This window comes from Roseateles sp. (assembly GCF_047654785.1).
Classification (GTDB): domain Bacteria; phylum Pseudomonadota; class Gammaproteobacteria; order Burkholderiales; family Burkholderiaceae_C; genus Pelomonas.
This window is the reverse complement of record NZ_JASGKQ010000003.1, coordinates 221664-279334: the sequence shown is the minus strand read 5'-3', so window position 1 is coordinate 279334 and position 57671 is coordinate 221664. Positions and strand designations below refer to the sequence as shown.

Below are 57671 nucleotides of genomic sequence, written 5' to 3'. Positions count from 1 at the left end.
GGCCTGTGGCCCACGCTGCTGGACGACCCGGGCTCCTACGACGAAGCCGCCGCCTCGGCCGGCTTCGCCTACGGCATCCTGAAGGCCGTGCGCAAGGGCTACCTGCCGCGCCGCTACGAGGCGCTGGGCCTGAAGGCCGCGCTGGCGGTGCGCGGCAAGATCAACGACGCGGGCGAGCTGACGCAGGTGAGCTTCGGCACGCCGGTGTTCGACACGCTGCAGCAGTACAAGGACATCCCGCTGACGTCGATGCCGTTCGGCCAGGCGATGGCGCTGCTGGCGATGGGCGAGTTGCTCGTCCGCTTCATCTGAGGCCGCCATGCAGCCGCAGAACCTGCACCCGGCGGCGCGCCAGCCGAGCTGGATCAATTACTGGGGCTGGGGCTCGGGCGACATGCTCGGCGCCGGCGCCCAGGCCGTCATCACCGGCTGGCTGTTCTATTTCTTCACGACCTTCTGCGGCCTGTCCGCCGTGGACGCCGGCCTGATCCTCGGCCTGCCGCGGCTGCTGGAGGCCATCACCTGCCCGCTGATCGGCTACGTCTCCGACAACCTGCGCCACACCTGGGTGGGCCGCAAGATCGGCCGGCGCAAGCTCTTCCTGCTGATCACCATCCCGCTGCTGCCCAGCTTCGCGCTGATCTTCCGCACCGGCCACACCTTCACCTACTACCTGCTCGCGTTCATCTTCTTCGAGCTGCTGTACACGATGTTTCTCATCCCCTGGGAGACGCTGGCCGCCGAGATGACCAAGGACTACAAGGAGAAGGCCCGCTTCGCCGGCGCGCGCATGATCGTCGCGCAGAGCTCGGCCATCCTGGCCTCCTACCTGCCCACGCTGCTGATCAGCCAGTTCGGCGGCAAGGACTCGCCCGACACCTTCTTCTGGATGGCCGCGATCTTCGGCGGCATCTTCTCGCTGGTCGTGCTCATCGTCGTGCTGACGACCTGGGAGCGCCCCTATGGCCCGCGCGAGCAGGCCGTGCTGTCGCAGACCTACGGTGGCTTCAGGCTGCGGGCGGCGCTGCTCATCCCGGTCAGGATGTTCCGCGACCTGTTCTCGACGCTGAAGATCCGCGCCTTCCGCCAGCACCTGTCCATCTACCTCGGCGGCTACCTGTCGCAGGACATCTTCAACAGCGCCTTCCCGTTCTTCGTCGCCACCGTGCTGATGGGCGCCACGCTCGCCATCTCGCAGCTGATGACGGTGATGTACGTGGCGCAGCTGGTCTCGGTGATGGTGGCCATCCAGATCGTCATCCGCACCGGCCCGGTGCTGGCCTACCGGCTCGCGGGCGCGCTGTTCGGCGCCGCGCTGCTGCTCTACCTGGCCTTCTACCTGGCGCGGCCCGAGGGCTTCGCGGAGCGCTTCGCCGCGCTGGGCGCCCACCTGTTCGGCGCGCTGAACCCGGCCGGCCCCGGCTTCTCCCCGGGCCTGGCGTTCTGGCTGTTCGTGCCCATCGTGCTGGCGGGCCTGGGCCGCGGCACGCTGAACTTCGTGCCCTGGTCGGTCTACAACTACCTGCCGGACGTCGACGAGGCCGTCACCGGCCAGCGCCGCGAGGGCATCTTCGCCGGCGTGATGACGCTGGTGCGCAAGCTCGCGCAGAGCGCCGCCATCATGGCCAGCGGCTGGATCATCGACCTGGGCGGCTACGTCAAGACCCAGCCCGGCGAGGTGGTCGTGCAGACGCCCGCAGCCATCCAGACCGTCACGCTGCTGATGGTCGGCGGCCCCCTGCTGATGCTGCTGCTGGGCGCGCTGGCCTCGTGGAAGTTCCGCCTGAACGCCAGCACGCACGCGGTGCTGGTGCACGAGGTGGAGCGCCTGCGCAACGGCGCCACCGAGGCCGAGACCCCCGAGAACCGCCGGATCGTCGAGGACCTGACCGGCTGGCCCTACGACCGCCTGTGGGGCCGCGGCAGCGGCCACGCGGCGGACTCGACGCTGCACACGCCCTCCCCCGCCACCCCCCGCACGCCGTCATGACCGACTTCAGCCGCCGCCGCTTCTTCAAGACCGCCACGCTGCCCGTCGGCGGCCTGGCCGGCCTCGCCGCCCTCGGCCCCGCCGCCGCCGCCGCGCCCGCGCCCGAACCGGCCTCGCCGCCCGCCGACCCGGCGGCGCTGCGCTGGCTGGACGGCACGCCCCCGGCGCTGATGCTGGGCGCCACGCTCGGCCTGCCCTGGCCGCGCGGCCAGCACCGCCCGGGCCAGGCCTTCCACGCGCTGGACACGCAAGGCCGGCCGCTGCCGCTGCAGACCTGGCCGCTGGCAACCTGGCCCGACGGCTCGCTGAAGTGGACGGCGCACGCCTTCCCGGCCGGCGCGGACCTGGGCGCCGCCCCGGCCGTGCGCGCCGGCCCGGGCGCGGCGGCGGCCGGCGCCCGGGTCAGCGTGCAGGAACTGGCGGACGCCGTCGTCATCGACACCGGCGTCATCCGCGTCCGGCTGCCGCGCCAGGGCGCGCAGCTCATCCGCGGCATCGAGCGCGACGGCCGCGAGCTGCTGGGCGGCTGCACGCTGGTCGCGCAGGCCGACGACCGGCCCGACGCGCTGCAGGGCCCGGTCACGCAGACGGCCTTCGAGAGCCGCATCACCCGGCTCACCGTCGAGCAGGCCGGCCCGGTGCGCGCCGTCGTCAAGGTGGACGGCACTCACCGCAGCGCCGCCGGCCGCGAGTGGTTGCCGTTCACGGTGCGCTTCTATGGCTACGCGGGCGCCGAGTCGCTGCGCGTGATGCACAGCTTCGTGTTCGACGGCGACGAGCAGCGCGACTTCCTGCGCGGCATCGGCCTGCGCTTCGATGTGCCGCTGCGCGACGCGCTCTACGACCGCCATGTCCGCTTCGCCGGCGAAGCGGGCGGCCTGTGGGCCGAGGGCGTGCGCAACCTCACCGGCCTGCGCCGCGACGCCGGCGCGGCCGTGCGCGAGGCCCAGCTCGCCGGCCGCGCGACGCCGCCGCTGGAGCAGTGGGGCGCGCAGGTGCGCAAGCTGCAGCACCGCATCCCGGCCTGGGGCGACTACACGCTCAGCCAGCTCAGCGCCGACGGCTTCCAGATCAGGAAGCGCACGAAGCCCGGCCACGGCTGGATCCCGGCCGCCTTCGGCCGGCGCGCGCCGGGCTCGGGCTATATCGGCGGCGCCAGCGGCGGCGTGGCCTTCGGCCTGCGCGACTTCTGGCAGCGCCACCCGACGCAGCTGGACATCCGCAACGCCCACACCGACGCCGCCCAGGTGACGCTGTGGATGCACGCCCCCGACGCGCCGGCCATGGACCTGCGCTTCTATCACGACGGCCTCGGCATGCAGACCCACGAGCAGGAGCTCGAAGGCCTGGAGATCACCTACGAGGACTACGAGCAGGGCTTCGGCACGCCGATGGGCATCGCGCGCAGCAGCGAGATCACGCTGTGGGCGCTGGCCGCCACGCCGACGCGCGAGCGCCTGGTGCAGATGGCCGCCGCAGTGCAGGCGCCGCCGCAGCTGGCCGCCCATCCGCAGCGCTACCTCGCGGCCGGCGTGTTCGGCCGGCTGTGGAGCCTGCCCGACCGCAGCACGCCCGCCCGCCGCCAGATCGAGGACCGGCTGGACTTCCTGTTCGATTTCTACAAAAACGAGGTCGAGCAGCGCCACTGGTACGGCTTCTGGGACTACGGCGACCTGCGCCACACCTACGACGCCGACCGCCACGAATGGCGCTACGACGTGGGCGGCTACGCCTGGGACAACTCGGAGCTGTCGCCCGACCTGTGGCTCTGGTACGCCTACCTGCGCAGCGGCCGGGCCGACATCTTCCGCTTCGCCGAGGCCATGGTGCGCCACACCAGCGAGGTGGACATCTACCACGCCGGCCGCTTCCAGGGCCTGGGCACGCGGCACAACGTGCAGCACTGGGGCTGCAGCGCCAAGCAGGCGCGCATCTCCACGGCGGCCTACCGGCGCTTCTACTACTACCTGACGGCCGACGAGCGCGTCGGCGACATCATGCGCGAGGTGCTCAGCGCCGACGGCAAGATGGACGCGGTGGACCCGGTGCGCAAGATCGCCGGCCGCGTGGACAAGGGCCCCTGGCCGGCGCGCATCGGCTTCGGCACCGACTGGGGCTCCATCGTCGCCAACGTGCTGACCGAGTGGGAGCGCACCGGCGACCCGCGCTGGCGCGACAAGCTGCTGCGCGGCATGCGCGGCATCGCGGCGATGCCGCACGGCTTCTTCACCGGCAGCGGCGGCTACGAACCCACCGGGCCCAACGAGGGCGCCTTCCACAACGTCAGCGGCGAGCGCATCAGCGCCAGCCACCTGAGCGCCGTCTTCGGCGCCGTGGAAATGATGGCCGAGCTGGTCGCGCTGATCGACGAGCCCGCCTTCACGGCCGCGTGGCTGCAGTACTGCGAGCTGTACAACGCGCCCCGGGAGCAGCAGGTCCGGGCGCTGGGCGCGCCGCACGGCGGCGGCAACGTGCTGAGCGTGGGCCACTCGCGGCTGACCGCCTACGCGGCCGCGTACAAGCGCGACCCGGCGCTGGCCCGGCGCGCCTGGCGCGAGTTCCTGGCCGACCGCAGCGCCGCCCAGCCGCTGCGGACCACACGCATCGCCGGCCCGCTGGCGCTGAACCCGGTGGACGAGGCGCCCTGGATCTCGACCAACGACACCGCGCAATGGGGCCTGGCCGCGATCCAGAACCTGGCGCTGGTCGGCGAGCACCTGGAGGGCTGACGATGAAGCCGCTGCTGCTCGCCGCCGCGCTGCTGGCCGCCCCCGCCTGGGCGCAGCCGGCGCTGCGCTTCGCCTTCGACGGCCCGCCGGCGGCCGGCGAGCTGGCGGTGCAGCCGGACACCGCCTACAGCCGCGAGCGCGGCCACGGCTTCGAGCCCGGCGCGCCGCGCAACGCGGCCGGTCAGCCCGCCTTCTTCTCGGTGGACCTGCCCGAGGGCAACTACCGCGTGACCGCGACGCTGGGCGACCGGGACGCCAGCGACACCACGCTCAAGGCCGAGCTGCGCCGCCTGATGCTGGACGGCGTGCGGCTGCCGGCCGGCCGCAGCGAGACGCGCAGCTTCATCGTCAACCTGCGCACGGCCGACATCGCCGCCGCGCCGGGCGTGGCGGCCGGCCGCGTGACGCTGAAGGAGCGCGAGATCGCCAGCGAGGCCTGGGCCTGGGACCGGCGGCTGACGCTGGAGATCAACGGCAGCCGGCCGGCGCTGACGCATCTGCTGATCGAGCCGGTCGCGCTGCCCACCGTCTACCTGCTGGGCGATTCCACGGTGGCCGACCAGCCCGGCGAGCCCTATGCGAGCTGGGGCCAGATGCTGCCGCTGCTGTTCAAGCCGACGGTGGCCGTGTCCAACCAGGCCGAGTCGGGCGAGACCCTGCGCGACTCGCTGGCCCGGCGGCGGCTCGACAAGATCCTGTCCACGCTGCGGCCCGGCGACACGGTGCTGCTGCAGTTCGGCCACAACGACCAGAAGCAGCAGCGCGACGGCAGCGGCGACGCCGCGACCTACCGGGCCGAGCTGCGCACGCACGCCGAGCGCATCCTGGCGCGCGGCGGCGTGCCGGTGGTGGTGTCGTCGATGGAGCGCCGCCGCTTCGACGCGCAGGGCCGGCTGCAGCCCAGCCTCGGCGAGTACGCCGACGCGGCGCGCGCGGTGGCGCAGCAGATGCGGCTGGCCTTCATCGACCTGCACGCGATGAGCCTGCGCTTCTACGCGGCGCTGGGCCCCGAGCGCTCGCAGCAGGCGCACCCGGTGAACGGCGGCCGGCTGGACAACACGCACCACAACGGCTACGGCGCGCTGCAGCTGGCCCGCCTGGTGGCGCTGGGCCTGCGCGACGCCCGCGTGCCGGTGGCCGGCGCGCTGCGCGATGATCTGGGCGCCATCTCGCCGGACCAGCCGCAGCCGCCCGAGCAGTTCCACGTCGCGGCCAGCCCCGGCTTCACCCAACAACGCCCGCTGGGCGACTGAGACCCCGCATGACCAAGACCCTCCTGGCCCTCGCGCTGGCCGGCGCCGCGCTGGCCCACGCACCGGGCGCCGCCGCCCGGCCGCCGCAGGCCGCCGCCGCCATCGACGCGCAGGGCTTCTCGCCCGAGCGGCTGAAGCGGCTGGACGCGGCCATCGACGAGCAGATCGCGCAGCGTCAGCTGGCCGGCGGCGTGATGGTGGTGCTGCGCGACGGCCGGCCCGTGGTGTTCAAGGCCTATGGCCAGCAGGACATCGAGAACGCCCGGCCGATGCGCACGGACACGATCTTCCGGATTGCCTCGATGACCAAGGCGCTGACGACCGTGGCGGCGCTGATGCTGTACGAGGAGGGGCGCTTCCTGCTGAAGGACCCGGTGGCCCGCTACCTGCCGGCCTTCGCCAATGTGCAGGTGGCCCGGCCCGGCGGCGGCACCGAGAAGCCGCACCGCCCGCTGACCATCCACGACCTGCTGACCCACACCGCCGGCATCAGCTACGGCCCCGGCCCGGCGCAGGCGGCCTATGCGGCGGCGGGCATGACGGACTGGTACCTGGTCGGCCGCGACGAGACGCTGGCCCAGTGGACCGACCGCCTCGCCGCGCTGCCGCTGCAGGGCCAGCCGGGCGAGCGCTTCACCTACGGCTATGCGACGGACGTGCTGGGGCGGCTGGTGGAGGTGGTGTCCGGCCAGCCGCTGGACCGCTTCATCCAGCAGCGCATCACCGGCCCGCTGCGCATGGTGGACACCAGCTTCCACCTGCCGCCCGAGAAGGCCGGCCGGCTGGCCAACGTCTACGGCCTGGAGGGCGGCCGGCTGACGCTGATGGAGACGGCCGCGCGCAGCGACTTCATCGACGGCCCGCGCAAGCTGATCTCCGGCGGCGCCGGCCTGCTGAGCACGGCGGGCGACTACGCGCGCTTCCTGCAGATGCTGCTGAACCGGGGCGAGCTGGACGGCCAGCGGCTGCTCTCGCCCAAGACGGTGGCGCTGATGACGGCCGACCACCTCGGCGCCAAGTCCGGCGGCGACGCCGACGGCTTCGGCCTGGGCTTCTGGGTCAACGTGCGCCCGGGCGGCTTCAAGGAGCTGGGCAGCCCGGGCGCCTTCGGCTGGGGCAGCGCCTACTTCCCGCAGTACACGGTGGACCCGCAGGAGCGGCTGGTCATCCTGTTCATGACGCAGCTCCGGCCCGCCGGCAACTCCACGCTGCACCTGCGCGTGCGCACGCTGACCTACCAGGCGCTGGTCAAGTAAGGATCGCGCTCACCACCACATCACGGCGGTCTCGCCCGCGAAGCTCGCGTAGTACATGCGCACGCGCAGCACATAGCGGCGGCCGCGCTGCATCCTGAGCTTGAGGTGGGCGTTGCGGTCCTCGCCGCTGTCGTCGTCGCCGCCCCGGTACTTGAGCTCGCCCGCGACGTCCTCGTAGAGCACGATCAGCGTGTCGGCCTCGCCGAAGGTGGCCATCTGGTAGCTGCGCGTGCGCGAGGGCTGGAGCACCAGGTCGATCTGCTGCCCGGCGGCGATCTGCAGGCGCCGGGACTCGGCCAGCACCAGCTCGGGCAGCTGGCTCACCGGCGGCTGGACCGGGTAGATCTTCTTCACCTGCGCGATGTCGCGCGCCGACAGGCCGCCCGCGGGCTGCAGCGGCTGGGTCTTGTAGCGGGCGGGCTGCAGGATGAGGCCGGCCGGGAACGGGTAGTGCATCACCGAGTCCGGGTCCCAGGACGTGCCCTCGACGCTCGCCTCGTCGAGCTTGCGGATGATGTTGAAGTGCGTCTTCTGGCGCGACCAGCCGTTGGGCGGCTCGGCCAGCGAGGCGTAGACCTTCTCCTCGTCCCAGACGATGCCGGAGAAGGGGTTCTGGTGCTCGTGCTCGAAGCCCAGCGTATGGCCGATCTCGTGGATCGCGGTGTCCGGGTCGTTGCCGATGTTCCAGCCGAAGTTCATCGTGCGCTGGTCCGCGGCGATGTCCCGCACCACCCGCCCGACGTAGGACCAGCTGCCATCGCCCGCCATGAAGCCGATGCGCACCATGGCCTGCTCGCGGCTGCTGACCTCGCGGAAGCTGATGCCCAGCCCCAGGTCGGCCCACACCTTGAACGCCTTCCGGACGGCCTGCCGCTGCGACTCGGGGCCGCTCCACGGCACGAACTGGCTCGAACCGTCGGCCAGCATGACCGTCTGGCCGTCGCTCGGCTGGTCGTAGAAGTAGTAGGTCAGCTCGGTGCCGTTGAGCCATTTGTCGCGCAGGACGTTGATCGCCTGCGCGCGGTCGGCGACCAGGCCCGGCCCGGCGGCCGGCGCCAGCCCGGGGCGGACGCTGCAGTAGTGGAAGGCGTAGCGCGGCGCCTGCGCCTCGGCATTCTTGGACGGGGCCGGGCGGCGCGCGGGGGTCGAACGGGGGGTGGCCATGACGGGCTCCTGGATCAAGCGGATGAGCGCCGCACGATAGGCATTCCCGGCGCGGGCGCATCCTCAACCCTGGGGTGACCCCAGACCCGGCAGTCGGCCGCTCGCGACTCATCGGAAGTTCCGGTACATCGAGACCTTGGCGATAGGGCGGCGTTCACCACTTCGGTGGGCAGCGCTGCACGCCCGCTGGTCTGGCGCTTCGGCCCGCTGGCGGCGTTGCTTCTCCTCGTGGGCAACAGCCCACTTCGTCGGCGCGCCTTGCCAGCGGGCCGCCTCGCCAGCCCCTCGGGCGCGCCCAACTGCCGGATCTGGGGTGACGAGCCAAGCCATGAGCGTTCATGCCGGATCGCGGCGGCTGCGATGCCGGTTTCGTGATGGCGCCGGCCGGCGCGCGCAAACACTCAGCCGGTTGAGTGCCTGCGGCGGGGCGGGCTGCCTAGAGTCCGCACCCGGTCGCTGGCGAACGCCACGGACCGCACAACACCCACCAGGAGACTCCATGCACACGACAAGCTCGCGCCCGCCCTGGGCGCGCCGGCTGGCCGCCGCCCTGCTCGCCGCCAGCGCCGCCCCGGCGATGGCCGCCTTCAGCATCACCACCGTGCACGACGGCAACAACGCCGCGCGGCCGCAGTACGTCATCGACACCGACGCCGGCCTGGTGTTCAAGGTGCGCGCCTGGGACAACGGCGCCAGCACCACCTCGGCGGGCGACCTGTCCAGCATCGTCTACAAGGGCGTGGAGTACGCCGACCCGGGGCGCGGCACGCAGCTGAACTCGGGCGCCGACTGGCTCTACAAGGGCGTGGGCGCGGTGGCCGTGAAGGCCGAGCTGGTGAACGCCAATGGCAGCGTGGTGCCGGCCGCGGCGGCCAACGGCGGCGTGGTGGTGGGCGACGCCTACATCCGCGTGACGCTGACCGTGAACAGCCTCAAGGGCGGCGTGCTGACGCACTACTACCTGGTGCGCAAGGGCGAGTCCAACATCCACATGGGCACGCACTTCACCGAGCAGCCGGACGTGCACGGCCTGGTGCGCTTCATCGCCCGCATCCCGGTGGCCAAGCTGCCCAACGGCGGCCCGGCCAACGCGGCCGGCGGCCTGGTCAGCCACGGCGGCCAGAGCTACTGGGCCGAGGACCTGCGCGGCACCGGCGCCGCCATCGAGGCCAGCGACGTGTTCGGCTTCCCCGCCAGCGACGCCCGCCACGGCCAGACCCGCTCCAAGCACTACGCCAACCGGCGGCTGAAGGACTGGGAATTCGTCGGCGGCACCGGCCCGGGCGTGGGCATCTGGTTCTGGCGCGACAACAACGAGGGCGGCTCCAGCGGCCCCTTCTACCGCAGCCTGCTGCAGCAGATCACCAGCACCCACAACGAGCTGACCTACATCGTCAACTACGGCGAGGCGCAGACGGAGCCCTTCCGCCTGAACGTGCTGAACACCTACACGATGATCTTCAACGACGGCAGCACGCCGGCCGCCCGGCCGGACACCAGCTGGTACGGCCAGCTGGGCCTGCTGGGCTACGTGCCGCCGCAGGGCCGCGGCGCGGTGAGCGTGGCCGGCCTGACCGGCCGCGTCGCGGGCCTGCCCTACACGGCGGGCTTCGCCAACGCACAGGCGCAGTACTGGGCGGACGCCGACCCGGTGGACGGCCACTTCACCGCCACCGGCATGCTGCCGGGCCAGTACACGATGACGGTCTACAAGGGCGAGCTGGCCGTGCAGACCCTGCCCGTGACGGTGACCGCCAACGCCAGCTACGCGCTGAACCCGGTGGCCATCACGGCCGACCCCGAGGCCACGCCGGCGATCTGGCGCATCGGCCGCTGGGACGGCACGCCGCAGGAGTTCATCAACGGCGACAAGCTGACCTTCATGCACCCCAGCGACGTGCGCATGGCGCCGTGGACCGTGGCGCCGTTCATCGTCGGCCAGTCCAACGCGGCGACGCACTGGCCGGCCTACCAGTGGAAGGCCGTGAACAACGGCCTGCAGGTGCGCTTCACGCTCAAGCGCGGCCAGAACGCGCGGCCGCTGCGGCTGCGCCTGGGCATCACGGCGGACTTCAACAGCGCCCGCCCGCAGGTCACGGTCAACAGCTGGAGCTCCGCCATCCCCGCCGCGCCGCCCAAGGTGTCGCGCAACCTGACGGTGGGCACCTACCGCGGCTTCAACCGCACCTACAGCTTCGACATCCCGGCCGCGCAGCTGGTCGTCGGCACCAACGTGCTGACCATCAACACCGTCAGCGGCACCGCGGGCGCCGGCTTCCTGAGCCCGGCGCTGTCCTTCGACGCCATCGACCTGGTGAACGCGGATTGAACCTAGGCCCCTCGGCCAGGCCCGCGGGCCGGCTTGGGGCGGCCCGGCGCTCGGCCCGCAGCGCCAAAAGAACACCACACCACACACCATCACCATGAAATCCAAACTCCTTTCCCTGACCGCCGCGCTGCTCGCGGCGCCGGCCCTGGCGGGCGTCGTGCAGACCACCGGCGCCGGCAGCGCCACGCCCGGCGGCAACCACCTGGCCCATGCGGCCGACTTCGAGGCCAACACCTCGCTGGCCAGCCCGTGGACCGAGGGCGGCCTCAGGTTCACGCACACCGGCCTGGCCGACGACAACGGCGGCTGCGGCTATGCCGGCGAGTTCTGCGTGGACCTGGGCGCGGGCGAGCGCTACAGCCAGGCCTTCAGCGGCAACTACTTCGCCACCGCGGGCATGAACGCCTACCTGTCCATCTTCAGCCCCGGCGCCACGCTGCACGGCATCGAGTTCGCGGTGGACTCGGGCTACGCCAGCATCCACCTGATGTGGCAGACCTGGCTGGACGGCGCGCTGACCGGCAGCGGCGCCGTGTCGCTGGGCCCGGCCGGCATCGGCGACGTGCTCGGCCTGAGCGACGCCGCCGGCTTCGACGAAGTGCGCGTCTACGCCTTCGACAGCGCCAGCGACCGCGCCGGCTACAGCGCGCCGGCCATCGACAGCGTGCGCGCCTTCACGGTGCCCGAGCCGGGCTCGCTGGCACTGGCCTCGCTGGCCGGCCTGGGCCTGATGGCGATGCGCCGCCGCAGGCGCTGACACCCCTTGGGGCGGGTCTCACCCCCTCGCGCCCTGACGCCAGGGCGGTCACGATGGAGGGCAAGGCCATGCCCCGCCTCCAGCCCTCGGCCTGCTGGCGGCGAGGGGCGAGCCCCAGCAGCACCGGCGTATTGCGACAAAGCCCGGTGAAATGCCTTGTTGCAAGAGAAATGCCGTCGCCCCTAGCCATAGGGGTGTATTTCCGTTGTTCGGAAAATTTCACGCTCCTATGCTCTTTCTTCCCTGAGAGAAGAGGTGATCGTGAAAATTTTGTTCTGCAAGAAATTTCATGCACTTCCCGTGGCAATCGGCTTGGTTGCATGTGGTGGCGGAGGCGATGACGCACCAGGCCCGGCATCCTCAGCGTCGGCCTACACCGCTGAAGAATTGACGGATGTCTATGCTTTGACCGGGCAGGAAGCGGACCAGCGTTTCGCAGCCGTGATTGACAGGAAGATCGCTGCCGAACCAGGCTCGTCGGGTTTCTTCAGGGCGGTTAAAGAGGCGGGCGGGATGGAGGCATTTCTTCAGCTTGTGGCCGACGATTCGTCGGATGCAGCGAAAGAATTGTTGGCCCGGCACGGGGTCGGCTTCACCAGAGATATGCCGACCGGGGACGCCATGGCGCAGCGCATGTCGGCTGAGCCTGGTGTCCGTGCGCAGAATGTTTCCGACTGCATACAGGTTTACCCACCCGCCGATCGGGACAAGACCTTTGCATTTGGCTCCCATACCGTGCATATAGATTCATATGGCCGCCCAGGCGTTGCCACATGGACAGGAGGTCCAGGAATTCCCGTGGGACCGGGCACTCGGACTGGCTGTCAAACGACCGTCGGAAAATGGGGAGTAGCTGGAGATGTTGGTGGCCATTTGATCCCTGCAGCACTGGGCGGCTGGGGTGGTCGGGCAAATTTGGTTCCGCAAAATGGCGAGATGAACAACGGCCCCTGGCGCACTGTTGAAAACGTTCCATCCAAATGCAGACTATCTCGCCAAACCACCTATATCGTCACGCCAAAATATCTAACCCCACTCGATATCAGACCAGCACGCCTTGATGTCAAGCTGATCGTCCATCTGACAGGGATACCATGGCCTTTGACTGCAGGAGCGGTTGGGATGCCAAATATCGCTCCGACCCCTCAGATATTGATAGGACTTACGCAAAACGCATCAAAACCGAAGGACTTCGCAGCTCCTGGCGCATCCGTTCGGACAGCCAACTGGTCTTGATCTGATACATCGAAGAGAGTTTTTCCTTGGCCACCGCCCGCAGCCGCAGCCAAACCAAGATCGCGCAGGCGATGTGGTTTCTCTGCATTCGCGCCTTGCGGCACTGACACTTCTCAACGCCCGTCAGCTGCTTGAGTTCTCGATGAAACTGCTCGATCTTCCAGCGCAGCGCACACGCCTCTTGCGTGCCCTGCGTCGAATCTTGAGCCAGATCGTTCGTCACGATCCAATCCGTGCGGTGGGAAGACACCGTCACCCGGAAGAGCTTCACCTTGTAGTCCCTGGGGAATCCCTTGATCTTGATCAGCTTGCCGCGCTCAGCCTCTTGTGCCGTCCAGCACAAGCCGCTCACTGCCCGGTACGGCGTTTGGCCGGCGCTGTCATCGACCAGCCGGTTGGCCTTGATCGGGCAGTAAAAGCGTCTGCCCAGGCTGTCCACCAGCAGCATCAGCTCCATCGTGGCGTACCAGGTGTCGAACAGCACCCGGGTGAAGGGCAGTGCTTTGTTGCCCGCAGCGCTGACCAACATGTCGCGCACGTGCTCCAGCTTGGTCTTGCCGTCCTGCTCGGGCGCAAACAATCGATAGTCGATGGGCCAATACTCGCCGGTGTCGGGGTTGACGTAGAGGCAGTTCACCAGGCCGATCCCTTTGATGATGCCGTGGGCATTGCCGCTGTACTGCCGGCGAACCAACTCGATCTGGTGCGAATGGCCCTTGTCGAGGATGGTGTCGTCAAACACGATGCATCCCCGGGGGGATGGAACGATTTCACGCTGCGCATGCTCCCAAACCAAGCTGGCCGACAGCTTGTCGCCTTGCAGGTACCGCTTCACCGCATCGTGGCTGAATCCCTGGCCGTGATCCGCAAAGTTCGTCATGGTGAAATTGGTCTGGCTGGTCAGGATGAACTGGCAGTAGTCGATTCTTTTGATGGACAATTTGCATGCTGAGGTCGATGCGGCAAATTATCCAACAAATACCATGCAGGGTCTATTTATTTAAACGTTTGCGTAAGTCCTAATTGAGTGTTGCGCAAGGATTCAGCATTAGTGCCGGACAGCTTTGCTGAGGATTATCATGAATTCTGCGGCATCAACCTTCAATCGTCTGTTAAAAATTTTGACAGATGCCTCATCAGAATTCATTCCCCCCGAGGGCGCAAGCACGAAAAAAATCAGCGAAATAGAGGATTTCTTTGGACATGAGTTACCTGCCGGACTGCGGGAAATTTACAGAATTCATGATGGAGAATTCAGCTATGGATCGAGCGACACATTGGGGCTGTTCTTTGGGTACGAATTCCTAAGTCTGGATCACTCCAGAGAACTGCTTCGTGGCTTCAGGCGTGGCGCCGCCTTGCTTGCGGAGGCAGGGGGTGTTGATGACTACAGCTACGCCTCAATCCCGGAAAACTCAGTCGCCAACGTTTTCTGCGACAAGAAATGGTTTCCCATTGCGGGGTTCTTTAGCGGAAATCACCTGGCAATAGACTTTTCGCCCGGACCCAGTGGTTCAGCCGGGCAGATCATCAATTTCGGACCGGACGACTTCATTCACTTTCAGATCGCAACCGGGTTTGACGACTTTCTGAATCTGCTGGAAAGCAAATACCGGAACAGAATTTGGCATCCAATATTTTCTGGGGAAAACTGGAATCTTTATGATGAACTGAAAGGGGTTGACGGCCGTTTACCACGATGACTGGCGCTCCACCACGGCCAGCGCGTCGCCGGAAGGATGACGAGGAGGCGTGGCCTCCAATTCGATGCCTGACTTGAATCTCCATCTACTGACCCCCGCTGATGCACCCATTGAAGCGCTTCGCCAGCCCATCAACTTGCGGATGCATCGTCAACGCGCCGGCCAGAACGTGACCGTCTGACCCCACCGAAAAGACATGCAACGTGCGAGCCCTCCCCACAGGACCGTCAATGATCAACGCCTACGTCAAGAAGATCCAGTTCCCTACCGCAGCGCTGCTTGCCCTGACGGGTTGTGGCGGCGCTGGCGATTCTGGTGCGCATGAAAGTCTGGCGGCGCCCCGCGAACCGGCAGCAATCAAGGAACTGGCCCCAGGCTGGATCGCCATCAGCCCGACCGACGATCCCGTCGCGCTTGGCCGGATGGAAGCACAGTCCCGGCAAATTCTGGAAAACATGACTCCGGCGGCCAGCGCTTCAGCGGCCTCTCAGCCTCCGTAATTAGTAGCTAGCTCTCGCTGGCGGCACCCGCCTGCACCCGCCACGCGTCCCGGTAGGCCCGCCATCCCGGCGGGTTCCAGGCGGCCACGGGGGGCGTCGCGCCTTCGGCCTCCCGGCCCCAGGCGTCCAGCAGCCAGGCGCCGCAGGTCGTGCCGCTGCTGTCGTCCGACACGGTGACCTCGCGCCCGTCCGCCAGGCCCGCCAGCAGCGGCCCGAAGCAGGGGTTAGCCGTGAACGCGCCTTCGACGACCACGCGCCCTGCGGCGCCGAGCGCGGCCAGGCAGTGGTCGGTCATCAGCACCACGTACAGCGTGGCCAGCGCCGCGCGCTCGGCCGCGCTGGCGGCCAGCGGGCCGGCGATGCGGCCGGCCTGGCCGGCGAACGGGCCGCCCGCCTCGGCGAAGCAGGGCAAGGCCATGCTGCCCCGGGCGATCAGGCGCGCCACGTCGTCGCGCCCGAACGCGGCCGGCGGCGTGCCGGCGAGCGCGCCGAACTCCCGCCCGCCCATGAAGCGCATGCAGGGCACGGCGTGGCCGAAGACGTCGCAGTTGGCCAGCATGTCCTGCGCCTCCACCAGCGGCCGGGTCGCCGAGCCCAGCGCCGCGGCGATGACCCAGGTGCCGGTGGACAGCACCGTGCACGGGCCGCGGCGCGGCAGCGTCAGCAGGTGGCGCAGCAGCGAGGCGTTGCTGTCGTGGAGGCCGCAGACGATCTCGCAGTCCGCCGGCAGCCCGGTCTGCGCCGCCAGCCCGGGCCGCAGGCGGCCCAGCCGCGCCCAGGCGTCGCGCCGCGGCGGGAACAGGCGCTGCCAGCCCTGCCCCGCCACCAGCGGGGAGAACCCGCCCGCGCGCGGCAGCCACAGGTCGGTGTGGCAGCCCAGCGACGTGACCTCGCTGGCCGCCACGCCGCACAGGCGCCAGGCCCAGTACTGCGGGTACATCAGCAGGTGGCGGGCGCGCGCGAACTCGGCCGGGAAACGGGCCTGCAGCCAGTGCAGCTGCCGCCCGAGGTTGAGGCCGGCCGGCAGCCGCGGCGAGCCGCTGTCCGCGAACGCCGGGCGCAGCGCGGCGTAGCGCGCCGCGTCGGCGGCGTCGCCCGGCTCGTGCTCGTAGTCCGGCACGGGCAGCACCAGGCCGGCGTCGTCGATCAGCGCGGCCGTGGCGCCGTGCGTGACCGGCACGATCGCGCGGACCCGCGCCCGCGCCGCCAGCCCGCACAGTTCCGCCAGCATCCACGCCCACAGGCGCTCCGTGTCGTGGTGCGGGTAGGGGCCGTCGCGCCGCACCGTGTTGGGCGTGCGCACCTCGGCCAGCGCCTGGCCGACCGCGTCGATCAGCGTGAGCTTGGCGTTGGTCTTGCCGATGTCGAGGACGACGGTGCCGTCGGCCGGCCCGCTCAAGAGTGCAGCGCCGCGTGGCGTCCGTAGGCGCCGGACTCGAGCACGGCCGCGTAGTCGTGCGAGCTCATCGCCGAGGCCGCCAGCACCCGGGGGTCCACGGCCTCGGGCTCCACGGTGATGACGCGCACGCCGTAGTGCTCCAGCAGTTGAACCGCGCCGTCGGAGGCGCCGGTGTCGGTGATCACGGTGGACACCCGGTTCAGCCCGCACAGCACCAGGCCGGCCTTGCGCTGGAACTTGGAACTGTCCACCAGCACCACCAGTTCCTCGGCCTGGCCGATCAGGCGCTTCTCGGCCTGGATCAGCAGCGGGTCGGCCTCCATCAGCCCCAGGATGCTCAGGCCGTAGACGCCCATGAACATCTTGGCCGCGTAGTGGTGCTGGGCCACGTCGTTCTCGAACGGGCTGAGGATGACGTTCTGCTCGCGGTAGACCTTGCCGCCGGGCAGGATGATCTCGTTGTCGCTGCTGACGAGCAGGCGCTCGGCCATCAGGAAGGAGTTCGTGAGAATCTTCAGCTGCTTCTCGACGAGAAACTCCGCCATCATGAACGTGGTGGTGCCGCCATTGATGATGATGGTTTCGCCGTTGTTGCACATCGACGTCGCATACCGGGCGATGGCACGCTTGGCGGCAGTATGTTGCTGGGCGTTGTTTTGAAAAGTCTCGCTGGTCAGCGTGTACGACTTTTTCTTCTGCTCCAGCCGCTGGGCGCCACCGCGGGTGCGCGTCAGCTGGTTTCTTGCGGCCAGCCAGGAAATATCCCGGCGCACCGTCGCGGCCGACGCCGACAGCCATTCCATCAATTGCTGCACGCTGGCGTGCTCGCGCTCGTCCAGCAGTTTCAGCAGACGCTTGTGACGCTTGTGATTGATCATGGAAGCCACCTTGCTCTCGGGCGCCCCGCAGCCGGCGGCGACCGTTGTCTCTCGGGAGTCGCCCGACCTCTTGGGGTGGGCATCGCTTTGCCGTGCCGCAGCGCGATCCGGATCGCTCAGGATCGCAGGTGAAACACGGTTCCGAAAGCAGGTTACGCCACTCTCCCGGCAGGGTCAATCAGCAAACGCGCAGGGCCGTGAGCGTTTCGTGAGCGGTCGCGCACCCGCCCGGGCATTCGCTCATCCTTTTGATTTTGCGGGGCGGCGCCGCGCAGGGGCGCGGGTTTGCGTCCACACTGCGGCCCGATCGCCCGTGCCGAGCGGGTACCGGGCCGCATGCCGCGGCCGCCCTGACGAACCGTTGCACCCACCCCATGACTGCAAATTCCCAACCCCCCGCGCAAACCCCCATCGTTTCCCTGTGGGACGACGCCGCCGCGGCCCAGATGAGCGAACCCGAACTGCTGCTGTACCGCTCGAATCTGCTGGGCTCCGATTTGCGCGTGACGAATTTCGGCGGCGGCAATACCTCGGCCAAGGTCAGGATGCGCGACCACCTGACCGGCGAGGATGTCGACGTGCTGTGGGTCAAGGGTTCCGGCGGCGACCTGGGCAGTATCAAGCTCGACGGTTTCTCCACGCTCTACATGGACAAGCTGAATGCGCTGAAAAAGCGTTATCGCGGCCTGGCGCATGAAGACGAGATGGTGGACTACCTGCCGCACTGCACCTTCAACCTGAATCCGCGCGCCGCCAGCATCGACACCCCGCTGCACGCCTACATCCCGAAGGCGCACGTGGACCACATGCACCCGGACGCGATCATCGCCATCGCCGCCTGCGCCGACAGCCGCCGCCTGACCGAGCTGATCTTCGGCGGCCAGCTCGGCTGGCTGCCCTGGCAGCGCCCCGGCTACGACCTGGGCCTCAAGCTGGAAGCGCTGGCCACGGCGCAGCCGCAGCTCCAGGGCATCATCCTGGAAGGCCACGGCCTGTTCACCTGGGGCGACACGGCCAAGGGCTGCTACGAGATCACGCTGGAGATGATCCGGCTGGCCGAGCAGTGGCTGGGCGAGAACGTCAGGCAGCCGGTGTTCGGCGGCGTGAAGACCGCGACGCTGCCCGCCGGGCAGCGCGCCGCGATCGCCGCGAAGCTGATGCCCGCGCTGCGCGGCCGCATCAGCGCCGGGGAGCGCAAGCTGGGCGACTTCAACGACAGCGCCGAGGTGCTGGAGTTCGTCGCCAGCAACGACCTGGCCAAGCTGGCCGCGCTGGGCACCTCCTGCCCCGACCACTTCCTGCGCACCAAGATCCGCCCGCTGGTGCTTGACTTCGACCCGGCCAACCCGGACGTGGACGCCGTGCTGGCCGGCCTGGACGCCGCGCTGGCGGCCTACCGCGCCGACTACACCGCCTACTACGAACGCTGCAAGCGCCCGACCAGCCCGGCCATCCGCGACGCCAACCCGGTGATCTACCTGATCCCCGGCGTCGGCATGCTGTCCTTCGCCAAGGACAAGGCCACGGCCCGCATCGCCGGCGAGTTCTACATCAACGCCATCAACGTGATGCGCGGCGCCAACGGCGTGGACCGCTACGTCGGCCTGCCCGAGCAGGAGGCCTTCGACATCGAATACTGGCTGCTCGAAGAGGCCAAGCTGCAGCGCATGCCCAAGCCCAAGAGCCTGGCCGGCCGCGTGGCGCTGGTCACCGGCGGCGCCGGCGGCATCGGCCAGGCCGTCGCCCGCCAGCTGCTGCAGGAAGGCGCCTGCGTGATGCTGACCGACATCGACGCCGCCGCGCTGGAAGACGCCAAGGCCAGCCTGCTGAAGGTGGCCGGCAAGGACGCCATCGCCACCGTGCAGGGCAACATCACGTCCGAGGCCGAGGTGGAAGCCGTGCTGTCCGCCACCGCGCTGCGCTTCGGCGGCCTGGACATCCTGGTCTCCAACGCCGGCATCGCCTCCGCCGCGCCGCTGGAGGACACGACGCTGGAGATCTGGCAGCGCAACCAGGACATCCTCGTCACCGGCTACTTCCTGGTCGGCCGCGGCGCGTTCCGGCTGATGAAGCAGCAGAAGACCGGCGGCGCGATGGTGTTCGTCGCCAGCAAGAACGGCCTCGTCGCGTCGGCCGGCGCGTCGGCCTACTGCACGGCCAAGGCGGCCGAGATCCACCTGGCCCGCTGCATCGCGCTGGAAGGCGCGTCGGTGGGCGTGCGCGTCAACGTCGTCAACCCGGACGCCGTCATCCGCGGCTCGCGCATCTGGGACGGCAAGTGGAAGGAGGAGCGCGCCGCGTCCAACAAGATCGACAGCGACGACATCGAAGAGTTCTACCGCCAGCGCAGCATGCTCAAGCTCAGCGTGCTGCCCGAGGACATCGCCGAGGCGGTGTACTTCCTGGCCAGCGACAAGTCCGGCAAGAGCACGGGCAACGTGCTGAACGTGGACGCCGGCAATGCCGCAGCGTTTACTCGTTGAGGCCTCAGGAGACTTCCATGACCAAGCAAATGATTGACACCAGCCAGGTCGAACAACACAACGCCCAGCAGCGCGCCGAGCTGCAGGCCGACTACGACGCCCTCGGCGGCATGCTCGCCCGCCGCGGCGTGGACATCGAGGCGCTGACCGCCCGGGCCCAGGCCTTCGCCGTGGCCGTGCCCAGCTGGGGCGTGGGCACCGGCGGCACCCGCTTCGCGCGCTTCCCCGGCCCGGGCGAGCCGCGCGACGTGGCCGAGAAGCTGGAGGACTGCGCCGTCATCCACCAGCTGACGCGCGCCACGCCCACCGTGTCGCTGCACTTCCCGTGGGACAAGCCCGCCGACCCCCAGGCGCTGCGCCAGCAGGCCGACGCGCTGGGCCTGGGCTTCGACGCGGTGAACTCCAACACCTTCCAGGACCAGGCCGGCCAGGCCCACAGCTACAAGTTCGGCAGCCTGACCGCGCAGAGCCAGGCCGCCCGCGAGCAGGCCGTGGCGCACAACGTCGAGTGCATCGAACTCGGCCGGGCGCTCGGCTCCAAGGGCCTGACCGTGTGGGTCGGCGACGGCGCCAACTTCCCCGGCCAGCACAACCTGCGCGGCGCGCTGGAGCGCTACCTCGACAGCGCCCGGCAGATCTACGCCGCGCTGCCGGACGACTGGCTGATGTACATCGAACACAAGCTGTTCGAGCCGGCGTTCTACTGCACCGTCATCGCCGACTGGGGCACCAGCTTCGCCGTCGCGCAGCAGCTGGGCGACCGGGCCAAGTGCCTGGTGGACCTGGGCCACCACGCGCCCAACACCAACATCGAGATGATCGTGGCGCGGCTGGCGCAGTTCGGCAAGCTGGGCGGCTTCCACTTCAACGACAGCAAGTACGGCGACGACGACCTGGACTCCGGCTCCATCGACCCCTTCCAGCTCTTCCTCGTCTTCAACGAACTGGCCGATGCGCAGGCCCGCGACGGCGCGGCCTTCAGCCCCGCCTACATGCTGGACCAGTCGCACAACGTCACCGACCCCATCGAGAGCCTGATGAGCAGCGCCGTCGAGGTGCAGCGCGCCTGCGTGCAGGCCGCGCTGGTGGACCGCGGCGCGCTGGCCGGCTTCCAGCAGGCCAACGACGTGCTGCAGTCCGCGCAGACGCTCAAGCGCGCCTTCCGCACCGACGTGAGCCCCATCCTGGCGATGGCCCGGCTGCGCTCGGGCGGCGCGATCGACCCGGTCGCGGCCTACCGCGCCAGCGGCTACCGCCAGCAGGTGGCCGTCAAGCGCCCGCCGAAGGCCGGCGCATCCGGCAGCGGCATCGTCTGAGGTGGACGCCCGGGCCTTCGGCGCCCGCGGTGACGGCATCACGCTCGACACGCGGGCGCTCCAGGCCGCCATCGACGCGGCCGCGCTGCAGCGCACGGAACTGCGGCTGGGCCCCGGCACCTACCTGACCGGCGCGCTGTTCCTGAAGAGCGGCATGACGCTGCGGCTGGCGCGCGGCGCCACGCTGCTGGGCTCGCGCGACCTGGCCGACTACCCGCTGCTGCCGACCCGCGTCGCCGGCATCGAGATGCGCTGGCCGGCGGCGCTGGTCAACGTCTACGGCGAGCAGGACGTGGGCCTCGCCGGCGAGGGCTGCATCGACGGCGACGGCCAGCCGTTCTGGGACCGCTACTGGGCGCTGCGCGCCGGCTACGAGCCGCGCGGCCTGCGCTGGGCGGCGGACTACGACTGCCAGCGCCCTCGGCTGGTGCAGGTGTTCGAGTCGGCCCGCGTGGCGATCGGCGGCGGCCTGCTGCTGCGCCGCTCCGGCTTCTGGACGCTGCACCTGTGCTACGCGCAGGACGTGAGCGTGGACGGCCTCACCATCCGCAACAACGACGAGGGGCGCGGCCCGTCCACGGACGGCATCGACATCGACTCCTGCCGCCGCATCGCCATCCGCCACGCCGACATCGCCGTCAACGACGACGCGCTGTGCCTGAAGGCCGGCCGCGACGCCGACGGCCTGCGCGTCGCCCGCCCCTGCGAGGACATCACGATCAGCGACTGCACCGTGCGCGAGGGCGCGGCCGGCCTGACCTTCGGCAGCGAGACCTCGGGCGGCATCCGCCGCGTCGAGGCCCGGCGCATCACCGTGCATGCGCCGGTGCCGGTGGGCCTGCTGTTCAAGAGCGCGCCGACGCGCGGCGGCGTCGTCGAGGACCTGTCCGTCAGCGACCTGCAGCTGCTGGACGTGCCGGTCGCGCTGCGCGCGACGATGCACTGGAACCCCGCCTACAGCCAGGCCGCCATCCCCGAGGCCGAACGGCCGCACGCCCCGCCGCACTGGCTGACGCTGGCTCAGCCCGTCTCGCGCGAGCAGGGTCGCACGCGGGTCGAAGGCGTGCGCATCCAGCGCCTGGTCGCACGCGGGGCTCAAGTGGCCTTCGAGGTGGACGCCACGGCCGAGGTGCCGCTGCGCCGCTTCGACTTCCGCGCGCTGGACATCGAGGCGCAAAGCGGCGGCCATGTGCAGGACGCGCTGGCCTGGCATTTCGACGCCGCCTGCCGCCTGCGGCTGGGCACGCCCATCCGCGCCGGCAACGGCTGCCGGCTCGACGGGCTGGCCCCCACCCATTGGCAGGTGGACGCGGCGCTGCAGCGGCGCGACCTGTCCGGCCGGCCCATGGCCGAACAAGACATCCTGTAGGAGACCCACGAATGAGCGACGAGATCCGCGCCTTCAAGATGCAGCTCAAGCCCGGCGCCGTGGCCGAGTACAAGAAGCGCCACGACGCGCTGTGGCCCGAGCTGGCCGACGCGCTGCGCGCCGCCGGCATCCACGACTACTCCATCTTCCTGGACGAGGACACGCTGAGCCTGTTCGCGGTGCTCAAGCTGCGGCCCGGCATGCCCATCGACGCGCTGCCGCAGCAGCCCGTCATGCGCCGCTGGTGGGACCACATGGCCCCGCTGATGGAGGTGGAACCCGACAACAAGCCGCGCCAATGGGACCTGCCGTCCGTCTTCCACTTTGCGGGCTGATCCTCGCGGCGCCGCTGGCGGCGCTCGCGTGGTGCGAGCCGCCGCGCCAGCTCGAAACGGTCGCCGCTGACGACTTCCGCGCCGGCCTCGCGCGCTGGCGGCTGGAGGCCGAGGACGAACGCGCCGTCGTCACCGCGAAGGACGGCGTGCTGGACATCGCCACGCCCGCCGGCCTGTCGCTGTGGTGGCGCCAGCCGCTGGGCGGCGACTACGCGATCCGCTTCACCGCCGTGGCCCTGCCCGCGCCCGCCAGCGCCGGTGAACACGCCGGCCGCCTCTCGGACCTCAACATGTTCTGGAATGCGCTGGAGGCCGACGGCAGCGGCCCCCATCCACGCAGCGGCAAGTTCACCGGCTACGACACGCTGCCGACCTACTACGCCGGCTTCGGCGCCAACGCCAACACGACGACGCGGCTGCGCCTGTACGACGGCCGCGAGCGCCGGATGCTGGCCGGGTTCGCCGACGGCGCCATCGCCGAGCCCGGCGAGCTGCCGATGAACCCGCAGACCCGGCTGCACGCCGGCCAGCCGCTCGCCATCGAGATCGTCTCGCGCCGGCCCAGCGCGGCCGACCCGGTCCACCTGCGCTGGCTCGCCAACGGCCATGCGCTCTTCACCCGCGCCGACCCCCAACCCCGGCTGCACGGCCACTTCGCGCTGCGCACCACGGCCAGCCGGCTGCAGATCCGCGACTTCCAGATCCTCCAATGCCGATGAAACCGCTGCTGCTCGCCGTCAGCCTCGCCACCACGCTCGCGCAGGCGGCCGGGCCGGTGCAACTCGACATCCGGGCCGACCGGCCCGGCCCCGTGATCGCCCGGCAGGTCTACGGCCAGTTCGCCGAGCACCTGGGCGCCGGCATCTACGGCGGCCTGTGGGTGGGGCCGGACGCCGAAATCCCCAACGTGCGCGGCTGGCGCAGCGACGTGGTGGGCGCGCTGAAGGCCCTCAAGGTGCCCGTGCTGCGCTGGCCCGGCGGCTGCTTCGCCGACGAGTACCACTGGCGCGACGGCATCGGCCCGCGCGCGCAGCGCCCGCCGCGCGTGAACACCAGCTGGGGCGGCGTCATCGAACCCAACGCGGTCGGCACGCACGAGTTCATGGACCTGGCCGAACAGCTCGGCGCCGAGGTCTACATCAACGCCAACCTCGGCTCCGGCACCGTGCAGGAGATGGCCCAGTGGCTGGAATACCTGACCGCCGACGGCGACACCGCGCTGGCCCGCGAGCGCCGTGCCAACGGCCGCGACCAGCCCTGGAAGGTGCCGTACTGGGGCATCGGCAACGAGAGCTGGGGCTGCGGCGGCCACATGAAGCCGGGCTACTACGCGGACCTCTACAAGCAGTGGGCCAGCTTCGCCAAGGCGCCGCGCGGCAACCGGCCCAAGCTCGTCGCCAGCGGCGGCCAGGAACTGGAGCTGCACTGGACCGAGACGCTCAGCGCCGAGGTCAAGGACCGCATGGCCGCCATCACCCACCACCAGTACTCGCTGCCCACCCGCGACTGGCAGAAGAAGGGCGCCGCCGTGGGCTTCCCCGAGGCCGAGTGGATCGCCACGCTGGCCGTGCCGCAAACCATCGACGGCTACCTCGCAAAGCACCGCGAGATCCTGGACCGCAACGACCCGGGCAAAAAGGTCGCCATCTACTTCGACGAATGGGGCAGCTGGTACGACCCCGAGCCCGGCACCGACCCCGGCTTCCTGGTCCAGCGCAACACGCTGCGCGACGCGGTGCTGGCGGCGCTGCACTTCCATGTGTTCCACCGCCATGCCGAGCGGGTGAAGATGGCCAACATCGCGCAGATGGTCAACGTGCTGCAGGCCATGATCGTCACGGACAAGGCCCGCATGCTGCTGACGCCGACCTACCACGCGTTCGCGATGCACCTGCCCTTCATGGACGCCACCTCGCTGCCCGTGCAGCTGAGCGGCGTGCCCGACTACACGCTGGGCCGGTACAGCATCCCGGCCCTGAGCGCCAGCGCTGCCAAGTCGGCCGGCGGCAAGCTGATCCTGAGCCTGACCAACACGAACCCCCAGGTCGGCCTGCCGCTGCAGATCGCCGTGGGCGGCAAGGCCGTGCGCACCGTGACCGGCCAGTTGCTGACCGCCGCGGCGATGGACGCCGAGAACCGCTTCGACGCGCCGGACCGCGTGAAGCCCCGGCCCTTCAAGGCCGAGGCCAAGAACGGCCTGCTGACGCTGACCGTGCCGGCCAAGTCCGTGCTGGTGCTGGAGCTGCAGCCGTGATGCGCCGCCTGCTGTGCCTGCTGGCCTTCGTCGCGCTGCCGGCGCTGGCCGGCGACCTGCGCCCGCCCCTGCTGCTGACCGGCCAGCGCGCCGACGTGCAGGACCTGTCCGGCCGCTGGACCTACTCCCGGGACTACTACCGCACGGGGCTGACCGACATCAACGGCTGGGTCGCCAAGAGCCGCATGCAGCGCCACCGCGACGTGGACGTCGCCGCCGCGGAGGCCCGACCCGGCACCGGCTTCTTCGAGTTCGACCTGGACCGCGGCCCGGCGATGGCCATCCCCGGCGCATGGAACGCGGCCGAGCCGGAGCTGCGCTGGTACGACGGGCTGATCTGGTTCCAGCGCCGCTTCGACGTGACGGCGCCCCGGCCCGGCGAGCGCAGCTTCCTGCGCTTCGAGGGCGTGAACTACCGCGCCCACGTCTACCTGAACGGCCGGGAAGTCGGCCGCCACGAAGGCGGCTTCACGCCCTTCGTGCTGGAGGTGACCGGGGCGCTGCGCGCCAGCGGCAACCGCCTGGTCGTCGGCGTGGACTCGCGCCACGACGCGCAGAGCATCCCCGGCGAGATCACCGACTGGGACCTGTACGGCGGCATCACCCGGCCCGTGAAGCTGATCCGCACGCCCGCCACCTTCATCGACGACGCCACGCTGCGCCTCACCGACACCGGCCGCCTGGTGGGCAGCCTGCAGCTCGACGGCACGCAGGCGGCGGGCCGAGCGGTGCGCCTGCGCATCGCGGCGCTGGGCGTCACCGTGCAGGCGCGCACCGACGCAAGCGGGCAGGCTCGCTTCGACATCGCCGCCCCAGACTCGCTGCAGCGCTGGTCACCCGAGGCGCCGACGCTGTACGACGTGGCGTTCGAGGCCGATGCCGGCAGCGGCACCGACCGCGTGCGCGAGCGCATCGGCTTCCGCACGCTGGCCGTGAAGGGCGCCGACATCCTGCTGAACGGCAAGCCGGTGTTCCTGAAGGGCGTTTCGCTGCACGAGGAGGAGATCGGCGCCAACCCGGCCCGCCGCCTCGACGACGCCGCCGCGCGCCGGCTGCTGGGCGAGGTCAAGCACGGCCTGCACGGCAACTACGTGCGCCTGTCCCACTACCCGCACAGCGAGACCCTGCTGCGCGCCGCCGACGAGCTGGGCCTGCTGGTGTGGAGCGAGATCCCCGTCTACTGGACCGTGGCCTGGGACGACCCCGCCGTGCTGCTGAAGGCCCGCCGCATGCAGGCCGAGACCATCTACCGCGACCGCAACCGCGCCGCGCTGGCGCTGTGGAGCGTCGGCAACGAGACGCCCGTGGCCGAGAACCGCACGCGCTTCCACGCCGCGCTGGCCGCCACCGTGCGCGCGCTGGACCCCGGCCGCCTCGTCAGCGCCGCGCTGCTGGTCGAGCGCGAGGGCGACACGCTGCGCATCGCCGACCCGTTGCTGCCCCACCTGGACGTGATGGCCGTCAACACCTACGCGGGCTGGTACGGCGACGACACGCTGCAAGACCTCGCCAGGATCCGCTGGGCGCTGCCGACGACCAAGCCGCTGCTCATCTCCGAGTTCGGCGCCGACGCGCTCGCCGGCCACCACGACCCGGGCGCCGAGCCGAAGAAATGGAGCGAAGAGTTCCAGGCCGCCTACTACCGCGCGACGCTGGCCATGCTGGGCCGCATCCCGAACCTGCGCGGCCTGTCGCCGTGGGTGCTGAAGGACTTCCGCTCGCCGCGCCGCGAGCACCCCGTCTTCCAGAACGGCTGGAACCGCAAGGGCCTGCTCTCCGAGACCGGCCAGCGCAAGCAGGCCTTCGACGTGCTGGCCGAGCACTACGAGATGACGCCAGGCCGGTAGGCCGGCGTTCGCCGCGCCCCCCCCCTGCGCCCCCGGAACCCCATGACCGCCACGCTGCCGAACCGCCGCCGCCTGCTCGGCGCCGCCCTGCTGGCCCCGGCCCTGCCCGCCCTCGCCCAGGCGCCAGTCGCCCCGGCACCCGCGCCGCTGCCCTGGCCCAACCCGCTGCTCGCGCAGCGCGCCGACCCGCAGATCCTGCGCCACGGCGGCTGGGTCTACCTGATGGCCACCGTGCCCGAGTACGACCGGCTGGAGCTGCGCCGCGCCCGGTCCATCGCCGGCCTGGCGACGGCCGACGTGAAAGTCATCTGGCGCAAGCACGGGCAAGGCCCCATGAGCCGCCACATCTGGGCGCCCGAGCTGGCCTGGCTCGACGGCCGCTGGTACATCCACTTCAGCGCGGGCGAGGCCGCGGCGCCGTGGAAGATCCGCCTGTGGACGCTGGAGAACGCGTCCGCCGACCCCATGCAGGGCGAGTGGACCGAGCGCGGCCGGGTGCTGACGCAGTGGGACAGCTTCACGCTGGACGCCACCGTCTTCGAGCACCGCGGCCGGCGCTACATGGCCTGGGCGCAGACCGACCCCGCCAACAAGAACCACAGCACCGACATCTACCTCTCGCGCATGAAGAGCCCCACCGAACTGGCAGGCCCGCAGGTGCGGCTGAGCCGGCCCGAGTACGCGTGGGAGCGGGTGCGCCACGCCGTCAACGAGGCGCCGGCCGTGCTCGTCCACGGCGGCCGCGTCTTCATGAGCTACTCGGCCGCCGGCACCGGCGCCGAATACTGCCTGGGCCTGCTGTGGGCCGACGCGGACGCCGAGCTGCTGGACGCGCAGAACTGGCGCAAATCGCCCGGCCCGGTGTTCACCAGCAGCGACGAGAACGGCCAGTACGGCCCCGGCCACAACAGCTTCCTCGTCGAGCCCGACGGCACGGTGCTGAACGTCTTCCACGCGCGCAACTACCGCGACGTGAAGGGCGACCCGCTGAAAGACAGCGGCCGCGCCACCCGCGTGCAGCCGCTGCGCTTCACGGCCGACGGCATGCCGGACTTCGGGCCGCCGCTGAAGGAGCGGCCATGAGCCAGGTCATCGCGCTGAGCGGCGGCGCACCCAACGCCTTCGAAGGCGACGCGCCCGACCGCATCTGCCACCGCCCCACGCGCGCCGAGCTGCACGCCTACCCATCGCCGGCGCCCGCGCGGGGCCGCGCCCTCGTCTACGCGGGCGGCGGCTACCTGCAACTGATGCACGACAAGGAAGGCGTCGAGATCGCCCGCTGGCTGAACACGCTGGGGCTGGACGCCTACGTGCTGCTGCACCGGCTGCCGGGGCAGGACGGCCACCCCTTCGACATCGCACTGCAGGACGGCCTGCGCGCGCTGGACCACCTCGCCGCGCTGCCGCCGCCGCCGCTGCCGCTGCTGCACGTGGGCCTGTCCTCCGGCGGCCACCTGGCCGGCGTGATGGCCTGCCAGCGCCACGCGCTGGCGAGCGCGGGCGCCGTCATCGCCTACGCGCCGCTGAACGCCAACCACCACGACCACAAGTTCCCCGCCGGCAAGCCCGACTTCCCGCCGCCCGAGAAGCAGGCCTTCTACGACGCCTGGCCCATCGGCATCGCCGCCGCGCCGCACGGCCTGCCCCGCTGCCCGGTGTTCCTGGCCTACGCGCTGCACGACCCCATCGTGCCGGTGCAGCATGCGCTGAACCTGATCGCCGCGGCGCAGCAGCACCGGCTGGACGTGGAGGCGCACGTGTTCCCGCAGGCCGAACACGGCTTCGCGCTGAGGGGGCTGGGCGGCACGCAGGACCAGTGGCCGGGGCTGGCGGCACGGTGGATGACCAGCAAGTTGGGCGTTTGACGCCCCGAATCGCTCAAGAACTTGATTGAATGATCCCCTCCCTCGAAATCCCTAACGACTAGACAGTGCGGCCAAATTGGCCGCCAGATACATTGCGCTCGCCTAGACAAGATCAAACGCTGGCTATGAATCAGCAGGCACGGCATCAGGGAGAGACAGCGAGTGAAGAGCAGCGTCCAACGCCGCGACCAGAGCGCCAATGCGCCTGGTGAGGCGCAACAGAGTCGGGATGACCCAAGCCAAGGCCCGTACGCCTTGCAAGCACTGTGTGTCATTGCCCGGCTTCACCACATCGCCGCCGAGCCGCATGCGCTGCGCCATGAGCTGGGCCTGGGCGATACCGCCGAGGTCAGCGAGCAAGACCTGCTGCTGGCGGCCCAGCGCATCGCGCCTCAAGGGTTACGCACCAAGTACATGGTTTTGCACAGCAACAGTCGGCAATCAAGAATGATATTCACAAGCTGCATGCCTCGCATTGCAGTTTTTTGGCGCATTTCCAGATGCAACTCAGCTGGCCACTACTTCACACCTGATCCGCCAAGGGTCTAAACAATTTTTGCCTCGCGAGAAGAATCGCGACGATATCCGGCGCGCCACTATTAAGCCGCGGAGCACACACGTGCACCTTGCGACCCACATCAATCTCGATCAATTCAACGTATATCCGTATTCATCCGATCTCGTTGGTTTCGGAAGATTTTGAATGATTGCCATCATATGAAATACCTCGTCGACAGGCTGCAATTTGGCTTCCGCCGACGCCTGCCCATGCAGCGGCAAACCGAATCCGCAGAATGCGGCTTGGCGTGCCTGTCTATGATCGCCAGCTTCTATGGACATCGCACAGACGTCCCGACCCTGCGCAAGCGATTTCCAATTTCTCAGAACGGAGCGACGCTGCAGCAAATCATCCATATTGCCAGCACCTTGCAGTTGGCTCCACGCCCACTGCGCGCCGAACTCAACGAATTGAAAGATCTCCAGGCGCCATGCATATTGCACTGGAAGATGGATCATTTCGTCGTGCTGAGAGAGGTCACCCGATCAGGTATCGTGGTTCATGATCCGGCCAGAGGCATCCCATTACACACAAGTTGAAGTAGATTCCGCAACCTATTGAATTGATTGAGATTGTGGGAGACGAGTGGGCTGGGCTGCAGAGGAATTCAGGACGCTGGATCTGGGCGATGGGAGATTGGACGCACGAGCTGTGCTGCTGGCCGAGCGCCTGGCCGGCAAGCCCACGGAGAGCATTCCGAACGCTTGCAGCGGCTGGGCCGAGACGCAAGGGGCCTACCGGTTTCTGTCCAACGCCAAGACTGACTGGCAGGCGCTGCTCAAACCGCACTGGACGTGCAGCGAAGAGCGCATGCGCGCGCATCCCGTGGTGCTGAACATCCAGGACACCACGGAACTGGACTTCAACGGCCGCGCCACAGCGGGGCTGGGCCCGTTGAGCTATGAAGCGCAGCGCGGGATGTACCTGCACCCGACCTACGCGGTGAGCCCGACGCGCGAGCCGCTGGGCGTGCTCGATGCGTGGATGTGGGCGCGCGAGGCGAAAGGCAAAGACGGCAAACGTGGCGGGATCGTGGAGAGCACGCGCTGGATCGAAGGCTACGAACGCGTGGCCGAACGGGCGTTGGCGCTGCCGCAGGTGCGCCAGGTGTACGTGGCCGACCGGGAGGCCGACATCCTTGCCCTGCTGCGCCGGGCCCAGGAACTGCAGCATGCGGCCGACTACCTGATTCGCTGCCGGCACAACCGGGTCCTGCCCAACGATGGCAAGCTGTGGGAGCAAGTGGCGCAAGCGCCGGTGCTGGGCAAAGTGGCCTTCGAGTTGCCGGGCGGACGCGGCACAGTAGCCCGGCCGGTCACGCAGAGCCTGCGGGCGCAGGTCGTCGAACTGTCCGATGGCAAAGTAGGCACCTTGCACGTGACCTGCCTGCTGGCGCAGGAGATCGACCCGCCGGCCGGCGTCAAGCCCGTGGTCTGGCGGCTGCTGAGCAATCGGTGTCACCGACCGCCGTATAGGAGCCAGTGCGTGATCGGCATGTAGGAGCCAGCGGCTGACCGGCATATTGGAGCCAGCGCGTGATCGGCGTCATGGAGCCAGTGCCGGATCGGCATATAGGAGCCAGTCGGCACTGGGTTGACGGGTGTCTCGAACACCGCGACGCCATCTCTACCCTTCGGGCCATTTGCCCGGAGGGCCAGGGATGGCGCGCAGGAGATTCGAGATGCATCACTATCGACAGGCCCTGCTGCGCATGCGGCAAGGCGACTCCGACCGCGACATCGCTGCGGCCCGCGTCATGGGCCGGCCCAAGGCGGCGCAGTGGCGCAGCTTGGCCACCGAGCGCGGTTGGCTGGACACCGCCCAGCCCCTGCCCGACGATGAGACCATCGCCGCGGCATTAGGCTGCCCGCGCAAGGCCAGCAGCACCATCTCCACGCTGGAGCCACATCGCGGCGCCATCGCGTCCTGGCTCGAGCAAGGCGTCTCGGGCACCGCCATCCACGGCGCACTCAAGCGCCAGCACGGCTTCACCGGCAGCTATTCGGCCGTGCGCCGCCTGGTGGCCGATGTTCGCCGCCAGTTGCCGCCTGAGACCACCTGCCGACTGGACTTCGAGCCCGGCGAGGCTGCCCAAGTGGACTTTGGCGCCGGCCCCACGCTCATCCACCCCGACGGCCAGCCCCGGCGCACCTGGGCCTTCGTGATGACGCTGGCCAGCAGCCGCCACCAGTACGTCGAGTTCGTCTGGGACCAGACCGTGGCCACCTGGCTGGGTTGCCACCGCCGCGCCTTCGAGTGGTTCGCCGGCGTGCCCCAGCGCGTCATCATCGACAACGCCAAGTGCGCCATCACCCGCGCCTGCGCCCAGGACCCCACCGTGCAGCGCGCCTACGCCGAATGTGCCGAAGGCTACGGCTTCAAGATCGACCCCTGCCCACCGCACGATCCGCAGAAGAAGGGCATCGTCGAGTCCGGCGTGAAGTACCTCAAGGGCAACTTCCTGCCGCTGCGCACCTTCCGCGACCTGGCCGACCTCAACGCGCAGGCCCGTGCCTGGGTGCTTGAGGAGGCAGGCAGGCGCTGCCACGGCACCACCCGGCGCACTCCGCTGAGCTTGTTCGCGCTGGAGGCACCGCTGCTGCAGGCGTTGCCCACCCCTGCGCCCGACCTGGGCACCTGGCACCGCGTGAGCGTGCACCGCGACTGCCATGTGCAGTTCGAGCGAGTGCTGTACTCCGCACCGTTCACGCTGGTGGGCAAGACCTTGTGGCTGCGCGCCACCGATGCGGCGGTCGCGCTGTTCGAAGACTACCGCCACGTCGCCACCCATCCGCGAGGACTCAAGCCCGGCCAGCGCGTGAGCGTGCGCGGGCACCTGCCGCCCGAGGCGCAGGCCTTCTTCGGTCGCGACCGGGCGTGGTGCGTCACCCAGGCCGAGCACATCGGCGCATCCTGCGCCGCCTTGATCGAGAACCTGCTCAGCGACCGCGTTCTGGAGCGGCTGCGCGCCGCGCAAGGCGTGCTGGCCCTGCTCAAGCCCTACGGCGCCGCCCGGCTGGAGGCGGCCTGCGCACGGGCCATGGCGCATGGCTCGCCCCACTACCGCACCGTCAAGACCATCCTGGCGAGCGGCGCCGACCAGCGCGCCGACGTGCCTGCGGCCACGCCGGCGCAGTACGGCCGCACCCGCTTCACCCGGCCTGCCACCGAGCTGTTCGCCGACCTCATCGCCCACCCGCAGCAAGAGCTGCTGCACTGACCCCGAAGGAGAAGACCCATGAACCCCGCCCCCGAACTCGCCCCGCAGTTGAAGCAGCTGCGCCTGTCCGGCATCTTTGACTCCCTGGAGGCGCGCAACCGCCAGGCCATCGAGGCCAAGCTGGCCTACACCGACTTCCTGGCCCTGCTCATCAGCGATGAGGTCGCGCGGCGCGAGCAGAAGAAGTTCAGCACGCGGCTGCGCCGCGCGCAGTTCCGCACCACCAAGACACTGGAGCAGTTCGACTTCGAGCGGCTGCCGCAGCTCAACCGCGCGCTCGTGCACGACCTGGCCACTGGACGCTACCTGCAGGAGAAGGCCCCCGTGCTCATCGTGGGGCCCTGCGGCACCGGCAAGAGCCACCTGGCCCAGGCGCTGGGCCACTGCGCGGTGCGCCAGGGCGTGGACGTGGTCTTCACCACCTGCGCCAGCCTGACGCAGAGCCTGAACGCGGCCAGGGCGACCGGCAGCTATGAACGCAAGCTGGCGACCTTGGCCCGTGTGCCGCTGCTCATCATTGACGACTTCGGCCTGAAGCCGCTGCGTGCGCCGGCCGATGAGGACCTGCACGACCTGATCGCCGAGCGCTACGAGCAGGCCGCCACCATCGTGACCAGCAACCTGGACTTCACCGAGTGGGACCAGGCTTTCCCAGCCAACCGGCTGCTGGCCAGCGCCAGCCTCGACCGGCTGCGCCACAACGCCTACTGCCTGGTGCTGGACGGGCAGTCGTACCGCGCGCCCAAACAGATCGCGGCGGCCACCAAACCGGCACCGCAAAAGCCCTCAAAATCCACCCTGGCCTAACCCCTCGGGACCCCCGTTTTACCCACCTGTTGCTGGCTCCAATACGGCGGACATCGGTGGCTCCATTACGGCGGTCGGTGACAATCGGCCGGCGCACACGCTGGAGCAGGCGGTCGAACTGATCGACTGGTACCGCGCACGCTGGGAGATCGAGCTGTTCTTCCTGATCCTGAAGGAAGGCTGCCGCGTGGAGGCGCTGCAGTTGAGCCATGTCGATCGCATTGAGGTGGCGCTGGCGTTGTACATGGTCGTGGCCTGGCGCATCAACCGGCTGATGCGGCTGGGCCGCAGCTTGCCAGAGCTGCCGGCCGATCTGCTGTTCGAGGTCGAAGAATGGCAGGCGGCCTTCGTGCTGAACAAGAAGAAGCCACCCAAGAGTGCCCCGCCACTGAACACCGTGGTGCGCCTGATCGCCCAACTCGGCGGCTTCCTCGGGCGCAAGGGCGACGGCCAGCCCGGTGCCAAGACGCTGTGGCTGGGCTTGCGCGACATCACCGTATTCGTTCAAGGCTTGCGCTTCGCTCGGATGGCGCTATGAGATGTGTGTAATGGGATGGGCCAGAGGGGAACGCACATATCGCTTTGAAGAGGTGTCCAAATATTTCACCGGCGTCGCCCTCGAATTGCGGCCCATGGCGGCATTCACGCCGAAGGTCGAACGCCAAACGATCCGGCTGAGTCAATTGCTGGGCAAGGTGGTCGGCCTGAAGCGTTCGCTGGCGCAGATCTTGTTGCTGGCCATCGTCATGGAAGGCTTCGTCCTGATCAGCCCCTTCTTCAATCAGTTGATCGTTGACCAGGCCATTACCACCAGCGATGTCCACCTGCTCATCACGCTGGCGGTGGGCTTTGGCTTGGTCAAACTGACTTCGGCAGCCATTGATCTAATCAGAAGTTGGGCGTTGGTGGTCATGAGCGCGACTATGAATGTTCAATGGCTGGCCAATCTTTTTTCGCATTTGCTGAAGTTGCCCGTCAGCTACTTTGAAAAGCGCCATGTGGGAGACGTGGTATCGAGGTTTAATTCCATCCACACGGTGCAATCCACGTTGACCAATGGATTCATCGGCAGCGTTCTGGATGGTTTGCTGGCGATAGGAACCGGCGTAATGATGTTCATTTACAGCCCGATGCTATCGGGGATTACCCTGCTCGCCCTGGTGCTGTATTTGCTTCTGCGCGGAGCTCTCTATGCCAGCTTGATGGCGGCTACCGAGAGTGAGGTGGTCGCCGATGCGCGGCAACAAACCATGTTCCTGGAAACGGTTAGGGGTATTCAGGCCGTCCGGCTCTTCAACAAAGATAGGACTTACGCAAATGTTTAAATTAATAGACCCCGCAGGGTATTTGTTGGATAATGTGCCGCATCGACCTCAGCATGCAAATTGTCCATCAAAAGAATCGACTACTGCCAGTTCATCCTGACCAGCCAGACCAATTTCACCATGACGAACTTTGCGGATCACGGCCAGGGATTCAGCCACGATGCGGTGAAGCGATACCTGCAAGGCGACAAGCTGTCGGCCAGCTTGGTTTGGGAGCATGCGCAGCGTGACATCGTTCCATCCCCCCGGGGATGCATCGTGTTTGACGACACCATCCTCGACAAAGGCCATTCGCACCAGATCGAGTTGGTTCGCCGGCAGTACAGCGGCAATGCCCACGGCATCATCAAAGGGATCGGCCTGGTGAACTGCCTCTACGTCAACCCCGACACCGGCGAGTATTGGCCCATCGACTATCGATTGTTTGCGCCCGAGCAGGACGGCAAGACCAAGCTGGAGCACGTGCGCGACATGTTGGTCAGCGCTGCGGGCAACAAAGCACTGCCCTTCACCCGGGTGCTGTTCGACACCTGGTACGCCACGATGGAGCTGATGCTGCTGGTGGACAGCCTGGGCAGACGCTTTTACTGCCCGATCAAGGCCAACCGGCTGGTCGATGACAGCGCCGGCCAAACGCCGTACCGGGCAGTGAGCGGCTTGTGCTGGACGGCACAAGAGGCTGAGCGCGGCAAGCTGATCAAGATCAAGGGATTCCCCAGGGACTACAAGGTGAAGCTCTTCCGGGTGACGGTGTCTTCCCACCGCACGGATTGGGTCGTGACGAACGATCTGGCTCAAGATTCGACGCAGGGCACGCAAAAGGCGTGTGCGCTGCGCTGGAAGATCGAGCAGTTTCATCGAGAACTCAAGCAGCTGACGGGCGTTGAGAAGTGTCAGTGCCGCAAGGCGCGAATGCAGAGAAACCACATCGCCTGCGCGATCTTGGTTTGGCTGCGGCTGCGGGCGGTGGCCAAGGAAAAACTCTCTTCGATGTATCAGATCAAGACCAGTTGGCTTTCCGAGCGGATGCGCCAGGAGCTGCGAAGTCCTTCGGTTTTGATGCGTTTTGCGTAAGTCCTATCTTTGTTGCAGGAGGAAATGAGGGAGACCCCATTTGCACCGAACCAGAACCAGAACCCAGGGATTACTGTACTGGCGTGCCAGACAGTCCCCTAGGCTATGACTTTGCCTCAGCATGCATGGCGCATGACGAAAATTATAGCCGAGACACAACGATGACTAGGGAAGAAGCAGATCTCCAGTTCCGCGCTGATTTGCATGCTATTTGCGAGGCGAACTACAACGACTCAGCTGTTTGCCACGCTCTCGCAGAAATCTACTATATGGGAGTTAGTCTATTTGGTTGGCTATTCTACGAAGGCAACCCCAATCATCCCCCTTATGATCCTGCCAATGGAATTCCCTGATCTGAAGACTGCATAAAGCAGAGCGAGGCCTTCCGCCTCGCTTTGATTCATTCTCTCTAAACTTGGATTGGGTGCGTCATGATATTTCCATTAAGAGTCGCTTTGCTAATCAATCTTCTTTATGTCAACCAATTTTCGGGGGCTCAAACTTTAGACCTTGGATTCATAAAGGAAGAGCCATACAAAAAGTCGAAGCAAGCGATTGACGCTTCATCAATTTTAACGCCTCACGAAGCGCGAGTGATCAAGGATGCGATTACACCCATCATGCGTTTGCTTGTCGGCATAACGTTTGCAACGTTGCCACCAGCAGTTGAAGAAGAGTTGGTGACGAAGCATGGTCGAGGTGCGCTTCGCATGCCCCCCTTCGCAACGAAAAGAAGAGATACTCAATTTCGAAGATCAGCGAATGGCGAGTTTGCGGCAATAATATATTATCTTTTTCAGCTGCTTATGCCGATCTCCTTGGCAAGAATCAATGGAAAGAATATTTCATTTTTGAAAAAACCGACGGGCTGTGGCGTTTTAAAGATCATGGAGAGCTTCGCAATGATTGCAAATAGGTGTGCGTTTTTTGGAATTATTTTGCTAGGAATCCTACGCGTGACAGACGCTAGCGCTGAAAAATTATCTGCGGTTAGCTATGTCGCTGAAAAAAATGGCGTCCGATTATTGCTGAATGGCATCTCACATGGGCCGTCCATGGATGCCCCCTCTACTAAGACGAGAGAGCACTTTGCAGAATCCAAGGTGGTTATCGTAGAAGCCGACATGACCGATCCTGCCCGTGCAAACCGCACTGTGCGAGATCTAAGAGCGTGTTGACGATCTCCTGAGTAGCAGAGCCAGAAACGCCAAATGGACGAACTGCAAGCTGGTGTTGAGCCAACGCTCGCAGTTCTTCCACAGTCTGCGGTTTTTCTCCAACCAGGCAAAGCTGCGCTCGACAACCCAGCGCTTGGGCATGACCTTGAAGGTGTGCAACTCGCTTCGCTTGGCGATCTGCACCGTCACGTGCTCACCCAGGATGTCCTTGACGCCTTGCGCGAAGGGCTGGCCTGTGTAGCCGCTGTCCGTCAGCACGCTTTGCACCCGTCCCAGCGACGGCTTGCAGCGCTTGAATGCCGCCAGCGCTCCTTTGCGGTCCGTCACTTCGGCCGTCGTGATCGCCACGGCATGGGGAAGCCCCTGGGTGTCCACCGCAATGTGGCGCTTGATCCCCGAGACCTTCTTGCCTGCGTCATAGCCCTTGAACCCCGCCGTGTCCGTGTTCTTCACGCTCTGCGCGTCCACGATCAAGAACGCGCTGCAGGCGTTGCGCCCCTGTCTCTCGCGGGCCGCGCCAACCTGATTTTTTTAAAGCCTGCTCCAGCACGCTCACTCCGTGCTGGTCAGGCTCGCTCCATTTGCGCCAGTACGCATAGACGCTGGGCCACTTCGGGAACTGCGGCGGCAGATAGCGCCATTGGCAACCCGTGTGCAGCAGGTACAGCACTGCGCAGAACACCTCGTACAGATCGACCTTGATCGGCTTGGTGCTGCGCCGAACGCTGCGCAGCAGCGGCTCGATCTCGGCAAACTTCTCTCGACTGATGTCGCTTGGGTACGGCTTCCTCTTCACCCAACAATTGTCGGAGGAAATGAGATCGTAAACACGCTCTAAGAGAAGGCAAGTCACTTGCTATGAAAAACTTTCTCAGCGAAAGCGAGTTGGAAACCGTTCGACTTGCGTGGACCAAGAAGCTTAACGGTAAGGCATCGATGACGGCCCGGACTCTTGGCGAACTGAATACATGTAGCTTCAGCATGCTTCTATTGCCGACGGGAGGAGGCTCACTCGTACTGTCCTCAGGTCATAAATCGGGAGTTTCATGGGAAGAGGAATTTCTGAAGGAGGCGAAGACTAGCGGTCAGGCTATTTTTGAGTTCGAGCCGAATGGAATGCGCTCTACGTGCGAAAAGTTGTTAGCGGGTGAAATGCGCGCGCTGGCTCTCGATGCCGCCAAGAATAGACTTGACGATGTTGCTGATGAGAAGGCTATGCGCCACACGGAGTTGATGAACAGGAGTATTCGCCGCCGAGACACGAAAGAAGGGTACGCGCACATGCTTGATCTGATCAGCTTCAGCGAGGACTATAAGAACGCGTTTTTGAGACTTCTCAATATGCGCAACGAAGCCTTTGTCTCCGTACTGGAACAGCGCCATTCGAAATTGGATAATGGATCGATATTTGTTATGTTCGGCGCCCTTCATCTTCATGGTCCAAATGGTGTTTTAGCGCTACTTCAAGCTAAAGGCTTTCATGTAATTCCCTCCCCCTAGCGGCAGTCCACCGAACTTAAGCCCCGTCACCCCTTGTAGACGACGCTGGGATGGGGCTTGACGGAGTGTGGGTCGAGGTCGGGAGCGGCCGGGAATCAGGGCAATTGCATGAAGGTAAACCACGAACGAAAGCTGCTTAAAAATTAAGTAATATTGTCTGATGTGAGACATTTTCCGCATAATTTTTGAGCGGCTCGACCTCCTTTTCCTGACACGTTGACATCAAGGTTACTTCATACAATCGCCGCCACCGTGCCAGAACGATATAGCGACTTGATTTCCGACGCAACATTCTAGCGCATGGCAAAAATATATTTTCTTGAATCCATCGCATAGCCGATGGATTCGGGTGAAATGGCAACGAGCTAGCCAATCAATAGCTCTTTTGGAGGATAGAATGAGACTGATTTCCCAAGGAGAAATTTGTTTTGTGGCTGGAGGCTACGAAGGCGACGAATCATACACGTGCCCTTATGGTGAAGATGGCATCGCTGAGTGCGATAGAGTCGTCGTAGAAGGCATAGCGGCTGATATGCCAAAAAACCTAGCAGACGAGTTTGTGGGAAGTTTTGCTGCTGGCGCACTCACATGGACCACAACGGAGGTAATCTCCGCATTCCTTGTTGGTGCGGGAGGCGTTGCCCTTTCACCTGGCATTGCGGTGCTCCTCATTGCCGCTGGTGCTGCCACAATGGGATTGTGGCTTGCGCAAGAACTGGCCAACACCCGCACGCCTGAGCAAAGCGAGGAGGATTTGCGAAGCATGATGGGAACGGTGACGCCGTAAGGCTTATTGACACCTCCATTCAGCGAATGGAGGTTTTTAAACAACTGTAGGACTTACGCAAACGTTTAAATAAATAGACCCTGCATGGTATTTGTTGGATAATTTGCCGCATCGACCTCAGCATGCAAATTGTCCATCAAAAGAATCGACTACTGCCAGTTCATCCTGACCAGCCAGACCAATTTCACCATGACGAACTTTGCGGATCACGGCCAGGGATTCAGCCACGATGCGGTGAAGCGGTACCTGCAAGGCGACAAGCTGTCGGCCAGCTTGGTTTGGGAGCATGCGCAGCGTGAAATCGTTCCATCCCCCCGGGGATGCATCGTGTTTGACGACACCATCCTCGACAAGGGCCATTCGCACCAGATCGAGTTGGTTCGCCGGCAGTACAGCGGCAATGCCCACGGCATCATCAAAGGGATCGGCCTGGTGAACTGCCTCTACGTCAACCCCGACACCGGCGAGTATTGGCCCATCGACTATCGATTGTTTGCGCCCGAGCAGGACGGCAAGACCAAGCTGGAGCACGTGCGCGACATGTTGGTCAGCGCTGCGGGCAACAAAGCGCTGCCCTTCACCCGGGTGCTGTTCGACACCTGGTACGCCACGATGGAGCTGATGCTGCTGGTGGACAGCCTGGGCAAACGCTTTTACTGCCCGATCAAGGCCAACCGGCTGGTCGATGACAGCGCCGGCCAAACGCCGTACCGGGCAGTGAGCGGCTTGTGCTGGACGGCACAAGAGGCTGAGCGCGGCAAGCTGATCAAGATCAAGGGATTCCCCAGGGACTACAAGGTGAAGCTCTTCCGGGTGACGGTGTCTTCCCACCGCACGGATTGGATCGTGACGAACGATCTGGCTCAAGATTCGACGCAGGGCACGCAAGAGGCGTGTGCGCTGCGCTGGAAGATCGAGCAGTTTCATCGAGAACTCAAGCAGCTGACGGGCGTTGAGAAGTGTCAGTGCCGCAAGGCGCGAATGCAGAGAAACCACATCGCCTGCGCGATCTTGGTTTGGCTGCGGCTGCGGGCGGTGGCCAAGGAAAAACTCTCTTCGATGTATCAGATCAAGACCAGCTGGCTGTCCGAGCGAATGCGCCAGGAGCTGCGAAGTCCTTCGGTTTTGATGCGTTTTGCGTAAGTCCTAAACTGGATCGGAGCGAGAATTGAGCATTATTTCATTGAGCAACAAAAGATTGTCTGTAAATTTACTCCTGTGGTTGACAGCACCTAGGCAGTTGCGACGAGCCCGGGATCTCGTGGTTGTACTTTCATTAGTTGGCCTGGTTGCATATTTTTTTAATTACCAAATAAGGGCGATAATTATTGGCACTGTCTCAGGAATTTCTGCCGCGTGTCTATTTATGACAAACTTCTCAATGGTCGAGTTGACATTGAGCGGCGCCAGTTCGGAGTTGTGCGGCAAAATAAATTACTTTTTTCGCAATTCCTCGCCATTAATTGAAGTGAGGCCTGGGGAATATGCAGATGGGCGCCGCAGCGGCCTTCCCCACTGGAAGTTTGATAATATTGTAGTTTACGTTTCCGGAGATGGCATCATTCGTGTCACAGGCCCACTGGTGTATTTGAAGCGTCTTGTGAAAAGGCTTCAGCAAGATGGGGTTAAATTTCAAGAAGACCAAGGTTCTTCGTATCGGATGATCTGATTAGTAATCTGCCTCAGGTGGATCGCCTGACGAGCCAGCTGCGCCGTAGCCTTGGCATCAGCGACCAGAAAAAACTTCAACACACCTACCAATATTACAAATTAACAATCATGCGCGACAAGATTTCCGTGGTGACTGCACGCATCAACAATAGAGACAGTCTACTAGATAGTCAGGAGCGTGGTAGCGCTGAATTCGTTGCTTATGTGGATGCGCCAACGATCTCAATTACGTGGGAATTGCGCGAGGCATGCAAGCTCTTCTTCTCCGGTCGCCGGAACTCTAGAATCCACAAGATCCTGATTCATCAATATATTAGTTCGGAATACTCGCTGTGGATGGACGCCAACATGCAGTTGCTGGTTCCTGCAGAGCGACTCGTCGATGAGTGGCTGAGCCAGCATGACGTGGCCATCTTCAAGCACCGGGTTCGCAATTGCATCTACGAAGAGGCGCAGAAATGCATAGAGCTTGGCCTCGACGATCCTCGCGTCATCGCTGAACAGGTGGCCACCTACAAAGCCAAAAATTTCCCGAGTGATCAGGGCTTGGCCGAAGCCTGCGTGATCCTGCGCCGCCACACCCCTGCGGTCGAAGCCTTCAATAATGCCTGGTGGGCCGAGTATTCAAGGCACTCAGTACGAGATCAAATCAGATTAATGGTGGCCGCTCATAAATCCGGAATAATCTTGAATCTCGTCACCCCTACCAGATTTGATAATCCTTATTTTATCTCCCACTCTCGACCACCTTCCATCGAGTACACACAAGACGTCTAAAATTTTCACTGCGGCTGTGAGGAAAGATAATTTTCCACGCACCCATTTAATCGCTCAAAAACGTCTCGCGATGTTATAAATACAATAATATTCACACCCCTTGAACGCGCTCGGCACCAACTTGCACAACACAAGCTTGCGGCACTGTGCGCAAAAAATATAAAAAATCTTTGTCGTTACCTATAGGAATTACGCAAAAAGCATCAAAGCCGAAAAATGCAACTCCTGGCGCATCCGCTCGGACAACCAGCTGGTCTTGATTTGATACATCGAAGAGAGTTTTTCCTTGGCCACCGCCCGCAGCCACAGCCAAACCAAGATCGCGCAGGCGATGTGGTTTCTCTGCATTCGTGCTTTGCGACACTGACATTTCTCAACGCCCGTCAGCTGCTTGAGTTCTCGGTGAAACTGTTCGATCTTCCAGTGCAGCGCACACGCCTCTTCCGTGCCCTGCTTCGAATCTTGAGCCAGTGCTGCCGGCACTAAATATCTTGAGCAGCTGCGCCTTCTGGCAGGCCGTCAGCCGCGACACCGAACTCAGCCACTGCTGCAATTACTTCACGTCCATCGCCAGTTCCAGCGGACCTCCACGTGGGGCTCGTGCGACCAGTCAGCAGGCCGACTGGCTCATGGCGTGAGCTAGTCACTAACTAACGAGCAAAGCGCCCCCCATGAGGAAGCTCGCCAAGACCTTGAGCCACAGCGCTGGTTCGCTGAGCCGGCGCGAGGCAGTTTGGCAACAAAGCCCTTGCGAAACAAACCCCTGAACCACCTTTGTTGAACGAGGACAACGAATGAGAGTCACCGCCATTGGTACCGGATATGTCGGGTTGGTCGCTGGCGCCTGCCTCGCGGAGATGGGAAACCATGTGGTCTGCCTGGACACGAATCCCGAGAAGATCCGCATCCTGAGCGACGGAGCGATCCCCATCCACGAGCCGGGCCTCGACGAGGTTGTGCGGCGGAACGTGGTCGCCGGCCGCCTGGAGTTCACGACCGACGTGGACATGGCGGTCTGCCATGGCACGCTGTTGTTCATTGGCGTAGGCACGCCGCCCGACGAAGATGGCTCCGCCGACCTGCGGTGCGTGGTGGCCGCCGCCCGCTCCATTGGCCAGCGCATGATGGGCTACAAGGTCATCGTCGATAAGAGCACGGTCCCCGTGGGCACAGCCGACATAGTGCGTGCGGCGGTCAGGGAGGAACTGGTCAAGCGCGGCCTCGCCGACATGGCCTATGCGGTTGTTTCCAACCCCGAGTTCCTCAAGGAAGGCACGGCGGTCGAGGACTTCATGAAGCCGGACCGCATCATTGTCGGCTCCGACGACGAGCAGGCCACGCGGCTGATGCGGGCGCTGTACGCGCCATTCAACCGCACGCGAGACCGCATGCTGGTAATGGACGTGCGCAGCGCCGAATTCACGAAGTACGCCGCCAACGCAATGCTGGCCACCCGTATCAGCTTCATGAACGAGTTGGCGCTGCTGGCCGAGCGCGTGGGGGCCGACATCGAGTTGGTGCGTCGAGGTATCGGCTCCGATCCCCGCATCGGCTACCAGTACCTGTATGCCGGCGCCGGCTACGGTGGCTCCTGCTTTCCGAAGGACGTAAAGGCGCTAGTCAGAGCGGCGGCCGACGCGGGCATCCCGTTGAAGGTGCTCACGGCCGTGGAAGAGGCCAACGAGCGCCAGAAGCGAGTGTTGGTGGACAAGGTCGTTGGGCGGTTCGGCGAAGATCTCGGGGGTCGCCGTTTCGCGATCTGGGGGCTGGCCTTCAAGCCAAACACGGACGACATGCGAGAGGCACCGGCACTGGTCATTCTCGAAGAGCTGGCCAGGCGGGGCGCTACTGTTGCAGCCTACGATCCGGTGTCCATGAGCGAGACGGCGCGAGTGCTTGGACCGCGTGACGACGTGGCGCTGGTGGACCGCGCCGAGGCCGCGCTCAAGGGGGCCGATGCACTGCTGATCGTCACCGAATGGAAGGAGTTCCGTACGCCGGACTTCGACGCCATCAAGGGCGCGCTCAAGCAGCCGATCGTGTTCGATGGTCGCAATCTGTACGACCCAAAGCTGATGAAGTCTCTGGGCATCGACTACTGCGGCATCGGTCGTGGCAACGCTGGGGAAGGCCAGGGCGCGCCGGAATACTGCAACCCACTTCCATCACCTGGGCCGTCGCCAGTGGCGACGCGCCAAGACATCAGCATGGGCTGCCCCATCAACACGACCCTGGCAGCCTCTTACAACGTCAGTCAAGCATGCTGAAAACCACCGCAGTCGCCGCCGCCCTGCTGCTCGCCGCCTGCACGGGCCTGCCGCCCACGGCCCCGGCGTCGGCGCCAGCCACGCTGCCCGCCTTCCCCGGCGCCGAGGGCGAAGGCGCCATCTCGCAAGGCGGGCGCGGCGGCCGGACGGTCTACGTGACCACGCTGGCCGATGCCGGCCCCGGCTCGCTGCGTGCCGCCGTCGAGGCTGCGGGCCCGCGCACCGTGGTGTTCGCCGTGTCCGGCACCATCGCGCTGAAGACGCCGCTGAAGCTCACCCACGGCCGCATCACCATCGCCGGCCAGACCGCGCCGGGCGACGGCATCACGCTGCGCGACCAGCCGCTGGTGATCGCCGCGGACGACGTGGTCGTGCGCTTCATCCGCTCGCGCCTGGGCGACGAGGCCGGCGCGGACGACGACGCGATCAGCGTCGGCGCCGGGCAGCGCATCATCCTGGACCACGTGTCCGCCAGCTGGTCCACCGACGAGACGCTGTCGGTGTCGGTGGCCCGCGCCGACCTGGGCCGCCCGGCCTACCAGCACGTCACCGTGCAGTGGAGCCTGATCGCCGAGTCGCTGAACTGCAACGGGCCGAAAAAGGGCGTCTGCCACGGCTTCGGCAGCCTGCTGCGCGGCGCGCACGGCACACGGCTGTCCATGCACCACAACCTGTGGGCGCACCACCAGGACCGCATGCCCCGCCCCGGCAACTACCTCCGCCCCGAGGCCGACCCGCTGGGCGGCTTCTACGACCTCCGCGCCAACGTCTTCTACAACTGGGGCGCCGGGCGCGCCGGCTACAACCTGGACCGCGACGGCGAGCGCGCCAGCTACAACTTCGTCGGCAACGTCTACCTGACCGGCCCCAGCTCCAAGGGCCAGTTCGCGTTCGAGGAAAGCAACCCCGGCGCGCGCGCCTTCTTCGCCGGCAACAGCATGGACGGCCGCGTGCCCGCCGACCCGTGGACGCTGGTGCGCGCGCATGCGCAGCACCTGCCCGGCGGGCTGCCGGCCGGCTACAAACTCGCGGCGGCGCTGCCGTTCGCGCCGGTCACGGTCCAGGCCCCCGGCGAGACGCTGGCGCGCGTGCTGGCCGGCGCCGGCGCGTCGCTGGTGCGCGACGCGGTGGACCAGCGCGTCGTCGCCGACGTGCGCCAGCGCCGCGGCCGGCTCATCGACAGCCAGGCCGAGGTGGGCGGCTGGCCCGCGCTGAAGAGCGCGCCCGCGCCGCTGGACAGCGACGGCGACGGCATGCCGGACGCCTGGGAGGCCGCCCACGGCCTGGACCCGCGCGACCCCGGCGACGCGAACCGGGTGGACCCGGCGAGCGGCTACACGCAGCTGGAGCGCTACCTGAGCGGGCTGGTGGCGCACCTGATGCGCTGAGCCTTTCCGTAGAATGAGAACAATTCTCATCCAGCTCCCTGCCTTGCCGGCCGCGAGCACAGGAAGGCTCCCGTGGTCCGCAGCGAGTTCGCCCTTCACGCCCAAGTCGATGCCTGGTATGCCGACCACCACGGCTGGCTGCAGGGCTGGCTGCGCCGCCGGCTGGGCGACTCCTTCGGCGCGGCCGACCTGGCGCACGACACCTTCGTGCGCCTGCTGGCCAAGGAGGCCCTGCCCGCCATCCGCGAGCCGCGCGCGCTGCTGACCACCATCGCCCACGGTCTGCTGCTCAACCAGCGCCGCCACCAGCGCATCGAAGCGGCCTACCTGGAGGCGCTGGCGCTGCAGCCCGAGCCGCTGGCGCCGTCGCCCGAGGAGCGGGCGCTGCTGATCGAGGCGCTGGTGGAGCTGGACCGCCGGCTCGACGGCCTGCCCACGCCGGTGCGCCAGGCCTTCCTGCTGTCGCAACTGGACGGGCTCCCGCAGGCCGAGATCGCCGCACAGCTGGGCCTGTCCGTGCCCACCGTCAAGCGCTACGTGGCCAGGGCGTTGATGCAATGCTGCTTCGCCTGACATGAAGCAAGCCCCTCGCCCGGTCTTGCGCCGGCTGCACGCCGGCAAGCCCAGTCGGTCCCCCAAGGGGACGGCGATGCGTTCGGCGTTGAGCCGAACGCACATCGCCTGCGGGCCGGCTTGGGGCGGCCCGGCGCCAGTCCGCGTTTCTTCCAACGCGAGTGGCTCATATCACCAGGGCCAACTGAAATGAACGCTGCCTCGCCGCAAGACCTCGCGCCGGTCGTGCGCCAGCAGGCCGTGGAGTGGCTGCTGGAGTTGCAGGCCGCGCCCGCCAGCGACGAGCTACGCCAGCGCTGGCTGGGCTGGCGCGCCGCCCACCCCGACCACGAACGCGCCTGGCAGCACGTCGAGGCCTTCGGCGCCAAGCTGGGCAGCCTGCCCTCCGCACTGGCCCATGCCGCGCTGGCGCCGCCGCCGCGCCGCCGCCAGGCGGCCAAGACGCTGGCGCTGCTGCTGTTCACCGGCGGCGCGGCCGGACTGGCGTGGCAGGGCGAGCCCTGGCAGCGCTGGACGGCGGACGCCCGCACCGGCACCGGCGAGCGCCTGGCCTTGGCGCTGCCGGACGGCAGCCAGCTGCAGCTCAACGCCGGCAGCGCCATCCGCCTCGCCTTCACCGCGACGGAGCGGCTGCTGAAGCTGCTGGGCGGCGAGATCCTCGTGCGCACCGCGGCCGACGCGCGGCCCTTCGCGGTCGAAACCGGCCAGGGCCGCATCGACGCGCTGGGCACGCGGTTCAGCGTGCGCGACGCCGCGCTGCAGCCCGACGGCGCCTGCCGCGTGGCCGTGTTCGACGGCGCGGTGGAACTGCGCCCGCGCCGCGCGCCCGCCGCCGTGCTGCGCTTGCGCGCCGGCCAGCAAGGCCGCCTGGCCGCCGACGCGGCGGCGGCCACCGGCGCCGCCAGCGACGACGCCACCGCCTGGACGCAGGGCCTGCTGGTCGCGCAGGACATGCCGCTGGCCGACTTCCTCGCCGAACTCGCGCGCCACCGCCCGGGCCGGCTGTCCTGCAGCGACGCCGTGGCCGGGCTCAAGGTCAGCGGCACCTACCCGCTGGCCGACACCGACCGGGTGCTGGAACTGCTGCAGGCCGCGCTGCCGGTGGCGGTGCGGCGCGTCACGCGCTACTGGGTGAGCGTGGGCCCGCCCGCCTGAGCGCAAAAAATTGGTTGCTTGCGCGTTGGTTCGTGAGGTTGGGCTGGGCGCAGGAGAACGGGCAGGCCTGATGCTTCGTGTCCCCCGGGCCGCTACGCGGCCTCCTCCTTGACCTGCGCATCAGGCCTGCCCGTCCTCCTGCTTCTCGTTGCGCTCGGTGTAGGCCGCGAAAACCGATTGGTGGACAAGCCGGGATGCGGGGGTGGGCAATTGCGCAGGTAAAGGAGGAGGGCCGCGCAGCGGCCCGGGGGACACGGAGCAATTGCCCACCCCCGCGTCCCGGCGCCATCCAGCCCTCGCGCCGACCGCTGGGGTCTAACGCGCAAACAGCCAAAAAATTCCAGCCACGCTGATCCCTTTTCGCGCCTCGCGGGGCAATGGAAGTGAACCCCGAACTTCCATCCCGCCGCAAAGGACACGCAGCATGGGTCATCAGCCCCGGCCTCGCATTCGCCGCACTCTCGTCTCGCTCGCCAGCACGCTGGCCTGCCTCGCCCCGCCACCACTGGCGCTGCTGGCACTTCACGCAGGCGCCCAAGCGCAGGCCGCCGAGGCCCGCCAGGCCTACGACATTCCCGCCGGCCCGCTGGCCCCCGCCCTCACCCGGCTGGGCCGCGAGGCCGGCCTGCTGCTGTCGTTCTCGACCGAGCAGACGCGCGACCTGCAGACCCGCGGCCTGCGCGGCCAGCACACGCCGGACGAGGCGCTGCGCGCGCTGCTGGCCGGCACGCCGCTGGCGGCGCAGCGCCAGCCCAACGGCGGCTACCTGCTGCGCCCCGCACCCGCACCCGCACCCGATGCAGAGCCGGCGCTGCCGGTGGTGCACGTGCAGGCCACCGCGCTGGACGCGCTGACCGAAGGCAGCGGCTCCTACACCACCGGCCGCATGAGCGCGGCCACGGGCCTGGCGCTGTCCATCCGGCAGACGCCGCAGACGGTCAGCGTCGTCACCCGCCAGCAGATCGAGGACCAGGGCCTGGCCAGCCTGCCCGACGTGCTCAAGCAGGTGCCGGGGCTCAACTACGAACAGCACGACAGCGAGCGCTACGGCATGTTTGCGCGCGGCTTCGAGGTGGGCAACTTCCTGGTCGATGGCCTGCCCGTCTCCAGCTATCCCGCAGGCGCCTACGGCCTGCTGTACCAGAGCCAGATGGACATGGTGGCCTTCGACCGCGTGGAGGTCGTCAAGGGCGCCACCGGCCTGGCGAGCGGCGCGGGCCAGCCGTCGGCCGGCGTGAACCTGGTGCGCAAACGGCCCACCGCCACGCCGCAGGCGCTGCTGACGGGCAGCTGGGGCTCGTGGGACCGCGCGCGGCTGGAGGCCGACGTGTCCGGCCCGCTGTTCGGCACGCGCGGCCTGCGCGGGCGCGCGGCGGCGGCGGCCGAGCACAAGCATTCGTTCATCGACCGCTATGCGCGCCGCAACGCGTCGGCCTTCGGCATCGTGGAGGCCGACCTGGGCGCGCGGACCGTCGTGTCCGTCAGCGCGCACCGCATCAGCAGCGACGTGGACGGCGTGCCCTTCGGCGGCGCCGTGCCCATGTTCTACCGCGACGGCAGCCGCATCGCGCTGCCGCGCAGCTTCTCGCAGGTGCCCGCGTGGACGCGCTGGACCACCGACACCACGCTGGTGGGCGCCGACCTGGAGCACGCGTTCGCCAACGGCTGGACGGCCCGGCTGTCGCACAGCCACCAGCGCAGCAGCAGCGCGCTGCAGGGCGTCGTCTGGGAGGGCTTCGCCAAGCCCGACGGCAGCGGCGCATGGGCCTGGCGGGACGAGAACCTCGACCAGGCCCGGCGCAGCGCCACGGCGGCCAACGCGTCCGGCCCCTTCGAGTGGCTGGGCCGCCGGCACGAGCTGATGCTGGGCCTGAGCCGCACCGTCAGCCGCGCCGCGGACGACAACTACTACGACTGGGACGGCTACGCGCCGGCCCGGTTCCCGGCCGACGCGGCCAGCCTGCCGCCGCTGACGCGCGAGGAGCGCGTCTGGGCCAGCACCGTGCACGAGCGCATCACCGAGACCGCCGCCTACGGCGCCGTGCGCCTGCGGCCCACCGACGCGCTGGCGCTGGTGCTGGGCTCGCGGCTGAGCACCTGGAAGAACGCGCGCAGCACGCGCGACGACGTGGGCACCCAGGCCAGCGGCTACGAACACGAGCGCATCGCCAGCCCCTACGTCGGCGCGGTGCTGGACCTGGGGCCCGCCTGGTCCGCCTACGCCAGCTACACCGACATCTTCACGCCGCAGAGCCACCGCGACCGCCAGCGCGAGCTGCTGGGCCCGGTCAAGGGCGGGGCCTGGGAGACCGGGCTGAAGGCCGAGTTCTTCGGCGGCCGGCTGAACGCGTCCTTCGCGCTGTTCCGCATCAAGCAGGACAACCTCGCCGAGGAGACCGGCGAGATCGTCGATGGCGACCCGGTCTACGTGGGCGTGGCCGGCGCCGTGGCCACCGGCGTGGAGGCCGAGCTGGGCGGCGAGCTGGCACCGGGCTGGCAGGTCAACGCCGGCCTGGGCCAGCACCGCGTGCGCGACGCCGCCGGCCGGCCCGTGCTGACGGCCAGCGCGCGCCGCACGGCCAAGCTCTACACGCGCTACCGCTTCAGCGGCGACTGGCAGCGGCTGGCCCTCGGCGCGGGCTGGCGCTGGCAGGGCAGCACGTACAAGGACAAGGTGGGCCCCGACAACGACCGCGTGGCCGGCACCGCGGACGACCGGCTCAGCCAGGGCGCCTACGGCGTGGTGGACCTGTCGGCCAGCTACGAGCTGCGGCGCGGGCTGGACTTGTCCGTGCAGTTGCTGAACCTGTTCGACAAGACCTACCTGACCGCCTTCCGCCAGGGCTCGCAATACGGCAGCCCACGCTCGGCCAGCGTGACGCTGAAGGCCCGGTTCTGAACGCCTTGGTGCGCCACCTCGCCCGCCTGCTGCTGGCCGCGGCGGGCGGCTATGCGGCCACGTCGGCCGCCGTCGTCGCGCTGGCCGCGTGGCTGCCGCTGCCGCGCGCCGAGGCCGTGCTGGCAGCCACGCTGGCGGGCTTGGCGCTGCTGGTGGCGGCCGTGGTCTGGGTCTACGCCGTGCCCAGCCTGCGGCGGGCCGGCGCGGGGCTGCTGCTGGCGGGCGGCCTGGCGCTGGGGCTGGCCGCGCTGGGTGGAAGCCCATGAGCGGCGGCTTCCGCCAGCGCATGGCCTGGCTGCACACCTGGGGCGGGCTGTGGCTGGGCTGGCTGCTGTACGCCATCTTCCTGACCGGCACGCTCAGCGTGTTCGACGCGGCCATCACGCGCTGGATGCGCGCCGCGCCACCTGCGACACCGGTCGCCGCGCCGGACGGCGCGCGGGCGCTGCGGCTGGCGCAGGCCCACCTGCAGCGCGTCGCGATGCCGGCGCACGCCTGGCGCATCGACCTGCCCGACGCGGCCGACCCGGCGCTGCTGCTGTCGTGGGACGACGAGCAGCACCGGCCGCACAGCGCGCGGCTGGACCCCGCCACCGGCCGCGTGCTGCCGGCCGCGCAGGTCCGCGAGACCGAGGGCGGCCACCACTTCGTGCACATGCACTACCAACTGCACGGTGGCAGGGCCGGGCTGTGGGTGGTGGGCTTCTGCACGGTGGCGCTGCTGGTGGCGCTGGTGTCGGGCATCGCCGTGCACCGGCGCATCTTCCGGGACTTCTTCACCTTCCGGCCGGGCAAGGGCCAGCGCTCCTGGCTGGACGCGCATAACGCCGTGGGCGTGCTGACGCTGCCCTTCCAGTTCATGATCGCCTACACCGGCCTGGCCGTGTTCTACGCGACCTACCTGCCCGCCGGCATCGCCGCGCACTACCCCGACCGCGGCGCCTACTTCCAGGCGCTGCTGCAGGAGCCCTCGCACCGCGACGAGCTGCACGAGGCCGCGCCGCTGCTGCCGCTGGACGGGCTGCTGGCCCAGGCCGAGGCCAGTCTGCAGCGGCGCGTGGGCTTCGTCGTCGTGGAGCACCCGGGCGACCGCAGCGCGTCGGTGTGGATGCACGGGCCCTTCGACGAAGGCCGCGGCCAGGACCGCGAGCTGCTGTGGCTCAGCGGCGGGCGCCTGCTGTTCGACGGCGTCACCGGCGCAGTGCTGGACGAGCGCCCGCCGCGCAGCCGCGTGGGCGGGGCGGCGCTGCTGACGCTGGACGCGATGAGCGAGCTGCACTTCGCCGACTTCGGCGGCGCCACCGTCAAGTGGCTGTACTTCTTCTGCGGCCTGGCGGGCACGGCGTTGATGGCGACGGGCACCGTCCTCTTCCTCGTGAAGCGCCGCTGCAAGGCGCTGGGCGAGTTCGGCGCCTGCACGGCGGCCGTGTACCGCGGCATCGAGGTGCTGAACGTCGGCAGCATCGCCGGACTGGCCGTCGCCTGCGCGGGCTATCTGTGGGCCAACCGGCTGCTGCCGCCGGGCATGGAGCAGCGCGCGGGCTGGGAGATCGCGGGCTTCTTCGCCGCCTGGGCGCTGGCCTTCGCGCATGCGGCGCTGCGCCCGGCGCGGCGCGCGTGGACGGAGCAATGGGCCGCGCTGGCGGCGCTGTGCCTGCTGCTGCCGGCGCTGAACGCGTGGACCACCGGCGAGAGCCTGCTGTCGTATGCCAAGCGCGGCGACGGCCTGCGGCTGGGGCTGGAGCTGACGGCGCTGGCCATCGGCCTTGCCGCCGCGTCGCTGGCCGGGTGGCTGGCGCGGCGGGAGCCGGGCCCATGATCCCGGCCCTGGCGCTGCTGGCGCTGTGCACCGCGGGCATGCTGTGCCTGGCGCTGGCCATGGACCGGCATGCGCCCACCGCCTGGCGGCACCGCCTGCTGCGGCCGGCCCTGCGCCTCGCGGCACTGGCGCAGCTGGCGGCGGCCCTCGCCATCGCCTGCCAGGCATGGGGCGCCAGCGTCGGGGTCGTCGTCTGGACGGGCTTCCTGTCTGCCGGGGCGGGCCTGGTGGTGGCGCTGCTGGCGCGCCGTCGGTAGGTTGGGGTGAGCTTGCGAACCCCAACGTTCAGGCCGCCCGGGAGTCGTTGGGGTTCACTTCGTTCACCCCAACCTACCGCGCTGGTGCCTTCCCTGGTGAGCCCGGCGTGCAGCCGGCGTTGACCGGCGTGAAGGTCCGCGTTGTGGGGCTCGTCACAGAGACAGCGGCGAGAGCGCAGCGGGTCGCCTCGGGGTGCTTGCCGGGCGATTGCTTTCGTGCACGGTCCTTGCGTCAGGGCGGTGGAGTGCGGTTGGCGCCTCTCTTTTGGTGACTTTTCTCTGGCAAGACAGAGAAAAGTTACCCGCCCGCCGGGGCGGATTCCCGGCGCGGTGCATCGAGTCGAAAGGCTCTCCGCAAAAGCAGCCCGGTAGGTTGGGGTGAGCTTGCGAACCCCAACGTTCAGGCCTCCGGGAGTCGTTGGGGTTCACTTCGTTCACCCCAAGCTACCGCGCTTCATGGCCTGCCCTCCTGCTGCGTGTCCGCCCGCCTGGGAAAGTCCCCGACGCCTTCTTTCGTCCGCTCGACCTTGCGGATCGTGCCGTCGTCGTTGAAGTGCAGGTACTCCGCCGCGACGTGCCGCTGCTTCTTGGCGCAGGCGGCGCCGGGCACGTCCAGCCAGCGGTGATAGAACAGGATCCACTGGCCCTGGTACTCCACGATGGAGTGGTGGTTGTTGGCGTTGTTCTCCTGCGCCATGAAGACGCCGCGGTAGGTCCACGGGCCGGTGGGCGCGGTGGCCGTGTAGTAGGTCAGGATGCGGTTGTGCTCCGGCATCGTGAAGTAGTACAGGCCCTTGCGCTTGAACACCCACGGCCCTTCCATCGGCGGCTCGTGGCCGCCCATGTCCATCTTCTGCAGCTCGCCCTTGATGCTGCGCATGTCGTCGGCCATCTCGGCCACCAGGTAGTTGACGCCCGAGGTGCGGCTGTAGAGGTAGGCGCGGCCGTCGTCATCGACGAACAGCACCGGGTCATTCGCATAGGGCTTGCGCCACAGCGGCGCACCGATCACGTCCTTGAAGGGGCCGGCGGGGTTGTCGCTCTCGGCGATGCCGATGCCCATCCACTTGGTGCTGTTCTTCGGGTTCTGGCGGTCCTTGACGCCGGTGCCGGCCGGGAAGACCAGGTAGTACTTGCCGTTCTTGTAGGCCGCGTCGGGCGCCCAGGCGTAGTCATCGGCCCAGGTGAGGTCCTTCACCGACAGCACGGCGCCGTGGTTCGTCCAGTTCACGAGGTCGGTGGACGAGAAGGCGTACCAGTCCTTCATGTGGAAGTCGGCCTGGCATTCCTCGTCGTGCGAGGTGTAGAGCCACATCCGGCCGTCCTTCCAGACGTGGCCGGAGGGGTCGGCGGTGCGCAGGCCTTCGCCGAGCTTGAGCGGGTTCCGGGCCTGGGCCGGCGTGGCGAGCAGCGCGGCGAGCAGGAAGGGGAGGAGGGGCAGGAGCTTCATGGGTGTGCTTTTGCTCAGTGGCAGGCCGCCACGAATGCGCGCCGCACCACCTTGCCGAGCGAGGCGCCGTGCTCGTCGAAGGCTTCCATCAGCACCTGGCCGCCGAACTTGTCCGTCTTGCCGAGGAGGTCGAAGGTCTTGAGGCGCTGCACATCGGCGGGCATGAAGGGCAGCTTGACCAGGTCGCGGGTGGCCGGGGCCTGGCTCAGCCTGTGCAGGTGCACCAGCGAACGTTCGGCGCCGTTGAGCTGCTGGAACTCGCTGCCGTAGGCATCAACCGCGAAGTTCAGGCCGGGGCGGATGGCCTCATCGACGGGCAGCATGCCCGCGTTGGCGAGCCGGCCGTTGACGAGGGCGTCGAAGCGGCCCTCCTGTGCGGCCGGCCGGATCTCGACGGCCATGCGGCCCTGGCCCAGGGGCGAGAAGTCGGCCACGCAGGCGGTCTGGGCCTGCGCGGCACAGCCCAGCAGGGCGAGGGTGATGGCGATGAGCGGTGTTTTCATGCGGGTGATTGCGTCGGGGTGATTGCGTCGGGTCGGTGGCGTGCCAGCCTACCGGGCTTTCTTTCAGCGGCAGGCGCCGGGCAGCAGCTCGGCGCCGTCGAACATCAGGCCGGGCTGCTGTGCGCGCAGTTGCAGCGTCAGCTCGCCCGGGTGGGCGGGCAGCGTGGCCGCGGCCGTCAGGCGGTTGGACAGCACGCCCTGGGCCCAGGCGGCGTCCTGCGGGCCGCGCGGCCAGCGCAGTGGCAGCGCCTGGCCAGCCACCAGCAGGTCGGCGGCCCAGGCCTCGCCGGGCGTGGCGGTGTAGCGGGGCAGCACATGCACCCGCAGGCAGCCGGGGCCCTGCGCGGCGCCGGGGGCGGCGATGTCCAGCGTGGCGCCGGGCTGGCGGGCGGCGAGCACGCCGTCGCCACGGCCCAGGCCGGGCACGCGGCGCCAGGCGTCGTTCGCGGTGACGCGCAGCGGCGGCGCGACGGGTTCGGGCAGCGACGGCAGCGGCGCCAGGTCGGCCGTGGCGCGGGCCAGGTCGGCCAGCGCGTCGGGCGCAACACCGCCCAGGCCGGGCGCGGGCAGCAGGGCGCGTTGCTGGCGGAAGTTGGTCCACAGCCCGTCGGCCGGCTCCTCGGCCAGGATGCCGGCCCAGCGGCCGGCGTTGTAGCGGGAGGTCAGGGCTTTCAGGCGCTGGTCGGCGCGCACGGCGCGCGCGGCCAGCTGGCGGGCGCCGGCCGGGTCGCGCTCCAGCGTGGCGGCGTAGCGCTCCAGCGCGAAGAAGCGTTCGTTGGCCAGCGCCGCCGCGCGCAGCGGGTACTCGACGAGGTGGAAGAAGGCCTCGCGCTGCGCCGCGGCCACGCGCGGGCGCACGGCGTCCAGCGCGGCCAGCAGTTGCGCGAAGCGGCCCAGGCGGGCATCGACCACCGCCGCCGGCCAGCCGCTGCGCTTCATGCGCTCCCCGGCCAGGTGGAACTGCAGGTGCTCGGGGCGGCGCTCGAAGTTGACGCGGTAGTGGCCGTCCCAGATCAGGCCGATCTCGCCGATGCCGAACAGCCACTGCGCCAGTTGCCGCAGCCAGGCCGGCTGGCCTTGCGCGCGCACGGCGGCCGGGTGCCAGGCCAGGTCGAACCAGTGGCTGAGGTTGACCTCGTGCGGCTTGATGTCGCCCGCGTTGACCACCCACAGCGTGCGCGCGCCGGCCTCGAAGGCGCGGCCCATTTCCTCGGCCACCAGCGCGGGCGGCGTGGTGTCCAGCCACAGGTAGGACAGCGGCGCGCCCAGGTAGCTGAGGTGGTAGTAGATGCCGGAGCCGCCCGAACGCTTCGCCTGAGCGGCATCGGGCAACTGGCGGATGTAGCCGAAGTTGTCGTCGGGCCACACCAGCGTCACGTCGTCCGGCAGCGCCAGGCCGGGCAGCAGGGGCAGCACTTCCTTGTAGGGCACGAAGACCTGCGGCACGGCCGCCGGGTCGCCCACGTGCTGGCGGATCATCTCGCGCTGGTCGGCCAGCAGGCGGTTCAGCAGCGCCTGCTTCTCGGCCACGGTGCCGCCGCCCTGCATGCCGCTGTCGTGGATGCCGCGCATGCCCAGCGTGTAGAGGTTGTCGAACCGGCCGTTGGCCTTCAGCCGCTCGGCCCAATAACTGCGCACCTGTTCGGCGTGCGTCGCGTAGTTGTAGTGCGCGTGCGGCGCGGTCCACTCGGCCACGTTGTTGCGCAGCAGTGGCTCGGCGTGCGACGAGCCCATGACGATGCCGTAGCGCTGCGCCAGCTCGGCGTTGCGCGGGTCGGCGTTGAAGGCGCCGGACACCTGGTGCATGGCCGGCCACAGCGTGTTGGCCTTCAGCCGCAGCAGCAGGCGGAAGACCTGCTCGTAGGTCTTGGGTCCGATGTTGCCGGCCTCGGGCTCGAAGGTCTGCGCGGCCCAGGGCTGCAGGCCCCAGTCCTCGTCGTTGATGAACAGGCCGCGGTACTTCACCGCAGGGCCGTCCTGCAGAGAACCGCTGACGTGCAGCGGGCCGCGCCTGAGCGGCGCCAGGCCGGCCCACCAGACCCAGGGCGACACGCCCAGCGCCTGGCTCAGCGTGTAGACGCCGTAGGCCGTGCCGCGGCGGTCGGCGCCGGCGATGACCAGCGCCTGCTGCACGCCGGGCGCGGGGTCGCGCAGCACGGCGATGCGGAAGCACTCCCAGCAGTCCTTGAGTTGGGCCAGGCCCAGCCGGCCGGCCTGCGCGTCGATCTGCGCGTGGCGGCCCACGGTGCCGACCCAGACCTGCACCGGGCCTTGGCTGCGGGTGCGCAGGCCCAGGCGCTGGAGGTCGCCCGCCAGGTCCTGCGCGACGAAGGCCTCCAGCGGGCCGGCATCCGCGCCGCCGACGATGACGGCGCCGTCCAGCGGCAGGCTGCCGGGCGTGGCGCGGGTGGACACGGCCAGGCCCGCATGGGCGGCGCCGGCCAGCGCCAACGCCAGCAGTGGCAGCAGGGTCGCCAGGCGCGGGCGCATGGCGGTCAGCGGGCCTTGAAGGCGGCGCGCAGGTCGGGCGGCGGCGCGTCGCGGTCCACGCTCAGCCAGCCGTCCTGCACGGTCAGCTCCGCCGCCTGGATGACGCTGCGCTGGTGCCAGCGGTCGTCCGTCTTGGCCTCGGGCTCGCCGCCCTGGTGCGTGAAGTAGAAGAGGTAGGCGCGGCCGTCCACCACGGTCACGCCGGGGTGCTGGCCCTTGGCGCGGTCGGTGGGGTGCCGGCCCACGCCAGCCAGCAGCCGCGTGGGCTGCGCCTGCCAGTGCAGCGCGTCGTCGGAGCGCAGCACCAGCAGGCCCTGCCACAGGTCGGCCACCAGCCACCATTGGCCGGCGAACCGGAACACCGTGGGGCCTTCGCCGGGCAGGTCGCTGACGGGGCCGCGCACGGTCCAGGTGCGCAGGTCGGGGCTGTCGGCGAACTTGAGCCTGCTGCCGCCCTGCTCGTCCTTGAACCACATCCGCCAGCCGCCCTGCGGCGCGCGGATGACGGCCGCGTCGATGACCCGGGGCGAGCCCAGGTCCACGCGGCCGGCGCAGGTCCAGTGGCGCAGGTCGGTGCTGGTCAGGTGCTCGATGCGGCGCTCGCCGGTCCAGCGCTCGTGCACGCCGGGCACGACGGTGAGCCACAGGTGGTAGAGGCCGTCGAAGTCCTGGATCTCGGGCGCCCACAGCGTGGCGCCGGTGCACTCGGCGGGGAACGCCGCCTCGCCGGCCGCGCGCCAGTGGTTGCCGTCGTCCGTGGTGGCGATGCCGATGGCGGTGGCGTGTACCCAGCTGACGTCCCGGGGGTCGTCCAGCCGCAGCGTCGCGCGGCGGTTGGTGTAGAACATCTCCCAGCGCTTCAGGCCACGGTTGAAGACGAGGGACACGTCGGCTGCGCCGTCCAGCACGGGGTCGCGGTACAGCGGGCGCGGCGCGGGTTGGGACGCGGGCTGGGGCGCGCTGGCGCAGCCGGCCAGCGCCGCCAGCAGGGCCAGCGAAGCGAGCCGCTTCATCGCGCGGCCTTGACGGGCAGGTAGCGCGGCGGCTTCATCGCGGCGCCCAGGTGGTAGCTGGTGTGCGGCGGCTGGTTGTAGCCGGCGTTCTGCGCGGCGACCTGCACGCGGTATTGCGGGTCGTGCATCAGCGTCACCAGCCGGTGCGCGGTCGGGACGGCCGTGGAGAACACCAGCAGCGCGCTGCTGTCGTCGTTGCGCCAGACGACTTCCTCGCGCCAGTCGCCCAGCAGGTCGGCCGACAGCACCGGGTTGCCCTTGGTGCCGTTGTTGGACGCGATCAGCTCGGAGGCCAG

52 protein-coding genes and 1 pseudogene (2 of these 53 cut by a window edge) are annotated in these 57671 nt (G+C 67.9%); 42 read left to right on the top strand and 11 right to left on the bottom strand.

Going from position 1 to position 57671, the window contains the following annotated elements; translation table 11 throughout:
* The 5 genes in view from QM788_RS10430 to QM788_RS10410 are tightly spaced (at most 8 nt apart) and all read left to right on the top strand, a layout consistent with a single transcriptional unit that may run on beyond the window.
* A protein-coding gene (locus QM788_RS10430) for a glycoside hydrolase family 88/105 protein (RefSeq protein ID WP_415661419.1) crosses the window boundary here: on the top strand, positions 1–312 show its 3' portion. It extends 852 nt beyond the left edge of the window; the window shows 312 of its 1164 coding nt (coding positions 853–1164); the start codon falls outside the window, past its left edge; the stop codon is at positions 310–312.
* A gap of 7 nt (positions 313–319) precedes the next feature.
* Entirely contained in the window at positions 320–1990 is a 1671-nt protein-coding gene (locus QM788_RS10425) for an MFS transporter (RefSeq protein WP_415661418.1), read from the top strand.
* Complete coding sequence (locus QM788_RS10420) at positions 1987–4719, top strand: Tat pathway signal sequence domain protein (protein WP_415661417.1); 2733 nt, start codon at positions 1987–1989, stop codon at positions 4717–4719. Before QM788_RS10425 ends, QM788_RS10420 begins: the two co-directional genes overlap by 4 nt.
* A 2-nt stretch (positions 4720–4721) precedes the next feature.
* Positions 4722–5972: a rhamnogalacturonan acetylesterase gene (locus tag QM788_RS10415; RefSeq protein WP_415661416.1), complete on the top strand. Its 1251-nt coding sequence runs from the start codon at positions 4722–4724 to the stop codon at positions 5970–5972.
* Between the two features lie 8 nt (positions 5973–5980).
* Positions 5981–7228, top strand: a complete 1248-nt coding sequence (locus QM788_RS10410) for a serine hydrolase domain-containing protein (RefSeq protein WP_415661415.1) — start codon at positions 5981–5983, stop codon at positions 7226–7228.
* A 9-nt stretch (positions 7229–7237) separates the two neighbouring features.
* On the opposite strand, the gene QM788_RS10405 is transcribed toward QM788_RS10410, so the two are convergent.
* Positions 7238–8392 (bottom strand): M12 family metallopeptidase, encoded by a 1155-nt coding sequence (locus tag QM788_RS10405; protein ID WP_415661414.1) that lies wholly within the window; start codon positions 8390–8392, stop codon positions 7238–7240.
* Between the two features lie 499 nt (positions 8393–8891).
* Here QM788_RS10405 and QM788_RS10400 point away from each other — a divergent pair, with 499 nt between their 5' ends.
* The 3 genes from QM788_RS10400 (at position 8892) to QM788_RS10390 (ending at position 12714) form a co-directional block, all read left to right on the top strand.
* Entirely contained in the window at positions 8892–10721 is a 1830-nt protein-coding gene (locus QM788_RS10400; RefSeq protein WP_415661413.1) for a rhamnogalacturonan lyase B N-terminal domain-containing protein, read from the top strand.
* Positions 10722–10815: 94 nt separating this feature from the next.
* Positions 10816–11478, top strand: a complete 663-nt coding sequence (locus QM788_RS10395; protein ID WP_415661412.1) for a PEP-CTERM sorting domain-containing protein — start codon at positions 10816–10818, stop codon at positions 11476–11478.
* Positions 11479–11733: 255 nt separating this feature from the next.
* A complete protein-coding gene (locus QM788_RS10390; RefSeq protein WP_415661411.1) occupies positions 11734–12714 on the top strand; it encodes a DNA/RNA non-specific endonuclease in 981 nt (326 codons plus the stop codon).
* On the opposite strand, the gene QM788_RS10385 is transcribed toward QM788_RS10390, so the two are convergent.
* On the bottom strand, positions 12641–13654 hold the full coding sequence (locus QM788_RS10385) for a transposase (RefSeq protein ID WP_415661410.1): 1014 nt from the start codon (positions 13652–13654) through the stop codon (positions 12641–12643). The two genes, QM788_RS10390 and QM788_RS10385, sit on opposite strands and share 74 nt — an antisense overlap.
* Positions 13655–13793: 139 nt before the next feature.
* Between QM788_RS10385 and QM788_RS10380 the strand changes: the two genes are divergently transcribed.
* Positions 13794–14417: an SMI1/KNR4 family protein gene (locus tag QM788_RS10380; protein ID WP_415661409.1), complete on the top strand. Its 624-nt coding sequence runs from the start codon at positions 13794–13796 to the stop codon at positions 14415–14417.
* A gap of 230 nt (positions 14418–14647) precedes the next feature.
* On the top strand, positions 14648–14917 hold the full coding sequence (locus QM788_RS10375; protein ID WP_415661408.1) for a hypothetical protein: 270 nt from the start codon (positions 14648–14650) through the stop codon (positions 14915–14917).
* Positions 14918–14924: 7 nt separating this feature from the next.
* On the opposite strand, the gene QM788_RS10370 is transcribed toward QM788_RS10375, so the two are convergent.
* Together QM788_RS10370 and QM788_RS10365 are read right to left on the bottom strand one after the other, a co-directional pair.
* Entirely contained in the window at positions 14925–16316 is a 1392-nt protein-coding gene (locus QM788_RS10370; protein WP_415661407.1) for an FGGY-family carbohydrate kinase, read from the bottom strand.
* Positions 16313–17194 carry a DeoR/GlpR family DNA-binding transcription regulator gene (locus QM788_RS10365; RefSeq protein ID WP_415661406.1) on the bottom strand — a complete coding sequence of 294 codons (882 nt, stop codon included), beginning with the start codon at positions 17192–17194 and terminating at the stop codon, positions 16313–16315. The genes QM788_RS10370 and QM788_RS10365 overlap by 4 nt, the downstream gene beginning before the upstream one ends.
* A gap of 446 nt (positions 17195–17640) precedes the next feature.
* Here QM788_RS10365 and QM788_RS10360 point away from each other — a divergent pair, with 446 nt between their 5' ends.
* The 19 genes and pseudogenes from QM788_RS10360 to QM788_RS10270 all read left to right on the top strand — a co-directional run bounded on the left by QM788_RS10360 (position 17641) and on the right by QM788_RS10270 (position 36826).
* On the top strand, positions 17641–19677 hold the full coding sequence (locus tag QM788_RS10360; protein WP_415661405.1) for a bifunctional rhamnulose-1-phosphate aldolase/short-chain dehydrogenase: 2037 nt from the start codon (positions 17641–17643) through the stop codon (positions 19675–19677).
* Positions 19678–19706: 29 nt separating this feature from the next.
* Entirely contained in the window at positions 19707–20993 is a 1287-nt protein-coding gene (gene rhaI / locus QM788_RS10355; RefSeq protein WP_415662973.1) for an L-rhamnose catabolism isomerase, read from the top strand.
* A 1-nt stretch (position 20994) separates the two neighbouring features.
* On the top strand, positions 20995–22362 hold the full coding sequence (locus QM788_RS10350) for a glycoside hydrolase family 28 protein (RefSeq protein ID WP_415661404.1): 1368 nt from the start codon (positions 20995–20997) through the stop codon (positions 22360–22362).
* A gap of 11 nt (positions 22363–22373) precedes the next feature.
* Positions 22374–22697 (top strand): L-rhamnose mutarotase, encoded by a 324-nt coding sequence (locus QM788_RS10345; RefSeq protein ID WP_415661403.1) that lies wholly within the window; start codon positions 22374–22376, stop codon positions 22695–22697.
* Positions 22661–23416, top strand: coding sequence for a DUF6250 domain-containing protein (locus tag QM788_RS10340; RefSeq protein ID WP_415661402.1), 756 nt, complete (start codon positions 22661–22663; stop codon positions 23414–23416). Before QM788_RS10345 ends, QM788_RS10340 begins: the two co-directional genes overlap by 37 nt.
* Entirely contained in the window at positions 23413–24951 is a 1539-nt protein-coding gene (locus QM788_RS10335; RefSeq protein ID WP_415661401.1) for an alpha-N-arabinofuranosidase, read from the top strand. Before QM788_RS10340 ends, QM788_RS10335 begins: the two co-directional genes overlap by 4 nt.
* Positions 24951–26798, top strand: coding sequence for a glycoside hydrolase family 2 protein (locus QM788_RS10330; RefSeq protein WP_415662972.1), 1848 nt, complete (start codon positions 24951–24953; stop codon positions 26796–26798). Before QM788_RS10335 ends, QM788_RS10330 begins: the two co-directional genes overlap by 1 nt.
* Before the next feature lie 42 nt (positions 26799–26840).
* The gene (locus QM788_RS10325; protein WP_415661400.1) at positions 26841–27881 is read left to right on the top strand and encodes a family 43 glycosylhydrolase; all 1041 of its coding nucleotides are present in this window, start codon (positions 26841–26843) and stop codon (positions 27879–27881) included.
* Positions 27878–28663, top strand: a complete 786-nt coding sequence (locus QM788_RS10320) for an alpha/beta hydrolase (RefSeq protein ID WP_415661399.1) — start codon at positions 27878–27880, stop codon at positions 28661–28663. Before QM788_RS10325 ends, QM788_RS10320 begins: the two co-directional genes overlap by 4 nt.
* 162 nt (positions 28664–28825) lie before the next feature.
* Positions 28826–29212: a hypothetical protein gene (locus tag QM788_RS10315; RefSeq protein ID WP_415661398.1), complete on the top strand. Its 387-nt coding sequence runs from the start codon at positions 28826–28828 to the stop codon at positions 29210–29212.
* A gap of 168 nt (positions 29213–29380) precedes the next feature.
* Positions 29381–29761 (top strand): cysteine peptidase family C39 domain-containing protein, encoded by a 381-nt coding sequence (locus QM788_RS10310; RefSeq protein ID WP_415661397.1) that lies wholly within the window; start codon positions 29381–29383, stop codon positions 29759–29761.
* A 46-nt stretch (positions 29762–29807) separates the two neighbouring features.
* Positions 29808–30722 carry an IS4 family transposase gene (locus QM788_RS10305; RefSeq protein ID WP_415661396.1) on the top strand — a complete coding sequence of 305 codons (915 nt, stop codon included), beginning with the start codon at positions 29808–29810 and terminating at the stop codon, positions 30720–30722.
* A 181-nt stretch (positions 30723–30903) separates the two neighbouring features.
* Positions 30904–32442, top strand: coding sequence for an IS21 family transposase (istA, locus tag QM788_RS10300; RefSeq protein WP_415660291.1), 1539 nt, complete (start codon positions 30904–30906; stop codon positions 32440–32442).
* An 18-nt stretch (positions 32443–32460) separates the two neighbouring features.
* Positions 32461–33249, top strand: coding sequence for an IS21-like element helper ATPase IstB (gene istB / locus QM788_RS10295; protein WP_415659531.1), 789 nt, complete (start codon positions 32461–32463; stop codon positions 33247–33249).
* Positions 33250–33331: 82 nt separating this feature from the next.
* Positions 33332–33787, top strand: a pseudogene (locus QM788_RS10290) (IS4 family transposase); the annotation flags it as partial.
* Between the two features lie 10 nt (positions 33788–33797).
* Positions 33798–34574, top strand: coding sequence for an ABC transporter transmembrane domain-containing protein (locus tag QM788_RS10285; protein WP_415661395.1), 777 nt, complete (start codon positions 33798–33800; stop codon positions 34572–34574).
* 60 nt (positions 34575–34634) lie between these two features.
* On the top strand, positions 34635–35648 hold the full coding sequence (locus QM788_RS10280) for a transposase (RefSeq protein ID WP_415661394.1): 1014 nt from the start codon (positions 34635–34637) through the stop codon (positions 35646–35648).
* Positions 35585–36001, top strand: a complete 417-nt coding sequence (locus QM788_RS10275; RefSeq protein ID WP_415661393.1) for a phospholipase A2 — start codon at positions 35585–35587, stop codon at positions 35999–36001. The genes QM788_RS10280 and QM788_RS10275 overlap by 64 nt, the downstream gene beginning before the upstream one ends.
* A 78-nt stretch (positions 36002–36079) precedes the next feature.
* Positions 36080–36826 carry a hypothetical protein gene (locus tag QM788_RS10270; protein ID WP_415661392.1) on the top strand — a complete coding sequence of 249 codons (747 nt, stop codon included), beginning with the start codon at positions 36080–36082 and terminating at the stop codon, positions 36824–36826.
* Here the strand turns inward: QM788_RS10270 and QM788_RS10265 are convergent.
* A protein-coding gene (locus QM788_RS10265) for an IS5 family transposase (RefSeq protein ID WP_415659828.1) occupies positions 36812–37622 on the bottom strand; the annotation gives its coding sequence in 2 pieces (ribosomal slippage) (positions 36812–37357 and positions 37359–37622; 810 coding nt in all). The two genes, QM788_RS10270 and QM788_RS10265, sit on opposite strands and share 15 nt — an antisense overlap.
* 62 nt (positions 37623–37684) lie before the next feature.
* Here QM788_RS10265 and QM788_RS10260 point away from each other — a divergent pair.
* From QM788_RS10260 to QM788_RS10240, 5 genes are all read left to right on the top strand, one after another.
* A complete protein-coding gene (locus QM788_RS10260; RefSeq protein ID WP_415661391.1) occupies positions 37685–38326 on the top strand; it encodes a TraB/GumN family protein in 642 nt (213 codons plus the stop codon).
* A 397-nt stretch (positions 38327–38723) separates the two neighbouring features.
* Positions 38724–39113, top strand: coding sequence for a hypothetical protein (locus tag QM788_RS10255; RefSeq protein WP_415661390.1), 390 nt, complete (start codon positions 38724–38726; stop codon positions 39111–39113).
* Between the two features lie 129 nt (positions 39114–39242).
* Entirely contained in the window at positions 39243–40256 is a 1014-nt protein-coding gene (locus QM788_RS10250; protein WP_415661389.1) for a transposase, read from the top strand.
* Between the two features lie 40 nt (positions 40257–40296).
* Positions 40297–40782 carry a hypothetical protein gene (locus QM788_RS10245; protein ID WP_415661388.1) on the top strand — a complete coding sequence of 162 codons (486 nt, stop codon included), beginning with the start codon at positions 40297–40299 and terminating at the stop codon, positions 40780–40782.
* A 17-nt stretch (positions 40783–40799) separates the two neighbouring features.
* Positions 40800–41561 (top strand): glycosyltransferase domain-containing protein, encoded by a 762-nt coding sequence (locus QM788_RS10240; RefSeq protein WP_415661387.1) that lies wholly within the window; start codon positions 40800–40802, stop codon positions 41559–41561.
* Between the two features lie 189 nt (positions 41562–41750).
* Here the strand turns inward: QM788_RS10240 and QM788_RS10235 are convergent, their stop codons facing one another.
* Positions 41751–42044, bottom strand: coding sequence for a hypothetical protein (locus QM788_RS10235; protein ID WP_415661386.1), 294 nt, complete (start codon positions 42042–42044; stop codon positions 41751–41753).
* A gap of 311 nt (positions 42045–42355) precedes the next feature.
* Here QM788_RS10235 and QM788_RS10230 point away from each other — a divergent pair, with 311 nt between their 5' ends.
* From QM788_RS10230 to QM788_RS10195, 8 genes are all read left to right on the top strand, one after another.
* Positions 42356–43828, top strand: coding sequence for a UDP-glucose dehydrogenase family protein (locus QM788_RS10230; protein WP_415661385.1), 1473 nt, complete (start codon positions 42356–42358; stop codon positions 43826–43828).
* Positions 43822–45216, top strand: coding sequence for a hypothetical protein (locus tag QM788_RS10225; RefSeq protein ID WP_415661384.1), 1395 nt, complete (start codon positions 43822–43824; stop codon positions 45214–45216). The genes QM788_RS10230 and QM788_RS10225 overlap by 7 nt, the downstream gene beginning before the upstream one ends.
* Before the next feature lie 72 nt (positions 45217–45288).
* Positions 45289–45789: a sigma-70 family RNA polymerase sigma factor gene (locus QM788_RS10220; RefSeq protein WP_415661383.1), complete on the top strand. Its 501-nt coding sequence runs from the start codon at positions 45289–45291 to the stop codon at positions 45787–45789.
* Between the two features lie 189 nt (positions 45790–45978).
* Positions 45979–46944: a FecR domain-containing protein gene (locus QM788_RS10215; protein WP_415661382.1), complete on the top strand. Its 966-nt coding sequence runs from the start codon at positions 45979–45981 to the stop codon at positions 46942–46944.
* A 424-nt stretch (positions 46945–47368) separates the two neighbouring features.
* Positions 47369–49843, top strand: a complete 2475-nt coding sequence (locus tag QM788_RS10210; RefSeq protein WP_415661381.1) for a TonB-dependent siderophore receptor — start codon at positions 47369–47371, stop codon at positions 49841–49843.
* A gap of 8 nt (positions 49844–49851) precedes the next feature.
* Positions 49852–50109: a hypothetical protein gene (locus QM788_RS10205; protein WP_415661380.1), complete on the top strand. Its 258-nt coding sequence runs from the start codon at positions 49852–49854 to the stop codon at positions 50107–50109.
* The gene (locus QM788_RS10200; protein WP_415661379.1) at positions 50106–51662 is read left to right on the top strand and encodes a PepSY-associated TM helix domain-containing protein; all 1557 of its coding nucleotides are present in this window, start codon (positions 50106–50108) and stop codon (positions 51660–51662) included. Before QM788_RS10205 ends, QM788_RS10200 begins: the two co-directional genes overlap by 4 nt.
* A complete protein-coding gene (locus QM788_RS10195; RefSeq protein ID WP_415661378.1) occupies positions 51659–51919 on the top strand; it encodes a DUF3325 family protein in 261 nt (86 codons plus the stop codon). Before QM788_RS10200 ends, QM788_RS10195 begins: the two co-directional genes overlap by 4 nt.
* Before the next feature lie 454 nt (positions 51920–52373).
* Here QM788_RS10195 and QM788_RS10190 read toward each other — a convergent pair whose 3' ends face one another.
* The 5 genes from QM788_RS10190 to QM788_RS10170 form a co-directional block, all read right to left on the bottom strand.
* Positions 52374–53369: a family 43 glycosylhydrolase gene (locus QM788_RS10190; RefSeq protein WP_415661377.1), complete on the bottom strand. Its 996-nt coding sequence runs from the start codon at positions 53367–53369 to the stop codon at positions 52374–52376.
* A 14-nt stretch (positions 53370–53383) separates the two neighbouring features.
* Positions 53384–53872: a hypothetical protein gene (locus QM788_RS10185; RefSeq protein ID WP_415661376.1), complete on the bottom strand. Its 489-nt coding sequence runs from the start codon at positions 53870–53872 to the stop codon at positions 53384–53386.
* A 63-nt stretch (positions 53873–53935) separates the two neighbouring features.
* The gene (locus QM788_RS10180; RefSeq protein WP_415661375.1) at positions 53936–56362 is read right to left on the bottom strand and encodes a glycosyl hydrolase 115 family protein; all 2427 of its coding nucleotides are present in this window, start codon (positions 56360–56362) and stop codon (positions 53936–53938) included.
* Positions 56363–56367: 5 nt separating this feature from the next.
* Positions 56368–57375 carry a hypothetical protein gene (locus tag QM788_RS10175; RefSeq protein ID WP_415661374.1) on the bottom strand — a complete coding sequence of 336 codons (1008 nt, stop codon included), beginning with the start codon at positions 57373–57375 and terminating at the stop codon, positions 56368–56370.
* A protein-coding gene (locus tag QM788_RS10170) for a TonB-dependent receptor plug domain-containing protein (RefSeq protein ID WP_415661373.1) crosses the window boundary here: on the bottom strand, positions 57372–57671 show its final stretch. 462 nt of this gene lie beyond the right edge of the window; 300 of the gene's 762 nt are visible here — the last part of the coding sequence; its start codon lies off the right edge, out of view; its stop codon occupies positions 57372–57374. The genes QM788_RS10175 and QM788_RS10170 overlap by 4 nt, the downstream gene beginning before the upstream one ends.

Bases quoted from the DNA above. Each gene is read 5' to 3' on its own strand.
- QM788_RS10425 (WP_415661418.1), top strand. From the start codon at position 320: ATGCAGCCGCAGAACCTGCACCCGGCGGCGCGCCAGCCGAGCTGGATC.
- QM788_RS10420 (WP_415661417.1), top strand. From the start codon at position 1,987: ATGACCGACTTCAGCCGCCGCCGCTTCTTCAAGACCGCCACGCTGCCC.
- QM788_RS10415 (WP_415661416.1), top strand. From the start codon at position 4,722: ATGAAGCCGCTGCTGCTCGCCGCCGCGCTGCTGGCCGCCCCCGCCTGG.
- QM788_RS10410 (WP_415661415.1), top strand. From the start codon at position 5,981: ATGACCAAGACCCTCCTGGCCCTCGCGCTGGCCGGCGCCGCGCTGGCC.
- QM788_RS10405 (WP_415661414.1), bottom strand. From the start codon at position 8,392: ATGGCCACCCCCCGTTCGACCCCCGCGCGCCGCCCGGCCCCGTCCAAG.
- QM788_RS10400 (WP_415661413.1), top strand. From the start codon at position 8,892: ATGCACACGACAAGCTCGCGCCCGCCCTGGGCGCGCCGGCTGGCCGCC.
- QM788_RS10395 (WP_415661412.1), top strand. From the start codon at position 10,816: ATGAAATCCAAACTCCTTTCCCTGACCGCCGCGCTGCTCGCGGCGCCG.
- QM788_RS10380 (WP_415661409.1), top strand. From the start codon at position 13,794: ATGAATTCTGCGGCATCAACCTTCAATCGTCTGTTAAAAATTTTGACA.
- QM788_RS10375 (WP_415661408.1), top strand. From the start codon at position 14,648: ATGATCAACGCCTACGTCAAGAAGATCCAGTTCCCTACCGCAGCGCTG.
- QM788_RS10365 (WP_415661406.1), bottom strand. From the start codon at position 17,194: ATGATCAATCACAAGCGTCACAAGCGTCTGCTGAAACTGCTGGACGAG.
- QM788_RS10360 (WP_415661405.1), top strand. From the start codon at position 17,641: ATGAGCGAACCCGAACTGCTGCTGTACCGCTCGAATCTGCTGGGCTCC.
- rhaI (WP_415662973.1), top strand. From the start codon at position 19,707: ATGATTGACACCAGCCAGGTCGAACAACACAACGCCCAGCAGCGCGCC.
- QM788_RS10345 (WP_415661403.1), top strand. From the start codon at position 22,374: ATGAGCGACGAGATCCGCGCCTTCAAGATGCAGCTCAAGCCCGGCGCC.
- QM788_RS10340 (WP_415661402.1), top strand. From the start codon at position 22,661: ATGGGACCTGCCGTCCGTCTTCCACTTTGCGGGCTGATCCTCGCGGCG.
- QM788_RS10335 (WP_415661401.1), top strand. From the start codon at position 23,413: ATGAAACCGCTGCTGCTCGCCGTCAGCCTCGCCACCACGCTCGCGCAG.
- QM788_RS10330 (WP_415662972.1), top strand. From the start codon at position 24,951: ATGCGCCGCCTGCTGTGCCTGCTGGCCTTCGTCGCGCTGCCGGCGCTG.
- QM788_RS10325 (WP_415661400.1), top strand. From the start codon at position 26,841: ATGACCGCCACGCTGCCGAACCGCCGCCGCCTGCTCGGCGCCGCCCTG.
- QM788_RS10320 (WP_415661399.1), top strand. From the start codon at position 27,878: ATGAGCCAGGTCATCGCGCTGAGCGGCGGCGCACCCAACGCCTTCGAA.
- QM788_RS10310 (WP_415661397.1), top strand. From the start codon at position 29,381: ATGAAATACCTCGTCGACAGGCTGCAATTTGGCTTCCGCCGACGCCTG.
- istA (WP_415660291.1), top strand. From the start codon at position 30,904: ATGCATCACTATCGACAGGCCCTGCTGCGCATGCGGCAAGGCGACTCC.
- istB (WP_415659531.1), top strand. From the start codon at position 32,461: ATGAACCCCGCCCCCGAACTCGCCCCGCAGTTGAAGCAGCTGCGCCTG.
- QM788_RS10285 (WP_415661395.1), top strand. From the start codon at position 33,798: ATGGGATGGGCCAGAGGGGAACGCACATATCGCTTTGAAGAGGTGTCC.
- QM788_RS10270 (WP_415661392.1), top strand. From the start codon at position 36,080: ATGATATTTCCATTAAGAGTCGCTTTGCTAATCAATCTTCTTTATGTC.
- QM788_RS10260 (WP_415661391.1), top strand. From the start codon at position 37,685: ATGAAAAACTTTCTCAGCGAAAGCGAGTTGGAAACCGTTCGACTTGCG.
- QM788_RS10255 (WP_415661390.1), top strand. From the start codon at position 38,724: ATGAGACTGATTTCCCAAGGAGAAATTTGTTTTGTGGCTGGAGGCTAC.
- QM788_RS10230 (WP_415661385.1), top strand. From the start codon at position 42,356: ATGAGAGTCACCGCCATTGGTACCGGATATGTCGGGTTGGTCGCTGGC.
- QM788_RS10225 (WP_415661384.1), top strand. From the start codon at position 43,822: ATGCTGAAAACCACCGCAGTCGCCGCCGCCCTGCTGCTCGCCGCCTGC.
- QM788_RS10215 (WP_415661382.1), top strand. From the start codon at position 45,979: ATGAACGCTGCCTCGCCGCAAGACCTCGCGCCGGTCGTGCGCCAGCAG.
- QM788_RS10210 (WP_415661381.1), top strand. From the start codon at position 47,369: ATGGGTCATCAGCCCCGGCCTCGCATTCGCCGCACTCTCGTCTCGCTC.
- QM788_RS10200 (WP_415661379.1), top strand. From the start codon at position 50,106: ATGAGCGGCGGCTTCCGCCAGCGCATGGCCTGGCTGCACACCTGGGGC.
- QM788_RS10195 (WP_415661378.1), top strand. From the start codon at position 51,659: ATGATCCCGGCCCTGGCGCTGCTGGCGCTGTGCACCGCGGGCATGCTG.
- QM788_RS10190 (WP_415661377.1), bottom strand. From the start codon at position 53,369: ATGAAGCTCCTGCCCCTCCTCCCCTTCCTGCTCGCCGCGCTGCTCGCC.
- QM788_RS10185 (WP_415661376.1), bottom strand. From the start codon at position 53,872: ATGAAAACACCGCTCATCGCCATCACCCTCGCCCTGCTGGGCTGTGCC.
- QM788_RS10180 (WP_415661375.1), bottom strand. From the start codon at position 56,362: ATGCGCCCGCGCCTGGCGACCCTGCTGCCACTGCTGGCGTTGGCGCTG.
- QM788_RS10175 (WP_415661374.1), bottom strand. From the start codon at position 57,375: ATGAAGCGGCTCGCTTCGCTGGCCCTGCTGGCGGCGCTGGCCGGCTGC.